This is a genomic window from Streptomyces sp. NPDC107471 (assembly GCF_055582845.1).
On sequence record NZ_JBVJPC010000005.1, the window covers coordinates 716,477 to 771,685 of the forward strand.

General features: G+C 71.4%; 55 protein-coding genes (2 of these 55 only partly in view). 35 read left to right on the top strand and 20 right to left on the bottom strand.

Going from position 1 to position 55,209, the window contains the following annotated elements; translation table 11 throughout:
- The 4 genes from ACZ66S_RS20720 to ACZ66S_RS20735 all read left to right on the top strand — a co-directional run.
- On the top strand, positions 1–230 hold the end of the coding sequence (locus ACZ66S_RS20720; protein WP_469902944.1) for a DinB family protein. 307 nt of this gene lie to the left of the window's left edge; 230 of the gene's 537 nt are visible here — the last part of the coding sequence; the start codon falls outside the window, past its left edge; the stop codon is at positions 228–230.
- A gap of 21 nt (positions 231–251) precedes the next feature.
- A complete protein-coding gene (locus ACZ66S_RS20725) occupies positions 252–893 on the top strand; it encodes a PadR family transcriptional regulator (protein ID WP_469902945.1) in 642 nt (213 codons plus the stop codon).
- Positions 894–979: 86 nt separating this feature from the next.
- Positions 980–1,942 (top strand): ATP-binding cassette domain-containing protein, encoded by a 963-nt coding sequence (locus tag ACZ66S_RS20730; RefSeq protein WP_469902946.1) that lies wholly within the window; start codon positions 980–982, stop codon positions 1,940–1,942.
- A complete protein-coding gene (locus ACZ66S_RS20735; protein ID WP_469902947.1) occupies positions 1,939–2,700 on the top strand; it encodes an ABC transporter permease in 762 nt (253 codons plus the stop codon). Before ACZ66S_RS20730 ends, ACZ66S_RS20735 begins: the two co-directional genes overlap by 4 nt.
- A gap of 63 nt (positions 2,701–2,763) precedes the next feature.
- On the opposite strand, the gene ACZ66S_RS20740 is transcribed toward ACZ66S_RS20735, so the two are convergent.
- A complete protein-coding gene (locus tag ACZ66S_RS20740; RefSeq protein WP_469902948.1) occupies positions 2,764–4,170 on the bottom strand; it encodes a glutamate decarboxylase in 1,407 nt (468 codons plus the stop codon).
- Between the two features lie 30 nt (positions 4,171–4,200).
- Positions 4,201–5,484, bottom strand: coding sequence for an ion channel protein (locus tag ACZ66S_RS20745; protein ID WP_469902949.1), 1,284 nt, complete (start codon positions 5,482–5,484; stop codon positions 4,201–4,203).
- A 117-nt stretch (positions 5,485–5,601) separates the two neighbouring features.
- On the opposite strand from ACZ66S_RS20745, the gene ACZ66S_RS20750 reads away from it, so the two are divergent.
- Complete coding sequence (locus ACZ66S_RS20750) at positions 5,602–6,372, top strand: MerR family transcriptional regulator (protein WP_469902950.1); 771 nt, start codon at positions 5,602–5,604, stop codon at positions 6,370–6,372.
- A gap of 16 nt (positions 6,373–6,388) precedes the next feature.
- On the opposite strand, the gene ACZ66S_RS20755 is transcribed toward ACZ66S_RS20750, so the two are convergent.
- Positions 6,389–6,754 (bottom strand): YbjQ family protein, encoded by a 366-nt coding sequence (locus tag ACZ66S_RS20755; protein ID WP_356595182.1) that lies wholly within the window; start codon positions 6,752–6,754, stop codon positions 6,389–6,391.
- A gap of 133 nt (positions 6,755–6,887) precedes the next feature.
- On the opposite strand from ACZ66S_RS20755, the gene ACZ66S_RS20760 reads away from it, so the two are divergent.
- The gene (locus ACZ66S_RS20760) at positions 6,888–7,814 is read left to right on the top strand and encodes a DedA family protein (protein ID WP_469902951.1); all 927 of its coding nucleotides are present in this window, start codon (positions 6,888–6,890) and stop codon (positions 7,812–7,814) included.
- Positions 7,815–7,851: 37 nt separating this feature from the next.
- Here ACZ66S_RS20760 and ACZ66S_RS20765 read toward each other — a convergent pair whose 3' ends face one another.
- Entirely contained in the window at positions 7,852–9,519 is a 1,668-nt protein-coding gene (locus ACZ66S_RS20765; protein WP_469902952.1) for a threonine/serine exporter family protein, read from the bottom strand.
- 101 nt (positions 9,520–9,620) lie between these two features.
- Positions 9,621–10,112: an inorganic diphosphatase gene (locus ACZ66S_RS20770; protein ID WP_007383738.1), complete on the bottom strand. Its 492-nt coding sequence runs from the start codon at positions 10,110–10,112 to the stop codon at positions 9,621–9,623.
- 79 nt (positions 10,113–10,191) lie between these two features.
- Here ACZ66S_RS20770 and dacB point away from each other — a divergent pair, with 79 nt between their 5' ends.
- The 7 genes from dacB to ACZ66S_RS20805 all read left to right on the top strand — a co-directional run bounded on the left by dacB (position 10,192) and on the right by ACZ66S_RS20805 (position 18,883).
- Positions 10,192–11,829 carry a D-alanyl-D-alanine carboxypeptidase/D-alanyl-D-alanine endopeptidase gene (dacB, locus tag ACZ66S_RS20775; protein ID WP_469902953.1) on the top strand — a complete coding sequence of 546 codons (1,638 nt, stop codon included), beginning with the start codon at positions 10,192–10,194 and terminating at the stop codon, positions 11,827–11,829.
- Positions 11,830–11,895: 66 nt separating this feature from the next.
- Positions 11,896–13,023 (top strand): zinc-dependent metalloprotease, encoded by a 1,128-nt coding sequence (locus tag ACZ66S_RS20780; protein WP_469902954.1) that lies wholly within the window; start codon positions 11,896–11,898, stop codon positions 13,021–13,023.
- 194 nt (positions 13,024–13,217) lie between these two features.
- Entirely contained in the window at positions 13,218–14,243 is a 1,026-nt protein-coding gene (gene tilS, locus ACZ66S_RS20785; RefSeq protein WP_469902955.1) for a tRNA lysidine(34) synthetase TilS, read from the top strand.
- A 53-nt stretch (positions 14,244–14,296) separates the two neighbouring features.
- Positions 14,297–14,857: a hypoxanthine phosphoribosyltransferase gene (gene hpt / locus ACZ66S_RS20790; protein ID WP_020122574.1), complete on the top strand. Its 561-nt coding sequence runs from the start codon at positions 14,297–14,299 to the stop codon at positions 14,855–14,857.
- Positions 14,858–15,062: 205 nt separating this feature from the next.
- Positions 15,063–17,096, top strand: coding sequence for an ATP-dependent zinc metalloprotease FtsH (gene ftsH / locus ACZ66S_RS20795; protein ID WP_469902956.1), 2,034 nt, complete (start codon positions 15,063–15,065; stop codon positions 17,094–17,096).
- Between the two features lie 120 nt (positions 17,097–17,216).
- Positions 17,217–17,822, top strand: a complete 606-nt coding sequence (gene folE, locus ACZ66S_RS20800) for a GTP cyclohydrolase I FolE (RefSeq protein WP_037717573.1) — start codon at positions 17,217–17,219, stop codon at positions 17,820–17,822.
- Positions 17,823–17,887: 65 nt separating this feature from the next.
- A complete protein-coding gene (locus tag ACZ66S_RS20805) occupies positions 17,888–18,883 on the top strand; it encodes a hypothetical protein (protein WP_469902957.1) in 996 nt (331 codons plus the stop codon).
- A 3-nt stretch (positions 18,884–18,886) separates the two neighbouring features.
- On the opposite strand, the gene ACZ66S_RS20810 is transcribed toward ACZ66S_RS20805, so the two are convergent.
- The 6 genes from ACZ66S_RS20810 to ACZ66S_RS20835 form a co-directional block, all read right to left on the bottom strand.
- Positions 18,887–19,372 carry a DUF3180 domain-containing protein gene (locus tag ACZ66S_RS20810; RefSeq protein WP_469902958.1) on the bottom strand — a complete coding sequence of 162 codons (486 nt, stop codon included), beginning with the start codon at positions 19,370–19,372 and terminating at the stop codon, positions 18,887–18,889.
- Between the two features lie 68 nt (positions 19,373–19,440).
- Complete coding sequence (gene folK, locus ACZ66S_RS20815; RefSeq protein WP_469902959.1) at positions 19,441–20,052, bottom strand: 2-amino-4-hydroxy-6-hydroxymethyldihydropteridine diphosphokinase; 612 nt, start codon at positions 20,050–20,052, stop codon at positions 19,441–19,443.
- Positions 20,049–20,408 carry a dihydroneopterin aldolase gene (gene folB / locus ACZ66S_RS20820; RefSeq protein ID WP_469902960.1) on the bottom strand — a complete coding sequence of 120 codons (360 nt, stop codon included), beginning with the start codon at positions 20,406–20,408 and terminating at the stop codon, positions 20,049–20,051. Before folB ends, folK begins: the two co-directional genes overlap by 4 nt.
- A gap of 236 nt (positions 20,409–20,644) precedes the next feature.
- Complete coding sequence (locus tag ACZ66S_RS20825) at positions 20,645–21,148, bottom strand: nuclear transport factor 2 family protein (RefSeq protein WP_469902961.1); 504 nt, start codon at positions 21,146–21,148, stop codon at positions 20,645–20,647.
- The gene (gene folP / locus ACZ66S_RS20830; protein WP_469902962.1) at positions 21,145–22,095 is read right to left on the bottom strand and encodes a dihydropteroate synthase; all 951 of its coding nucleotides are present in this window, start codon (positions 22,093–22,095) and stop codon (positions 21,145–21,147) included. Before folP ends, ACZ66S_RS20825 begins: the two co-directional genes overlap by 4 nt.
- Before the next feature lie 110 nt (positions 22,096–22,205).
- Complete coding sequence (locus ACZ66S_RS20835; RefSeq protein ID WP_469902963.1) at positions 22,206–24,017, bottom strand: phosphatidylglycerol lysyltransferase domain-containing protein; 1,812 nt, start codon at positions 24,015–24,017, stop codon at positions 22,206–22,208.
- Positions 24,018–24,191: 174 nt separating this feature from the next.
- On the opposite strand from ACZ66S_RS20835, the gene ACZ66S_RS20840 reads away from it, so the two are divergent.
- Together ACZ66S_RS20840 and ACZ66S_RS20845 are read left to right on the top strand one after the other, a co-directional pair.
- Positions 24,192–25,340, top strand: a complete 1,149-nt coding sequence (locus tag ACZ66S_RS20840) for an alpha/beta hydrolase (protein ID WP_469902964.1) — start codon at positions 24,192–24,194, stop codon at positions 25,338–25,340.
- Between the two features lie 122 nt (positions 25,341–25,462).
- Positions 25,463–26,800, top strand: a complete 1,338-nt coding sequence (locus tag ACZ66S_RS20845; protein WP_469902965.1) for a prolipoprotein diacylglyceryl transferase — start codon at positions 25,463–25,465, stop codon at positions 26,798–26,800.
- Between the two features lie 30 nt (positions 26,801–26,830).
- Here the strand turns inward: ACZ66S_RS20845 and ACZ66S_RS20850 are convergent, their stop codons facing one another.
- On the bottom strand, positions 26,831–28,174 hold the full coding sequence (locus ACZ66S_RS20850) for a PH domain-containing protein (RefSeq protein ID WP_469902966.1): 1,344 nt from the start codon (positions 28,172–28,174) through the stop codon (positions 26,831–26,833).
- Complete coding sequence (locus ACZ66S_RS20855; RefSeq protein WP_469902967.1) at positions 28,171–28,674, bottom strand: PH domain-containing protein; 504 nt, start codon at positions 28,672–28,674, stop codon at positions 28,171–28,173. Before ACZ66S_RS20855 ends, ACZ66S_RS20850 begins: the two co-directional genes overlap by 4 nt.
- A 31-nt stretch (positions 28,675–28,705) precedes the next feature.
- On the opposite strand from ACZ66S_RS20855, the gene ACZ66S_RS20860 reads away from it, so the two are divergent.
- Positions 28,706–29,857: an NADH-quinone oxidoreductase subunit D gene (locus ACZ66S_RS20860; protein WP_469902968.1), complete on the top strand. Its 1,152-nt coding sequence runs from the start codon at positions 28,706–28,708 to the stop codon at positions 29,855–29,857.
- Here the strand turns inward: ACZ66S_RS20860 and ACZ66S_RS20865 are convergent.
- Entirely contained in the window at positions 29,822–30,877 is a 1,056-nt protein-coding gene (locus ACZ66S_RS20865; protein ID WP_469902969.1) for an SAM-dependent methyltransferase, read from the bottom strand. The two genes, ACZ66S_RS20860 and ACZ66S_RS20865, sit on opposite strands and share 36 nt — an antisense overlap.
- Before the next feature lie 118 nt (positions 30,878–30,995).
- Here ACZ66S_RS20865 and ACZ66S_RS20870 point away from each other — a divergent pair, with 118 nt between their 5' ends.
- Positions 30,996–32,198, top strand: a complete 1,203-nt coding sequence (locus ACZ66S_RS20870; protein WP_469902970.1) for a sensor histidine kinase — start codon at positions 30,996–30,998, stop codon at positions 32,196–32,198.
- 81 nt (positions 32,199–32,279) lie between these two features.
- On the top strand, positions 32,280–32,951 hold the full coding sequence (locus ACZ66S_RS20875; protein ID WP_469902971.1) for a response regulator transcription factor: 672 nt from the start codon (positions 32,280–32,282) through the stop codon (positions 32,949–32,951).
- 114 nt (positions 32,952–33,065) lie between these two features.
- Here ACZ66S_RS20875 and ACZ66S_RS20880 read toward each other — a convergent pair whose 3' ends face one another.
- Complete coding sequence (locus ACZ66S_RS20880) at positions 33,066–34,172, bottom strand: DUF5937 family protein (RefSeq protein WP_469902972.1); 1,107 nt, start codon at positions 34,170–34,172, stop codon at positions 33,066–33,068.
- Positions 34,173–34,271: 99 nt separating this feature from the next.
- Between ACZ66S_RS20880 and ACZ66S_RS20885 the strand changes: the two genes are divergently transcribed.
- Positions 34,272–34,508 (top strand): hypothetical protein, encoded by a 237-nt coding sequence (locus ACZ66S_RS20885; RefSeq protein ID WP_469902973.1) that lies wholly within the window; start codon positions 34,272–34,274, stop codon positions 34,506–34,508.
- Here the strand turns inward: ACZ66S_RS20885 and ACZ66S_RS20890 are convergent.
- Positions 34,505–35,749 carry a threonine aldolase family protein gene (locus tag ACZ66S_RS20890; protein ID WP_469902974.1) on the bottom strand — a complete coding sequence of 415 codons (1,245 nt, stop codon included), beginning with the start codon at positions 35,747–35,749 and terminating at the stop codon, positions 34,505–34,507. The genes ACZ66S_RS20885 and ACZ66S_RS20890 overlap by 4 nt on opposite strands.
- Positions 35,750–35,920: 171 nt before the next feature.
- Here ACZ66S_RS20890 and ACZ66S_RS20895 point away from each other — a divergent pair, with 171 nt between their 5' ends.
- From ACZ66S_RS20895 to ACZ66S_RS20940, 10 genes are all read left to right on the top strand, one after another.
- Complete coding sequence (locus ACZ66S_RS20895) at positions 35,921–36,850, top strand: Rossmann-like and DUF2520 domain-containing protein (protein ID WP_469902975.1); 930 nt, start codon at positions 35,921–35,923, stop codon at positions 36,848–36,850.
- Positions 36,847–37,851 (top strand): pantoate--beta-alanine ligase, encoded by a 1,005-nt coding sequence (gene panC / locus ACZ66S_RS20900; protein ID WP_469902976.1) that lies wholly within the window; start codon positions 36,847–36,849, stop codon positions 37,849–37,851. The genes ACZ66S_RS20895 and panC overlap by 4 nt, the downstream gene beginning before the upstream one ends.
- Positions 37,848–39,557 (top strand): L-aspartate oxidase, encoded by a 1,710-nt coding sequence (locus ACZ66S_RS20905; protein ID WP_469902977.1) that lies wholly within the window; start codon positions 37,848–37,850, stop codon positions 39,555–39,557. Before panC ends, ACZ66S_RS20905 begins: the two co-directional genes overlap by 4 nt.
- Before the next feature lie 5 nt (positions 39,558–39,562).
- Positions 39,563–40,546: a carboxylating nicotinate-nucleotide diphosphorylase gene (gene nadC, locus ACZ66S_RS20910; RefSeq protein ID WP_469902978.1), complete on the top strand. Its 984-nt coding sequence runs from the start codon at positions 39,563–39,565 to the stop codon at positions 40,544–40,546.
- Between the two features lie 5 nt (positions 40,547–40,551).
- The gene (locus tag ACZ66S_RS20915) at positions 40,552–41,349 is read left to right on the top strand and encodes a type III pantothenate kinase (protein ID WP_469902979.1); all 798 of its coding nucleotides are present in this window, start codon (positions 40,552–40,554) and stop codon (positions 41,347–41,349) included.
- A gap of 129 nt (positions 41,350–41,478) precedes the next feature.
- Complete coding sequence (locus ACZ66S_RS20920; RefSeq protein ID WP_469903041.1) at positions 41,479–42,171, top strand: hypothetical protein; 693 nt, start codon at positions 41,479–41,481, stop codon at positions 42,169–42,171.
- A 58-nt stretch (positions 42,172–42,229) separates the two neighbouring features.
- Positions 42,230–42,394 carry a hypothetical protein gene (locus tag ACZ66S_RS20925; protein ID WP_469902980.1) on the top strand — a complete coding sequence of 55 codons (165 nt, stop codon included), beginning with the start codon at positions 42,230–42,232 and terminating at the stop codon, positions 42,392–42,394.
- A 149-nt stretch (positions 42,395–42,543) separates the two neighbouring features.
- A complete protein-coding gene (locus tag ACZ66S_RS20930; RefSeq protein ID WP_123762293.1) occupies positions 42,544–42,936 on the top strand; it encodes a BlaI/MecI/CopY family transcriptional regulator in 393 nt (130 codons plus the stop codon).
- A 9-nt stretch (positions 42,937–42,945) separates the two neighbouring features.
- Entirely contained in the window at positions 42,946–43,494 is a 549-nt protein-coding gene (locus tag ACZ66S_RS20935; RefSeq protein ID WP_053851121.1) for an amino-acid N-acetyltransferase, read from the top strand.
- A 222-nt stretch (positions 43,495–43,716) separates the two neighbouring features.
- On the top strand, positions 43,717–44,052 hold the full coding sequence (locus ACZ66S_RS20940; protein WP_469902981.1) for a histone-like nucleoid-structuring protein Lsr2: 336 nt from the start codon (positions 43,717–43,719) through the stop codon (positions 44,050–44,052).
- A gap of 35 nt (positions 44,053–44,087) precedes the next feature.
- On the opposite strand, the gene ACZ66S_RS20945 is transcribed toward ACZ66S_RS20940, so the two are convergent.
- On the bottom strand, positions 44,088–44,900 hold the full coding sequence (locus ACZ66S_RS20945) for an SCO3374 family protein (RefSeq protein ID WP_469902982.1): 813 nt from the start codon (positions 44,898–44,900) through the stop codon (positions 44,088–44,090).
- Positions 44,901–45,330: 430 nt separating this feature from the next.
- Between ACZ66S_RS20945 and ACZ66S_RS20950 the strand changes: the two genes are divergently transcribed.
- Positions 45,331–47,856 (top strand): ATP-dependent Clp protease ATP-binding subunit, encoded by a 2,526-nt coding sequence (locus ACZ66S_RS20950; RefSeq protein ID WP_469902983.1) that lies wholly within the window; start codon positions 45,331–45,333, stop codon positions 47,854–47,856.
- Positions 47,857–47,976: 120 nt separating this feature from the next.
- Here the strand turns inward: ACZ66S_RS20950 and ACZ66S_RS20955 are convergent, their stop codons facing one another.
- A complete protein-coding gene (locus ACZ66S_RS20955; protein ID WP_469902984.1) occupies positions 47,977–48,627 on the bottom strand; it encodes an HAD family acid phosphatase in 651 nt (216 codons plus the stop codon).
- A gap of 376 nt (positions 48,628–49,003) precedes the next feature.
- Between ACZ66S_RS20955 and ACZ66S_RS20960 the strand changes: the two genes are divergently transcribed.
- Entirely contained in the window at positions 49,004–49,552 is a 549-nt protein-coding gene (locus ACZ66S_RS20960) for a M23 family metallopeptidase (protein ID WP_469902985.1), read from the top strand.
- Between the two features lie 706 nt (positions 49,553–50,258).
- Here the strand turns inward: ACZ66S_RS20960 and ACZ66S_RS20965 are convergent.
- Complete coding sequence (locus ACZ66S_RS20965; RefSeq protein ID WP_469902986.1) at positions 50,259–50,855, bottom strand: TetR/AcrR family transcriptional regulator; 597 nt, start codon at positions 50,853–50,855, stop codon at positions 50,259–50,261.
- Positions 50,856–50,998: 143 nt separating this feature from the next.
- Between ACZ66S_RS20965 and ACZ66S_RS20970 the strand changes: the two genes are divergently transcribed.
- The 4 genes from ACZ66S_RS20970 (at position 50,999) to ACZ66S_RS20985 (ending at position 54,446) form a co-directional block, all read left to right on the top strand.
- Positions 50,999–52,564 carry an MDR family MFS transporter gene (locus ACZ66S_RS20970; RefSeq protein WP_469902987.1) on the top strand — a complete coding sequence of 522 codons (1,566 nt, stop codon included), beginning with the start codon at positions 50,999–51,001 and terminating at the stop codon, positions 52,562–52,564.
- Between the two features lie 114 nt (positions 52,565–52,678).
- Positions 52,679–53,173, top strand: a complete 495-nt coding sequence (locus ACZ66S_RS20975) for a helix-turn-helix transcriptional regulator (protein ID WP_469902988.1) — start codon at positions 52,679–52,681, stop codon at positions 53,171–53,173.
- Entirely contained in the window at positions 53,170–53,604 is a 435-nt protein-coding gene (locus tag ACZ66S_RS20980) for a VOC family protein (RefSeq protein WP_469902989.1), read from the top strand. Before ACZ66S_RS20975 ends, ACZ66S_RS20980 begins: the two co-directional genes overlap by 4 nt.
- Positions 53,595–54,446: a class I SAM-dependent methyltransferase gene (locus ACZ66S_RS20985; protein ID WP_469903042.1), complete on the top strand. Its 852-nt coding sequence runs from the start codon at positions 53,595–53,597 to the stop codon at positions 54,444–54,446. Before ACZ66S_RS20980 ends, ACZ66S_RS20985 begins: the two co-directional genes overlap by 10 nt.
- A gap of 28 nt (positions 54,447–54,474) precedes the next feature.
- Here the strand turns inward: ACZ66S_RS20985 and cseC are convergent, their stop codons facing one another.
- Positions 54,475–55,209, bottom strand: partial view of a two-component system sensor histidine kinase CseC gene (gene cseC / locus ACZ66S_RS20990; protein WP_469902990.1) — the 3' portion only. 600 nt of this gene lie beyond the right edge of the window; the window shows 735 of its 1,335 coding nt (coding positions 601–1,335); the start codon falls outside the window, past its right edge; it ends in the stop codon at positions 54,475–54,477.

Sequence of the window (55,209 nt, forward strand, 5' to 3'; positions counted from 1 at the left end):
ACAAGGTGGCCGCCGAGACGGAGGCGTTCGCCCGCTCGGTGCCGAGCCTGGACGACACCTTCCCGCTGCCGGACCAGCCCTGGTTCCCGCCCGGGGGCCGGGTCTCCGTGCGCTGGGTGCTGCTGCACCTGATCCGCGAGACGGCCCGGCACGCCGGGCACGCCGACATCATCCGCGAGTCCCTGGACGGGAAGACCGCGTTCGAACTGGTGGCGCTCGCCGCGCGGTGAGGAAGCCATAACCTGGACCGCATGTCAACGATCCGTCTCCTCGTGCTCGGCGCGGTGCGCCAGCACGGGCGGGCCCACGGCTACCAGGTGCGCAACGACCTGGAGTACTGGGGCGCGCACGAGTGGTCCAACGCCAAGCCCGGCTCGATCTACCACGCTCTGAAGCAGATGGCGAAGCAGGGGCTGCTGCACGCGCACGAGATCGCGCCCTCCACGGCCGGCGGCCCGCCCCGCACCGAGTACGAGATCACCGACCTGGGCACGGAGGAGTACCTGCGGCTGGTGCGGGAGGCGCTGACCTCCTACGACCAGAAGATGGACATGAAGTCGGCGGCGATCGGCTTCATGGTCGACCTGCCGCGCGCGGAGGCGGTGGCGCTGCTCAAGGAGCGCATCCGGCGCATCGAGGAGTGGCGCTCCGCGGTCACCGAGCACTACGTCCCCGAGGACGGCCCGCAGCAGCTCGGGCACATCGGCGAGATCATGAACCTCTGGATCCACACGGCGGACGCCGAGGCCGAGTGGACCCAGGGGCTCATCGCCCGTATCGAGGACGGGGCGTACACCTTCGCGGGGGAGGGCGACCCGTTCGTGGGCGTCCTCGCCGAGGGCGAGGAGAACCCGTACGCGACGGGGGAGCGGCATCCCGAGGACGTCAGCTAATCAAGTTTGACGAGTGCGATCCGTGGCAGTACTTTGGACAGGTAGTCAAGTTTGACTACGTCCTGAGCCCCTGGGGAGGGTGCCCGATGACCGACGTGACCGACGTGATCGTCGCGAAAGGCCTGCGGAAGCGGTACGGCGACAAGGCCGCCCTGGACGGGCTCGACCTGAGGGTCGCGAGCGGCAGCGTCCACGGCGTCCTCGGCCCCAACGGCGCGGGCAAGACGACCCTGGTCCGCGTCCTGTCCACCCTGCTGCGCCCGGACGGGGGCCGCGCCGAGGTGGCGGGCCACGATGTCGAGCGCGCCGCCTACGACGTACGGCTGCGCATCGGTCTGCTCGGCCAGCACGCGGCCCTCGACGAGGAGCTCGGCGGCCGCCAGAACCTGGAGATGTTCGGCCGCCTCCACCACCTGGGCGCCCGCCGCGCGCGCGTGCGCGCGGACGAGCTCCTGGAGCGCTTCGGCCTCGCCGACACCGGCCGCAAGGCGGTCCGCGCCTACAGCGGCGGCATGCGGCGCCGGCTGGACCTCGCCGCCTCCCTGATTCGCGACCCGCAGGTGCTGTTCCTGGACGAACCCACGACCGGCCTCGACCCGCGCGGCCGTGCCGAGGTGTGGGCCGCGGTCCGCTCCCTGGTCGGTGGCGGCACGACGGTCCTGCTGACCACGCAGTACCTGGAGGAGGCCGACCAGCTCGCCGACCGGATCTCCCTCGTCGACGGCGGCCGGGTCGTCGCCGACGGCACCCCGGACGAGCTGAAGGCGCGCATCGGGGGCGACCGCATCGACGTGGTCCTGCGGGACGCGGGCCAACTGGGCGCGGCGCTGGCCCTGTTGCCCGTGCCCGCCGAGGGCGTCTCCGTCGACTCCGACCGCAGGCTGCTCAGCGCCCCGGTCACCGACCGGATGGCGGCGCTCTCCGAGGTCGTACGGGCCCTGGGGGAGGCCGGGATCGAGGCCGAGGACGTGGCGCTGCGCCGGCCCACCCTGGACGAGGTGTTCCTGCACCTCACCGGCGACGAGAACCGAGTGAAGGAGACCGTGTGAGCACGTACGCGCTGACCGATTCCTGGACCATGACCCGGCGCGAACTCGCCCACTGGGCACGGCAGCCGGTGCAGGTCGTCGTCGGCCTGGCCTTCCCCGTGATGCTGCTGCTGATGTTCGGCCACCTCATCGGCGGCGGCCGCGGTGTCGACGGGGACTACATCGACTACCTGGTCCCCGGGATGCTCGCGCTGACCATGGCGTTCGGGCTGGAGGCGACGATGATCGCCGTCACCCAGGATCTCAACAAGGGGGTGATCGACCGCTTCCGCGCCATGCCGATGGCCAACGGGGCGGTACTGGTGGGCCGTTCGGCCGCCGACATGCTCCAGTCCGTGCTGAGCCTGGCCGCGATGCTCGGTGTCGGGTACGCCATCGGCTGGCGGCCGCAGGGGGGCTTCGCCGGACTCCTCTCAGCGGTGGGCCTGTTGCTCCTGTTCCGCTTCGCCATGCTCTGGATCGGCATCCACCTGGCGATGGTCGCCGGGAAGCCGGAGATGGTGCAGGCCGTGCAGATCCTGATCTGGCCGGTCGGCTTCCTCTCCAACGCGTTCGCGACCCCCGACTCCATGCCGGGCTGGCTGGGCACGGTCGTCGAATGGAACCCCCTGTCCCGGACGGCGACGGCCGTCCGCGACCAACTGGGCGGCCCCGGCGGCGAACCGGGGCACGTGTGGGCGGCGGTGCTGTGGCCCCTGGTGCTGCTGACGGTGTTCTTCCCGCTGGCGGTCCGCAGGTTCAGCCGACTGAGCCGCTAGACCACCGGGCGCGGGCGTCAGGGGCCCGGTACCGGGGGCCGGGAGTCGGCGGTCCGGCGGAGCCTAGTGGTGGAAGCCCGTCGCCGCGCTCTTGTCCCTCGTCGACGGGTGCGACTGGCGGCGCAGTTCGGGCAGCAGGCTCTCCAGGTCCTCGACGAACAGTGCGGCGAGGTCGGACGAGAAGCCGTTGCGGCACACCACCCTCAGCACCGACAGGTCCTCGCGGTTGGGCGGGAAGGTGTACGCCGGCACCAGCCAGCCCCGCTCGCGCAGCCGCCGGGACACGTCGAAGACGTCGTACGCCTGGATGTCGGGGGCCGTGGTGAACGCGAACACCGGGAGTTCGTCGCCGCGGGTCAGCAGCCGGAAGTCGCCGAGCGCCTCCACGCGGTCGGCGACCCCCCGGGCCACGTCCCGGGTGGACTGCTGCACGGCCCGGTAGCCCTCCCGGCCCAGCCGCAGGAAGGTGTAGTACTGCGCGACGACCTGCGCCCCGGGCCGGGAGAAGTTCAGCGCGAAGGTGGGCATGTCGCCGCCCAGGTAGTTCACGCGGAACACGAGCTCCTCGGGCAGGGCCTCCTTGTCCCGCCACAGCGCCCAGCCGACACCGGGGTAGACGAGGCCGTACTTGTGTCCCGAGGTGTTGATCGACGCCACGCGCGGGAGCCGGAAGTCCCACACCAGGTCCTCGTCGAGGAAGGGCGCGACCATGGCCCCGGAGGCCCCGTCGACGTGCACGGGGATGTCCAGGCCGGTGCGCTCCTGGAGGGCGTCCAGGGCGGCGCACAGGTCCGCGATCGGCTCGTAGGAGCCGTCGAAGGTGGAGCCGAGGATGCCCACCACCCCGATGGTGTTCTCGTCGCACAGCTCGGCGGCGGCCTGCGGGTCGAGGTGGTAGCGGTCGCCCTCCATGGGCACCAGGCGGGCCTCCACCTCCCAGAAGTTGCAGAACTTCTCCCAGCAGACCTGGACGTTGACCCCCATGACCAGGTTGGGCCGCGCCCCCGGGTACCGGTCGGCGTTGCGCTGCGCCCAGCGCCGCTTCAGCGCCATGCCCGCGAGCATGCACGCCTCGCTGGAGCCGGTCGTCGAACAGCCCACCGCCGCCGAGGGATCCGGCGCGTTCCACAGGTCGGCGAGCATCGCCACGCAGCGCCGCTCCAGCTCGGCGGTGCGCGGGTACTCGTCCTTGTCGATCATGTTCTTGTCCCGGCACTCGCCCATCAGGACCCCGGCCTGCGGCTCCATCCAGGTGGTGACGAAGGTGGCGAGGTTCAGCCGGGAGTTGCCGTCGAGCATCAGCTCGTCGTGGACCACCTGGTAGGCGGTCGACGGCGGCAGGGGAGCGGCGGGCAACCGGTGCTTGGGCGGGGCCTCGGTCATCCCGCCGACCGGGTCGGCCTCGCCGTAGAAGGGATTGACGGACAACGGACGCTCGTCCGGCTTCTCGGGACCTTTGTGCAGTGGCATGGGTGTGCCTCCTGAAGGGATCAACGTCGGTCAGCGGACCGGGGTTCCGTCCGCGCGCAACTGCATCTGCGGCCGCCCCGTCACCAGCAGCCAGGCCGGCAGCGAGGCGATGCACAGCAGCGCGAGGATCGCGGGCGAGGCCACCAGGACGGCGGCGGTGAACAGACTCACCCAGGCCTGCCGGGTGACGGCGAGCAACACGCCCAGCACCCCGGCCGCCACGCCGAGGGCCAGGTGGACGGAGTCCACGAGCGCGTGGGCGCACATTCCGAAGGCGACGCCGACGAACACGGCCGGGAAGATCCGCCCGCCCCGGAAGCCGCAGGAGGCCGCGACGAGCAGCGCCGCCAGCTTCACCACCGCCATCGTGGCGAACTGTCCGGCCGACCAGCCCGTCGGATCGGCCGCCAGCTCGCCGATCTCGTCGAGCCCCTTGAAGAGCGTCAGATGGCCGCCCACGGCCGCGAGCAGCCCCAGGACGAGCCCGCCGACGGGCAGGGTCAGCATCGGGTGCCGCAGCCGCGCGAACGCGCCGTGGACGTACGGGAAGGCGAGCACGGCCGCCATGCCGAGCAGCGCGGCGGCCGACGCGATCACCAGGACTGCCAGCAGATCGCCCCAGCCGGGCTCCCCGAACGGGGGCAGATGCAGGTCGAAGCTCGGGTGGGCCAGCAGGGTGGTCGTCAGCGCGCCGGTCGCGGCCGCCAGCAGCGGCCCGAAGACGCTGTCCCACAGCGCGCCCCTGAGCTGCCGTCCGGCCAGCGCCTCGGAGATCACCAGCGCCGCGGCCACCGGCGTCCCGAACAGCGCGCCGATCGTCGCCGCCTCCGCCAGCGCCGGCCACAGCCCGCCCGGCATCCGCGGGATGAACCGGCGCCCCAGCCAGAAGGCGAGCCCCACGTTCACCGCGATGATCGGGTTCTCGGGCCCCAGGCTCGGCCCGCCCGCGAGCATCAGCGCGGTCGCCAGGAGCAGCCCCGGCAGCACGGCGGGCGGCAGCACGGGTGCGTCCAGACCGGTGGTCGCCGGGTCGGGACCGGCGTGCCCGGGCACCTTCCACACCACCAGCCCCACGGCGATCCCGGTCGCGGTGAGCATGACCAGCATCCACAGCACGGAGTACCGGCCCACCCCAAGCGCGTCCGGAAGGTTGCGCCACAGCACGTGCTGGAGCTGCTCGGCCGCCGCGCTCACCCCGAGGAACAGCAGGCTCGCGCCCACCCCGACCGCGAGAGCGGGGAGGATCAGGGGCAGCAGGGCGCGCGCCGGGGTCGCCGGGGCGGCGGTCGCCTGCTGCGCGGTGTCCTGGGCCACGGGCTCACGATATGCGGACATAACGGACGTGACATCCGGAGGCGTCCGTGCCGGGCTTGCACCTCACGCGACGTGAGGAGCCACCGTGGAGCGCGTACCGAGAAGGGAGCGGACGAAGTGAGCTACTCCGTGGGACAGGTCGCGGGCTTCGCCGGCGTCACGGTGCGCACGCTGCACCACTACGACGACATCGGCCTGCTCGTGCCCAGCGAGCGCAGCCACGCGGGCCACCGGCGCTACAGCGACGGCGACCTCGACCGGTTGCAGCAGATCCTGTTCTACCGCGAGCTCGGCTTCCCGCTCGACGAGGTCGCCGCCCTGCTCGACGATCAGGCCACCGGAAAAGCGGACCCGCGCGCGCACCTGCGCCGCCAGCACGAACTGCTGACCGCCCGGATCGAGAAGCTCCAGAAGATGGCGACGGCCGTGGAGCACGCCATGGAGGCACGCACGATGGGCATCAACCTGACTCCGGAGGAACGCTTCGAGGTCTTCGGCGACAAGGACCCGGAGCAGTACGCCGAGGAGGCGGAACAGCGCTGGGGCGGCACCGCGGCGTACGCCGAGTCGCAGCGCCGGGCCGCGAACTACACCAAGGACGACTGGCGGCGCATGCAGGCCGAGGTCGCCGACTGGGGCGAGCGCTACGACGCCCTGATGGCAGCCGGTGACACCCCGACCTCGCCCGCGGCCATGGACATGGCGGAGGAGCACCGGCAGCACATCTGCGGCTGGTTCTACGACTGCCCGTACGACATGCACCAGTGCCTGGCCGAGATGTACGTGTCGGACGAGCGCTTCAAGGCGTTCTACGACTCCATGCGCCCCGGTCTCGCCGAGCACCTCAGGGACGCGATCAGGGCGAACGCGGCCCGGCACACCGCCTAGAGCGCCTGACCCGGGGCTACTCCCGGGTCAGGACCACCGCCGTGCCGTAGGCGCACACCTCCGTGCCGACGTCCGCCGCCTCGGTCACGTCGAAGCGGAACATCAGCACGGCGTTCGCCCCGCGCGCGCGTGCCTGCTCCACGAGCCGTTCCATGGCCTGGTTGCGGGTCTGCACCAGCGTCTTCGTGAGCCCTCTGAGCTCACCGCCGATCATCGACTTCAGACCCGCACCGATCTGGCTGCCCAGGTGCCGGGAGCGCACGGTCAGCCCGAAGACCTCGCCCAGCACCTCCTGCACCCGGTGACCGGGTACGTCGTTCGTGGTCACCACGAGCACGTCCGGCCGGGGCTCCTGGCCGCCGCCGTATTCGTCAATACCCATGGCTCACAGCTTTGTCCCAGACGGCGCACAGTGCATCCTGGGGACCCCCATGGAACCTGGGCCACCATGGCTGCGTTGATACTTGAGGGCAGCCAGTCCCAGCCCGATCCCCACACGCAGGAGCCACAATCCCGTGACCACGCTCGCGCTCGGCCCCGAGTGGCTCAGCCCCGACTATCTGATCGAGACGTTCAGCCTCCCCGGAATCCTGCTGATCGTCTTCGCCGAGTCGGGTCTCTTCGCGTTCCTGCCGGGCGACTCCCTGCTGTTCACGGCGGGTCTCTTCGTGGCCGAGGGGAACTTCATCAGCCAGCCCCTGTGGCTGGTGTGCGCGCTCATCGTGCTGGCCGCCGTCCTCGGCGACCAGGTCGGCTACATGATCGGGAAGTTCTTCGGGCCGCGGCTCTTCAGCCGCCCCAACTCCAAGCTCTTCAAGCAGGAGAACCTGGAGAAGGCCCACGAGTTCATGGAGAAGTTCGGCCCCAAGGCCATCGTGCTGGCCCGCTTCGTGCCGATCGTGCGGACCTTCGCCCCCATCGTGGCGGGCGCCGGCCGGATGAAGTACCGCACCTTCCTGACGTACAACGTCATCGGCGGCGTGGCCTGGGGCACCGGCGTCACCCTCGCCGGCTACTGGCTCGGCCAGATCGACGCCATCAAGAAGAACGTCGAGGCGATCCTCGTCCTGATCGTCCTGGTCTCGGTGGTCCCGATCATCATCGAGTACCTGCGCGAGCGCTCCAAGAAGAAGAAGGCGGCGGCGCAGACCCCGCCCCAGCAGCAGTACCAGCCGATGGACGACGCGACGACCCAGCTCCGCCGCATCCCCTCCGAGGACGAGCACCGCCAGCCCCCGCAGCAGCAGCACAACGGCTACGACGAGTACTACGGCCAGCAGCCCCAGCCCCAACAGCAGCCCCAGCAACAGCAGCCCTACGCCCAGCAGTACCCGCAGGGCTACGGCAACCAGCAGTACGGCGGCCAGAACCAGCAGTACGGCCAGCCGAACCAGCAGTACGGGCAGCAGAACCAGCAGAACCCCTACAACCAGGGGTACTGACAACCAGGCGTACCGAGAGCCGCCGGCCGGGCGCGCGTCAGAAGCCGCGCGTCCTCTTGGCGGCCCGCCGCTTCCCGGCCCCGCCGACCCTCAGGAACAGCCGGGAGATCTCGGACCCCAGGTTGACCCCGATGGCGATGGCCATCGCCAGGGCCGCCGCCTTCGACAGGGACACCAGCCCCCCGTCGACCTTGCTCCCGGCGATCGACAGCAGCCCGAAGTACGTGGCCGAGCCCGGCAGCAGGGGCCCGATCGCCGCGGTCGTGTACGGCAGCGCGGAGGCGAACCGGTACCGCGACAGCAACTGCCCGAACAGCCCGACCAGCCCCGCCGCCACGGCCGTGGAGGCGACCGGGGAGAACTCGCCGGTGTAGTGCATCGCGCCGTACACGCACCACGCGACACCGCCGTTCAGGGTCACGGCCAGCACGGTGGACCGCTCCTGCTGCAACAGCACCGCGAAGGTCAGCGACAGCAGCATCGACGCCGCGATCTGCCACAGCGGCCGCGACTCCGTCGACAGCGCCTCGTCGGGGTTGAGGTGCGCCCCGAGCTGCACCCCGACGTAGAGCATCACCAGCACGCCCACCACGATCCCCACGAAGAAGTACATGACCTCCAGGAGCCGGGCCGAGGCGGTGATGTAGAAGCCCGTCAGGCCGTCCTGCACACCCGCCACCAGCGCCCGCCCGGGCAGCAGCGCGAACAGCCCACCGGTGATGACCGCGGACGCCTTCACGTCCGCATGGGCCAGCGTGAGCGCGACCCCCATCGCGGCGGGCGGCATCGCGGCGACCGCGAACTGGTAGAACTCCGGCAGCCCGCGCCCCGCGCACAGCCACGCCAGCCGGTCGCCGAGCATCGCGCCCACCATGGCCGCGACGAACACCAGCAGGCCACCGCCGACCAGCACGGAGGCCGCGCCCGCGAGCAGCCCGCTCGCCGAGGTGAGCACCCAGGTCGGGTACGGGTGCCGGTTGCGGCGGATCTCCGCGAGCCGCCGGTAGGCCTCCTCCAGGGAGATCGCCGTCTCGGGGTCGCTGAGGTCGTCCACGAGCCGGAAGACGGCCGCGAGCCGGGTGTAGTCGGTACCGCGCCGCCGCACGGTCCTGGAGGCCGTCACGGGGTCCTCCACGAGCGACGGCTGGTACGAGATCGACAGCAGCGTGAACGTGACGTTCGGCTCGCAGCGGTCCAGGCCGTAGGACCGGCAGACCGCGAACATCGCCGCCTCCACGTCCTCGGCGCCCTCACCGCCCGCGAGCAGCAGCTCGCCGATGCGCAGGGTCAGGTCGAGCACGCGCGGGACGGCCGGGCCGGTGTCGTCCTCGGACTTCTGCACCGGTTCCGGCGCGGGCCGCTCGGCCACCGGCATCCGCAGCATCGTGCGCATCCGGTCCTGCCAGGGCAGGTCCTTGGTGAGACTGACCACCGGCATGCCGCTCGCCGGGGTGAACGCGGGCGGGGCGTCCTTCGCGCTGTACGTACGGGGCGTGTTGAACGCCGACCCCTCCGGCTCGGCGGCCCCCGGCTGCGGGACCTCCAGCCCCTCCGGGACCGCGAACTCCGACGTGGTCTCCGACTCGCCGCCGACGGATCTCGGCACCGCGAGCCCGTCAGGAACGGCGAACTCGGACGTGATCTCGGAGTCGTAGAAACTCCTGGCCTCGTCCGACTGCGGCTTGCGGTGCTCCGCCTCCGTCACTCCGTAACGCTCCCTGAACGACACATTCCGTAAGCCTCAGTATGCGCGGGCACACGAACGGGCCGCACGCGTGCGCGTGCGGCCCGTCCGTGACACGGGGCTCAGTGGCCGCCCTGGTCCTTGAAGCGCTTGTAGGACCGCTCGATCTCGGCCTCGGCGTCGACACGGCCGACCCAGTCGGCGCCCTCGACGGACTTGCCGGGCTCCAGGTCCTTGTAGACCTCGAAGAAGTGCTGGATCTCCAGGCGGTCGAACTCGGAGACGTGGTGGATGTCGCGCAGGTGCTCCACGCGCGGGTCCGTCGCCGGGACGCACAGCAGCTTGTCGTCGCCGCCGGCCTCGTCCGTCATGCGGAACATGCCGATCGCACGGCACTTGATGAGGCAGCCCGGGAACGTCGGCTCGTCGAGGATGACCAGCGCGTCCAGCGGGTCGCCGTCCTCGCCGAGGGTGTTCTCGACGAAGCCGTAGTCGGTCGGGTAGGCGGTCGAGGTGAAGAGTCGACGGTCCAGGCGGATCCGACCGGTCTCGTGGTCCACCTCGTACTTGTTCCGCGAACCCTTCGGGATCTCGATCGTGACGTCGAACTCCACCGGTGACTCCTCCATGATCAACACATAGTTCTGGTGGTTAAGTGTCCCTCACGCAGGTGTGTGATCGCGAAAGGGGCTGGTGGTCGTGCCTGAACTGAGGCCTTGGCGGGCCGCGAGACCGCATGCGGTGCGGGTCGCGAACGCCGTACGACCGCGTCTGGCGCGCGCCGCGGACGCCGTCCGTCCAGGACTGACCCGGGCCACGGACAGCGTGCGGCCGTATCTCGCACGGACCGCCGCCGCTGTGAAACCGCAGGTCACACGGGTTGCCGGGATGGCCCGGCCGAAGACCGTCAAGACCTGGCAGTACACCGCCGGCGCCGCCGGCGCGGGTCTCGCGCTGGCCGCCACCGTGGCGACCGCCGCCGGTCCGTGGGACTCCTCGGGTCAGCGTACGGCCGAGCGGGACCGGGCGGTCGCCCTCGAACGGACGGGTGGCACAGATCACGAAGGCCACGCCGGTACGTCGGCCGCCGGACCCCGCCCCGCCCCGAGCGCCCCCTCCGTGCTCGCCGCACTGGGCGGCTCCGCCCCCACCGTGAAGTCCGCCCCCACCGGAGCGGCCCTGGCCGCCGTCCTGCGCCCGCTCCTCGGCAGCACCGCCCTCGGCACCCGCCACACGGCGGCCGTCGTGGACGTCGCCAGCGGCAAACGCCTCTACGGCACCGACGCCGGCACCGCCCTGACCCCCGCCTCCACCACCAAGATCGCCACCGCGGTCGCCGCCCTGTCCGCCCTCGGCGCCGACCACCGCCTCACCACGCGCACGGCCCTGGAACCCGACACCAATGAGCTCGTCCTCGTCGGCGGCGGCGACCCCACGCTCACCGCCCGCAAGGACGCCGACAACTGGGCGAGCCTGCGCGAGCTGGCGGCGAAGACCGCCGCCGCCCTCAAGAAGCGCGACCTCACCACCGTCACGCTCTCCTACGACAAGACCCTCTACGCGGGCCCCGAGATCCACCCGATCGGGGTCAACGACAACCTCGCCCCCGTCACCGCCCTGATGGTGGACGAGGCCCGCACCGACGACTCCGCCAGCGGTCCCGTCGCGCGCGTGAGCGACCCGGCGGCGGACGCCACCCGCACCTTCGCGCGGTTCCTCGCCGACCACGGCATCAGGACGACCTCCCCCGGCCCCTCCAAGGCCACCGGCCGCGCCCAGGACCTCGCCGAGGTCTCCTCACCGCCCCTGTCCACCCTCGTCGAACGCATGCTGACCAACAGCGACAACGACATCGCCGAGGCCCTCGCCCGCCAGACCGCGATCGCGGACGGGCAGCGCGCCGACTTCGACGGCGGCGGCGACGCCATCCACGACCGGCTGGCGAAACTCGGACTCCCGCTCGCCGGCGCCGACTTCCACGACGGCAGCGGCCTCGACCGCACCGACCGGCTCAGCGCGAACCTTCTCACCTCCCTGCTGGTGAAGGCGGGCGACCCCGGCCACCCGGAGCTGCGCCCCGTCCTGACCGGCCTCCCGGTGGCCGGCTTCACCGGAACCCTGACCAGTCGTTACACCGACGGCGCCGCAGGCGTCGTACGGGCCAAGACCGGCACCCTGACCGGGGTCAACACCCTGGCCGGGACGGTCGTCGACCAGGACGGGCGGCTGCTGGCCTTCGCGTTCCTGACCTCGGACACCACGGACCCGGCGGCCGCCCAGAGCGCGCTCGACCGGACCGTCTCGGCGCTGGCCGCCTGCGGCTGCGGCTGACCCGGCGTCCGCGTTGCCCGCCCGCGCGGCCTGCCCCAAGCGGGAGGGCTCACGTACGGTTGACGCATGACGAGCATCGGTGGTGCCGAGATGGTCGACTGGAATCTCGCGGTGGCGACCGCGACCCGGCTCGTACGGCCGGGCCCCGACGTGAGCCGCGACGAGGCCCGGGCCGTCGTCGCGGAACTGCGCCGGCACGCCAAGGCCTCGGAGGAACACGTCCGCGGCTTCACCCGATTGGGGACGGAAGGCGTCCACGACACTCCCGTGCTCGTCGTCGACCGCCCCGGCTGGGTCCGGGCGAACGTCGCCGGGTTCCGGGAGTTGCTCAAACCGCTCCTGGAGAAGATGCAGGAGCGGCGCGGCAACACCCCCGGCGGCGCGGTCCTCGGCGCCGTCGGCGGCAAGGTGACCGGCGTCGAACTCGGAATGCTGCTGTCGTTCCTGTCGTCCCGCGTCCTCGGCCAGTACGAGACCTTCGCCCCGGCCACCCGCGAACTCCCCGCCGGGGAGAACGGCGGCGGCCGACTCCTCCTCGTCGCCCCCAACATCGTGCACGTCGAACGCGAACTCGACGTCCAGCCCCACGACTTCCGCCTCTGGGTGTGTCTGCACGAGGAGACCCACCGCACCCAGTTCACGGCCGTGCCCTGGCTGCGCGACCACCTCGAGGGCGAAATCCAGTCGTTCCTCGGGGAGACCGAGGTCGACCCCATGACCGTCCTGGAGCGCATCCGCGAGGCCGCCCAGTCGCTGGCCGGCGGCCGGCCCGAGGGCGAGGAGGACGACGACGGCGGGCGCTCGCTCGTGGAGATCGTGCAGACGCCCGCCCAGCGGGAGATCCTCGGCCGCCTCACCGCCGTGATGTCCCTCTTGGAGGGCCACGCCGACTTCGTCATGGACGGAGTGGGCCCGGCCGTCGTGCCGAGCGTCGCCGAGATCCGCGAGAAGTTCCAGCAGCGGCGGGCCAAGGGCGCCTCCCGCCTGGACATGGCCCTGCGCAAGCTGCTCGGCCTGGACGCCAAGCTCCGCCAGTACCGCGACGGCGAACGCTTCGTACGGGCCGTCGTCGACGAGGTCGGCATGGACGGCTTCAACCGCGTGTGGACCTCCCCGAACACGCTTCCGACCAAGTCGGAGATCGCCAAACCGGCGGACTGGGTCGCGCGGGTGCACCGCAAGGCCGAGTCGTGAACCACGTGCGGACGTCGTGAGAGGAATCCGGCCGACGGCAGGCGAACGCCCCTTCAATCACCCGTCCGAGGGACCGTGAGCCATGGGTAGGCGTGCAATGCTCGGGGAACGCCCCGGTTCTGTCACCATCTACACACTCTGAGTGACCGAACCTCGGGGCTCACCCCCCGAAAACTTCATGAAGGGAACCGGACATGGGTCCCCATCCTGCGGTCGCGGCGATACGCCTGGCGGTCCGCCGCGTCCTCCACGACCTCCTCACCGACCACCACGCCTCCGCCGACCTGCCTCCGCACGAGCGACCCCCCTCACCGCTCGTCCTCGTGGCCTGCTCCGGCGGCGCCGACTCCATGGCCCTCGCCTCCGCCCTCGCCTTCGAGGCCCCCAAGCTCGGCCTCCGCGCCGGCGGCGTCACCGTCGACCACGGCCTCCAGCCCGGCTCCGACCTGCGCGCCGAGGAAGTCGTCCTCCGGCTCCGCGAACTCGGCCTGGACCCCGTCGAGTCCACCGCCGTGACCGTCGGCCGCGAAGGCGGACCCGAGGCCGCCGCGCGCGACGCCCGCTACGCCGCCCTCGACGCCGCCGCCGAACGCCACGGCGCGCTCGCCGTCCTGCTCGGCCACACCCGCGACGACCAGGCCGAAACCGTCCTGCTCGGCCTCGCCCGCGGCTCCGGCATCCGCTCCCTGTCCGGCATGGCCGCGGTCTCGGGGGCCGACGGCCGTTACCGGCGCCCCTTCCTCACCCTCGACCGGCAGACCGCCCGCAAGGCCTGCATGGTCCAGTCCCTGCCCGTCTGGGACGACCCGCACAACGCCGACCCCGCCTACACGCGCTCCCGGCTGCGCCACGAGGGCCTGCCCGCCCTGGAGAAGGCCCTCGGCAAAGGAGTCGTCGAGGCCCTCGCGCGCACGGCCCAGCTCTCCCGCGACGACGCCGACGCCCTCGACGCCTGGGCCCGCCAGGCCGAGGCCTCCGTACGCGACGCGGCCGGCCTCCTGGAGTGCGCCAAGCTCTACGCGCTGCCGCCCGCCGTCCGCCGCCGCGTCCTGCGCCAGGCCGCCATCGAGGCCGGCGCCCCGGCCGGCTCGCTGTTCGCCCGCCACATCGAGGAAGTCGACCGGCTGATCACCGGCTGGCGCGGCCAGGGAGCCATCAATCTCCCCGGCAAGGTCGTCGCCCAGCGGCAGGGTGGCAGACTGGTGATTCGGCAAGGCTGAATCCCCGCCCCCTTCCGGAGGGCGACGGACGGCTGGTGTGACGACCGAAAGTGATGCGGGTGGACGCGAAAGACATGGGTGCCGACCTCAAAGAGGTACTCATCACCAAGGAAGAGATCGACGCGAAGCTCGTGGAGCTCGCCGCGAAGATCGACGCGGAGTACGCGGGCAAGGACCTGCTGATCGTCGGCGTCCTCAAGGGCGCGGTGATGGTCATGGCCGACCTCGCCCGGGCGCTGTCCACCCCCGTCACGATGGACTGGATGGCCGTGTCGTCCTACGGCGCGGGCACCCAGTCCTCCGGCGTGGTGCGGATCCTCAAGGACCTCGACACCGACATCAAGGGCCGGCACGTCCTGATCGTCGAGGACATCATCGACTCCGGCCTGACCCTGTCCTGGCTGCTGTCCAACCTCGGCTCGCGCGAGCCGGAGTCGCTCAAGGTGTGCACCCTGCTGCGCAAGCCGGACGCCGCCAAGGTCGCCATCGACGTCGAGTGGGTCGGCTTCGACATCCCCAACGAGTTCGTCGTGGGCTACGGTCTCGACTACGCCGAGAAGTACCGAAACCTCCCGTTCGTCGGTACGCTCGCGCCCCACGTCTACGGCGGCTGAGCGTGGCTGCGGCGTCCGCTGAGCCAACAGAGCCGTCTTTGTAGGACGATCGGGAACCCTTGCGGGTTTCGCGCCGTTGGAGCATGCAGACGGGTCCGCCAGCCCTCCCGTGCGGCTTCGGGCGACGATGCTGGGGTACCGTCAGAAGAACTGTCTTATCAAACTCACTATGGCAGGAGGGACGGGGCGGCACCGCTCCGTATGGATGGACGTGAAGCGATACTTCCGTGGGCCGGTCATGTGGATCGTGCTGGCCGTCCTTGCCGTGGTCGTGTTGATGCAGGTCGTCGGCTCGTCCGGCGGCTACAAGACGGTGGACACCGGCCAGGTCGTCCAGGCGATCAATGACAACAAGGTCGAACAAGCCAAGCTGACCACCGGCGACGAGAACACCATCAAGGTGCAGCTCAAGGACGGCGAAAAGGTCGAGGGCAGCTCGAAGATCCAGGCGAGCTACATCGGCGACCAGGGCGTGACCATCGCCAACACGCTGCAGACCAAGTACCAGGACAAGCAGATCCCCGACGGGTACACCGTCTCTCCGACGAAGCAGAACGCCTTCGTCGGGATCCTGCTCTCCCTGCTCCCCTTCGTCCTCATCGTGGTCGTCTTCCTGTTCCTGATGAATCAGATGCAGGGCGGCGGCTCCCGGGTCATGAACTTCGGGAAGTCCAAGGCGAAGCTCATCACCAAGGACACCCCGAAGACGACGTTCTCGGACGTCGCAGGCTCGGACGAGGCCGTCGAGGAGCTCCACGAGATCAAGGAGTTCCTCCAGGAACCGGCGAAGTTCCAGGCGGTCGGGGCCAAGATCCCCAAGGGCGTACTGCTGTACGGCCCCCCCGGCACCGGCAAGACCCTGCTCGCGCGCGCCGTCGCGGGCGAGGCCGGCGTGCCGTTCTACTCGATCTCCGGTTCCGACTTCGTCGAGATGTTCGTCGGTGTCGGTGCCTCCCGAGTCCGTGACCTGTTCGAGCAGGCCAAGGCGAACGCCCCGGCGATCGTCTTCGTCGACGAGATCGACGCGGTCGGCCGCCACCGCGGCGCCGGCCTCGGCGGCGGTCACGACGAGCGCGAGCAGACGCTGAACCAGTTGCTCGTCGAGATGGACGGCTTCGACGTCAAGGGCGGCGTGATCCTCATCGCCGCGACGAACCGGCCCGACATCCTCGACCCGGCCCTCCTGCGCCCCGGCCGCTTCGACCGCCAGATCGCGGTCGACCGCCCGGACATGCAGGGCCGTCTGGAGATCCTCAAGGTCCACCAGAAGGGCAAGCCGGTCGCGCCCGATGTCGACCTGTCGGCCGTCGCGCGTCGCACGCCGGGCTTCACCGGCGCGGACCTGAGCAACGTCCTCAACGAGGCCGCCCTGCTCACCGCCCGCAGCGACAAGAAGCTGATCGACAACTCCATGCTGGACGAGGCGATCGACCGTGTGGTGGCGGGCCCGCAGAAGCGGACCCGGATCATGTCGGACAAGGAGAAGAAGATCACCGCGTACCACGAGGGCGGACACGCCCTGGTCGCGGCGGCCTCCCCGAACTCCGACCCGGTCCACAAGATCACGATCCTCTCCCGAGGCCGTGCCCTTGGCTACACCATGGTCCTGCCGGACGAGGACAAGTACTCGACCACCCGCAACGAGATGCTCGACCAGCTCGCCTACATGCTGGGCGGTCGCGCCGCCGAGGAACTGGTCTTCCACGACCCGACCACCGGCGCCGCGAACGACATCGAGAAGGCCACGGCGACGGCCCGCGCGATGGTCACGCAGTACGGCATGACCGAGCGTCTCGGCGCCATCAAGTTCGGTGGCGACAACACCGAGCCGTTCCTCGGACGTGAGATGGCTCACCAGCGCGACTACTCGGAAGAGGTCGCCGCGCTGGTCGACGAAGAGGTCAAGAAGCTCATCGAGAACGCGCACAACGAGGCCTGGGAGATCCTGGTCGAGAACCGCGACGTCCTCGACAACCTGGTGCTCCAGCTTCTGGAGAAGGAGACGCTGGGCAAGGAGCAGATCGCCGAGATCTTCGCCCCCATCGTCAAGCGTCCGCCGCGGCCGGCCTGGACCGGTTCCTCCCGGCGTACGCCCTCCACCCGGCCGCCGGTGCTCTCCCCCAAGGAGCTCGCACTGACGAACGGCGCCAACGGCGCGACCCCGGCGATCACCACCGCCAAGGCCACCGCGTCGGAGCAGGCCCCGGACGCGGTTCCCGAGGAGCGCCCCGAGAGCTGACGCTCACCGTCCCGCCCCGGTGACCTCACCGGGCCCGGAATGGATGCCGCGCCCCCCAGGTTTTAGCCTGGGGGGTCGCGGCGTTTTTCGGCCGCGAGGACTCTAGGAACGAGGCACCAGATGACCGACCCCGTGACGCTGGACGGCGAGGGCTCCATCGGCGAGTTCGACGAGAAGCGCGCCGAGAACGCCGTACGCGAACTCCTGATCGCGGTCGGCGAGGACCCGGACCGCGAGGGCCTCCGGGAGACGCCTGGGCGGGTGGCGCGGGCGTACCGCGAAATCCTGGCGGGGCTTTGGCAGGTGCCGGAGGACGTGCTGACGACCACGTTCGACCTGGGGCACGACGAGATGGTCCTGGTGAAGGACATCGAGATCGTGAGTCTCTGTGAGCATCATCTGCTGCCCTTCCACGGCGTTGCTCACATCGGGTACATCCCGGCGGAGACAGGCAAGATCACAGGCTTGTCGAAGCTCGCGCGTCTCGTCGAGGTGTTCGCCCGTCGCCCGCAGGTGCAGGAACGACTCACCACGCAGATCGCGGACTCCCTGATGCGGATCCTCGAGGCGCGTGGTGCGATCGTCGTCATCGAGGCGGAGCACATGTGCATGTCCGTGCGCGGGATTCGCAAGCCGGGCGCCAAGACCACGACATCGGCGGTGCGCGGCCAGCTTCGGGACGCTACGACCCGGGCTGAGGCGATGAGCCTGATATTGGCTCGCTGACCCGATTGTCAGTGGCGCCCGGTACGTTCCCCGATCAGAAGCGGTCGGTCTGATCAGGGGGAGTCATGGTGGGCTACGGGCTGCCGAGCAACCAGACGGTGAACGCCGTCGGCTGCCGTCTTCGGGCGCGGAGCGTGCAGGTGGGCTGCCGCCTGTGGACGCTGGACGGGGACCGCACGGTTCAGACGGCGGTGACGCGGGTGGTGACCACCAAGGTGCGCGAGGTCGTGGACGTCGTGACTGATCACCTGACGTTCACGGTCGCGCCGGACCAGATCCTCAGCACGCCGGACGGATGGATCCACGCGAGGGACGCAGAGGGAACGGTCCTCGCCTGGACGCCCGCGCGCAAGCTGTGCCGGCAGCGGTTGGCCGTCCATCCCGGTTACGAGCTGGGATACCTGATCGGGGCGAGTTGTGCCGACGGGACGGTCGGCCGGAACTATGTGTCCCTGGTCGTCAACGACGAGGCATTCGCCGCGCGCTTCGCAGCCTGTCTGTCAGCGGCGACTGGGCTGGCGGCCCGTGTGGAAGCCGTGACGCGCCCCTCTGGCTATCTGCAGCGTGCTGCGCCGGGGTTCCGCGTGCGCGTGGTCTCGTCGTATCTCGCTGATCTCATGAGGCAGTACACGGGCGGTGACGCTCACCATATGCGGCAGCGATTTCCGCGGGTGGTCCTGCGGGACCGCGAGACCTTCGAGGGGTTTCTGGACGGTTACACGGACGGCGACGGATACAGGTCCAAGACGTGGCGTGGCCGCTTGTTGGTCAGCGCCAATGTGCCGTTCCTCGCCGAGCTCGCACAGGTCATCGGGGCACGCTTCACCCCGCGCCGCGACGGGCGGGCGTCCCATCTCGTCGTGGCCGAGAGCTGGCCCTCACGCGGTACCTTCGAGCCCGAGAAGCACCCTCTGGAACTCCGAGAATCGGGGTGGACCGAGGTGCGTGCGGTGCGTCTGCGCCGAGCAGAGAGCCCGAAGCCGTTCACCCTCTACAGCTACCGACTGGACCCCTACCCGAGCTTCCTGATCAACGGTCATCTGGCCCGGGAACCGTGGTGACGGTCACGCGGTCGACGGTGCTCCCGTGTCGCGGTCGTCGTCCTCCGGGAGTTTGCAGACTCGTTCCAGGAACAGCGCCGCCGCTATGACCGCGATGCCCGCGAGGACCGAGAAGCCGGCGTAGATGGCCTGGTCGCGGCGGGCGGGGATGTCGAGGGACTCCAGGAGGAAGACGCCGGTGCCGCCGTACATGCCGGAGACGAGGGCGGCGACCAGGGCGCTGGCCTGGCCGAAGACGACCGCGCGGGCCGCCATCAGGGGGTCGACGCCCTTCGCCTCGGGGCGGCGCTCGCGCTGGGCCTTGAGGCGGGCGCGCAGGGAGAGCGCCGTGGCCACGAGGACCACGGCGATCAGGGCCAGGACGATGGGGGCGGCCAGCGGGACGCTGGGCAGGGTCCCGATCGAGTTCCACAGGCGGGCGCCCGCCCAGGACAGGATCCCGGCGACGGCGAACACGCCGGCCAGCAGCCTGATGCGCAGCTCTCTCACGGTGCCCCTTCAGCTCCCCCGAGGTCCTTGGGCGGTCCCACGGACAGTGGTCGTGTTGACCTTAACGGCTATTCGGGCAGCCGGAGTTCCAGGTCCCTGCGGGGTTCCACGCCGTTTCGCGCCACGGCGGCCAGGAGGGCGGCGACCGGGCCGCGGCCCGGGAGCTGGGCCTCGGGTTCCACGTCGTGCCAGGGGACGAGGACGAACGCGCGCTCGTGGGCGCGCGGGTGGGGCAGGGTGAGGACCGGGTCGTCGGAGACCACCTCGGCGTACGTGACGATGTCGACGTCGAGGGTCCGCGGGCCCCAGCGCTCGTCCCGCACCCGGTTGAAGGCCTCCTCGACCGCGTGGGCCCGCTCCAGCAGGGAGGACGGGGGGAGCGTGGTCTTCACCACGACGACCGCGTTGAAGTACGAGGGCTGGCTGTCGGCGGCCACTCCCCACGGCTCCGTCTCGTAGACCGGGGAGACGGCCTTGACGCGGACACCGGGCGTGTCCTCCAGGGCGTCGACGGCCCCCTGGAGGGTCTCCAGGCGGTTGCCGAGGTTGGAGCCGAGGGAGAGCACGGCGCGCTTGGGGTTGTGGAGGGTGGTGTCGGCGGCGTCCACCTGCTGCACGACGGAGGCGGGAACCGGCTGTACGGTCGGGTCGCTGTGACCCGCGGCGAAGGACGCGGTCATGCTCGGCTCCGGGTGATGGTGACGGTCACGTCGTCGAAGGGCACGGTGATCGGTGCTTCGGGTTTGTGGACCCTGACCTCGACCTCCTCTACCCGTTCGTGCTTCAGACAGGCCTGGGCGATGCGCTCGGCGAGGGTCTCGACGAGGTCGACGGGCTCGCCCTGGACGACGGCCACGACCTCCTCCGCCACGACGCCGTAGTGCACGGTCTTCGTCAGGTCGTCGTCGGCGGCGGCCGGCCGGGTGTCCAGGCCGAGGACGAGGTCCACGACGAAGGTCTGGCCCTCCCGCCGTTCCTCGGGGAACACACCGTGGTGCCCGCGGGCCTTCAGGCCGCGCAGCGCGACACGATCCACGCGAATCACTCCTGCAGTCGTCGGTGACGGCCGGTCCGTACCGTGTGCGGGCGGTACCCCGGCCTCGAACGAATCTACCTGCGAGCACTGACACGGCCGGGCCACGGGGGCGCGGGCCGGTGCCGGGTCCGGGAGGTTTCACCGGGTGTTTCCCCCGGGGAACCCGGCGGCTCACGGGTTGGTAGCCGCCCATACCCGGGGGTTCGTGATTCCAACCACTTCTTGGTCCCGTCGGGTCAGGACGGGGTCTCCTCGTCCTCGTCCTCGCCGTTCTCGGCCAGCACCGGGGAGGCGTGGTGGGACCACAGCTTCCAGCCCTCGGAGGTGCGGCGGAACACGTTCGTGGCGACCACGAGCTGGCCGACGAGCGGGCCGAGCTCCTCGTCGCCCTCGGGTGCCGGGCCGCCGCTGAGGATGTTCTCGGTGCAGGTGACCAGGGCGGTGTCACCGGTGACGGAGACATGCACGTCGGTGAGGAAGAACTGGATGTAGTCCGTGTTCGCCATGATCAGCGCGTACGACCGCAGGACCTCACCGCGGCCGGTCAGCACGGGCCAGCCGGGGTGCACGCAGGAGACCACGCCGACGTCCGCCGGGTCGTGGTAGCTCTCGTCGACGCCGAGGTCGGCGGGGGTGAGCCAGAGCGAGGAGAGCTCCTCGAAGGCGCCGCGCTCCAGTGCCTCGTAGAAGGCGGTGTTGGCGGCTTCCACCTGTTCCACGTCGGTGTGGGGGGCGCTCACCGGGCTCCTTCCGCGCTGTTGTCCGCGGTGCGCGCCTCGCCGGTTCGCGGCTCGCCGGTGTGTGCCCCGCCGGTGCGCGCCTCCGTGGTGCGCGCTCCTTCCACGGCGCGCGCGACCCGTACCGCGTCGGCGGTGGCGCGCACCTCGTGCACGCGCACGGCCCACGCGCCGGCGTGCGCGGCGAGGGCGGAGACGGCGGCCGTGGCGGCGTCGCGTTCGCGGGCGGGCGGCGGGGCGCCCTGCGGGCCGGCGAGGACCCGGCCGAGGAAGCGTTTGCGGGAGGCGGCGACGAGGAGGGGGTGGCCGAGGCCGAGGAGGCGGTCGAGGTGGGAGAGGAGGACCAGGTCGTGCTCGGCGTCCTTGGAGAAGCCGAGGCCAGGGTCGACGACCACGCGGTCGGGGGAGATGCCGCCGGCCAGGACGGCGTCCACGCGCGCGTGGAGTTCGTCGACGACCTCGGCGACGACGTCGGCGTAGACGCCCCTGACGTTGCCGCCCTCCAGGAAGCCCCGCCAGTGCATGACGACGAAGGGGGCGCCTGCGTCGGCGACGACCGGGATCATCGCGGGGTCGGCGAGGCCGCCGCTGACGTCGTTGACGAGGGCCGCGCCGGCGGCGAGGGCCTGTCCGGCGACGGAGGCGCGCATGGTGTCGACGGAGACGGTGACACCTTCGGCGGCGAGGCCGCGGACGACGGGGATGACACGGCGGAGTTCCTCGGCCTCGTCGACGCGGGTGGCGCCGGGGCGGGTGGACTCGCCGCCGACGTCGACGAGGTCGGCGCCCTCCTCGACGAGGGCGAGGCCGTGCTTGACGGCGGCCGTCGTGTCGAACCAGCGGCCGCCGTCGGAGAAGGAGTCGGGGGTGACGTTCACGACTCCCATGACCGCGCAGCGGTCCCATTCCGGAAGACCGGCGACGCGCCCGCGTCCGCTGTGCTTGCTCATGCGTTCAGCCTAGGCCCCGCGTGGCGACGGAGAAGCGTGTGGCCCGGACGGAAGCCCCCGGGCTGGAGGAGGGGAGGGGCTTCCGTCCGGGCCGGTCCCGGAGCGAGCGGTCAGGCGGCTCTCACGTCCCGCTCCCCGACCACGTGGGCACACGCGCGTGCGGTGTGCGAGCGGCGGCGCAGGAAGCGGGGCAGCGGCAGGGCGAGGTTGACGAAGCCCTCGGCCTGCATGGCGGCGAAGCCGATGCGCGGGAGGTCGCCGGAGGCCCGGTAGACGACGAAGCGGGGCTCCCAGCGGGGCTGGAACTTCGCGTTGAACTTGTACAGGGACTCGATCTGGAACCAGCGGGACAGGAAGACCAGCAGGCCCCGCCAGGCGCGCAGCACCGGTCCGGCGCCGATCTTCTCGCCGCGGGCGAGCGCGGAGCGGAACATCGCGAAGTTCAGCGACATGCGCGTGATGCCGAGCCTCGGGGCGGCCTGGAGGGCGGCGACGATCAGCAGTTCGTTCATGCCGGGGTCTGCGGAGCGGTCCCGGCGCATGAGGTCGAGGGAGGCGCCGTCGGTGCCCCAGGGCACGAAGTGCAGGATCGCCTTCAGATCGCCGTACGGGCCGGGCTGGTCGTCCGCCTTGTGGGCGGTGGCGATGAGGCAGTCGCCGTCGGCGAGGTCGCCGATGCGGCCCAGGGCCATCGAGAAGCCGCGCTCGGTGTCGGTGCCGCGCCAGTCGTCGGCGGCCTGCCGGATGCGCTCCAGCTCGGTCTCCCCGAGGTCACGGACGCGCCGTACCCGGGTCTCGTAACCGGCCCGCTCGATGCGCTTGACCATCTGGCGGACGTTGCGCATCGCGCGGCCGGCGAGCGAGAAATCCGCGACGTCCACCACCGCCTCGTCGCCCAGTTCGAGGGCGTCCAGGCCGGTCTCGCGGGTCCAGACCTCGCCGCCGGTCTCCGAGCAGCCCATGACGGCGGGCGTCCAGGAGTGCGCCTTGGCCTCGTCCATGAAGCGTTCGATGGCGCCGGGCCAGGCCTCCACGTCGCCGATCGGGTCGCCGCTGGCGAGCATCACGCCGGAGACGACGCGGTAGGTCACGGCGGCCTTGCCGCTGGGGGAGAAGACGACGGCCTTGTCGCGGCGCAGCGCGAAGTGGCCGAGGGAGTCGCGGCCGCCGTGCTTGGCCAGGAGCGCCCGGAGTCGCGACTCGTCCTCCTCGGTGAGGTGGGCGGCGGGGTGCTCGGGGCGGAAGGCGAGGTAGATCGTGGTGATCGCGGTGAGCAGGCCCAGGGCGCCCAGGGAGACGCCGACGGTCCACGAGGTGTCGCCCTGGTAGTCGACCGGGCCCTCGAAGCCGAAGAGGCCGTACAGGACGTGCGTGAGGCGATCGGCCAGGCTCGGGTCGCCGACCAAGCGGTGCGGGTGCACGCTGACGATGACCAGGCCGAGCACGAGGGAACCGGCGCCCATGAGGACGAAGTTGGCGAGCGCGCGCCAGCGGCTGCGCGGGTCGGGCAGTGCCCTGAACTGGTCGCGGTGGCGCAGCAGCGGTGCGAGCAGGGCGAGCGAGATGACCGCGCCGAGCAGGGAGTGGCGGTACGTGAACTGCGCCAGCGCGCCCGCGGGCAGCAGTGCCACGGCCGCCCGCCAGGCCCGGCGCTTGTGCCGCCTGAGGCCGTGCGCGAGCAGCAGCAGCAGCACTCCGGCGCTGAGCGAGAGCGCGGCCGCGAACGGGCCGAGCGCGCCGGGCAGCACCTCGGCCAGGGTGTGCATACGGCTGTGCCGGAAGCGCGGGAAGACGCCTGCGGCGATGTCCAGCAGGCCTACGAGCGCGCAGGCTCTGGCGACGAGGACGGGGACGGCCTCGGGGCGCGGTCCGTGCAGTGCACGCCGCAGCCGTGTTGATCGGATCGGAACCCCGCCCGACATTTCCTCATCTGTCCTGACAGACATCGCATCCCGTGGTTCTGCGAGTGACTTTGGATCCGGAGCCCCGATTCGGGCATCCGGCGACATTGCGCCCTCTAGGACGGTGTCTCGTGAGGAGAGGTTCACTCAGCTCCTCAAAGCCGTTTCAAAGGCCGAGGAAAGCGAAAGCAAGCAATGGGTCTCACGAGCAACAACACGCTGGTGCTGGCGGTCCTGGCCGCCGTGGCCGTGTTCGGCGCCACGGTGTGGCTCTGGCCACGGCTGGCGCGCCGGGGCTGGCGGTCCGTCAGCGGCCGTGTCGGGCTGTTGCTCTCGACCCAGCTCCTGATCTTCGTGTCGGTGGGGCTGGCCGCCAACCAGGCTTTCGGGTTCTACGCCTCCTGGGCCGATCTGTTCGGCCGGGAGACCGACATGGGCGTGGTGGTCGACCACACCCCGGGCCAGCGGTCGAGCGGGCCCCTGCGGGTGACCGAGGTCGGTGACGTGCCCGGAAGGGGCGGCTTTCGGCCGTCGTCGGTCGGACAGGTCCAGAAGGTCGAGATCGTCGGCCCCACGAGTCGCATCGCGAGTCCCGCGTACGTCTATCTGCCTCCGGAGTATTTCCAGGCCCGCTATCAGGCGCGCACCTTCCCGGCCGCCGTCGTGCTCACCGGTTATCCGGGCACCGCGAGAGCGCTGGTGGACAAACTCCACTATCCGCGCACGGCTCTGGAACTCACCAAGGACGGCCGTATGCAGCCGATGATCCTGGTGATGCTGCGGCCGACGGTGGCGCCGCCGCGCGACACCGAGTGCGCGGACGTTCCGGACGGCCCGCAGACCGAGTCGTTCTTCGCGAAGGATCTTCCGGAAGCGGTGGCCGAGCACTACCGGGTGGGCAGGAAACCGGGGAGCTGGGGGATCATCGGGGACTCCACGGGTGGCTACTGCGCGCTGAAACTCGCCATGCACCACCCCGCGGTGTACGCCGCGGGGGCGGGCCTGTCGCCGTACTACAACGCGCCCGTGGACGCGACCACGGGCGATCTCTTCCAGGGCGACAAGGCGTTGCGCAACCGCGCCGACCTGTGGTGGTGCCTCAAGCACCGGCCCGCGCCCGACACCTCACTGCTCGTCAGCAGCAGCAGGGCGGGCGAAGCGAACTACAAGGACACGTTGAAGTTCATAGAGCGGGTGAAGGCGACGGAAACGACACGGATCTCGTCGATCATCCTCGAAAGCGGCGGCCACAACTTCAACACCTGGCGGCGGGAGATCCCGGCGACCCTGGAGTGGGTGAGCGGGCGGCTCGGCGGCGACGAGCGGGCGCCGAGCGACCGTTGAGTGATCAATACGGCGAATTCGGCGGGTGTTCCGATTCCTGATGTCGTGTGAACAGTGCGGGGTGGCTGTGTTTTTACGGGGCGGGGCACCATGGTTCGCCTACGCGCGGTAAGTTTCTGGCCATGCCACGTGGACGTCACCGCCATTCCCCGCCTTTGCACAGGCTGCTTCCTCCGTCGGCGATCGCAGGCGTCTCCCTCGTCTGCGCCTTCGGTCCCTGGGTGTTCTCGCAGCAGGCCGTGCTGCGCGTGATAGCCGCGGTCGCCGCGGCGGTCGCGGTGGTCGGGGCGGCCGTCATGCGCCGTTGGGACGCGCAGGCGGGCAAACAGGTCGCCGACCTCACGCGTGCGCGTGCGAGCGACGAGTGGCGGCACGAGGAGCGGGTCGCCGAACTCGAGACCGACCTCGAGGAGTCGCGGGAGCTGCGCGTCAAGCTGGAGCAGCGGCTGCGGGCGAAGCGCGCGGAGCTGGCGGGCCTGCGCAACGAACACGCGGCGCTGCTGCGGCGGTACGCCACGGCGGAGACCGAGCGGGCGAGCGCCCTGGAGGGCCGCCGGCTGCTGGAGATAGAGGCCGCCCCCGCGCGTGCGCTGCCGCCGGGGGAGTCGGTCGACGCGCAGGCCGAGGCGGTGGCTGCCGAGGACGGGCCCGCGAGCGGGACCGGGACCGCGGTGGGGGCCGAGGACCTGGAGACCGCGAAGGTCGGGGAGGCCGCGAAGGCCGAGGAGTCCGCGGAGAGTTCGGACACCTCGTCGGACGCCTCCTCGGATGCCTCCGAGGAGGACCCGGAGCGGCCCGCGATCTTCTCCCCGGAAGGTTCCCGGCTGTTCCTGCGGGCGAGCGCGGCACTGAAGCGGCTCGACGAGGGCGGCGACGGAGCCGTCAGGACGAAGCCCGAGACGAAGACCGAGGCGAAGCCCGAGAAGAAGGCCGAGGCCGACCTCGGGCCGGAGACGGGCGGCAAGGACCAGGCCGACTCCACGGAGCAGCCGGCGAAGGCCGGTTCCGCCGCGGCGAAGACGGCCGGTACCCGGGCGGAGGCCGCGCAGGAGGACGAGGCGCGGGGGAAGCCCGAGGCGGTCGACGGGCATGAGCACGCGGCCGCCTCCACCACGGCGAGAGCCACCTCCCCGCGGCAGCAGCCCGCCGGGCACTTCATCGCTCCGACCGCGGTGGCGGTCGTGCCCTCGGCGCCCGTGCGGCGCCCGCGGGTCGAGGGCGGGTTCGACTTCTTCGGCACGAAGCCGGGGGCCTCGCGCGACGCGCTGGAGGCCGTGCAGAACGAGGACCTCGCCGACGTCGTCGGCCAGGAGGCCCTCGCCCTGCACAAGGCCGAGTCGGAGGCGGAGTTCAAGCCGGCCGACGAGGAGTCGCGGGGCATCGGCCAGGTCATCGACCTGACGGCGCACGACGAGACGGAGCAGATCGACCTGCAGGGGCTGCGCAGCGCGGTCTCCTGACGGACGTACGGCTGCTCGCGAGGGGCACGGTCAGACCATCCAGCGGTCGGGCCGTGCCCCTTTCCGTCCCGTCCGCGACCTCTCCGCCTGCGCCCCGAGCAGTTCCGCGGCCTCCTGGGCGTCCCTGAGGCGGGCCGTGACGGTCTTGTTCGCCCCCGTGTCCACCTGCACGTCCGCGACCCGCCACAGCCGCTCCCAGGGCCCCTGGGTGAGCCGTACGCTCTGGACCTTCGCGTGCGGGACGAGCGCCAGGCTCCGGCGCAGCAGCCCCTGCCGCGAGGCGAACACCGCGTCGGTGACGGCGAGTCCGTGGCCGCGCCACCACACGGGCACGCACCGTCCGGCCCGCCGCGGGGGCCGTGACAGGGCCGACGCGGGCGGTACGACGACTCCGGGCAGCACGCGCGCGACGACCGCCTCGGCGACCTCGCGCGGGGCGACGGGCACCAGCACGGAGTTGGACGAGCCGGCGACGTCCAGCTCGACCCGCACCCAGTTGCGCCGCCGCCACAGCAGGGGCTCCACGATCCGTACGGTCTGCACGCGTCCCGGCGGCACCGTCTCGTGGGTGCGGTCCAGGAGCCCGTGGTCGATGCGCAGCCCGTCCGGGGACTCGCCCACGGTCCAGTCGTACTCGGTGACGAACCGCCCCACGCTGCTCGCGCCCGCCGCGCCGAGCAGCGGTACGGCGGTCGCGAGGACCGTCCACAGGCTGTGGGTGGCCCACCACAGCAGCGACGGCACGACGAGGGCGGCGACCAGGCTGAGCCAGGTGGCGCCCGTCAGCACGAGGGAGAGCGCGAGATCGCGCGGAGGCGTGCGCAGCAGCTCGCGCGCCGGTGCCTCACCGACCTCGTGCGCGGTCTCGGGGGCGAACCCCGCGGCGCGGGCGAGGAGTTCCGCGCGCAGCGCCCGCGCCTCGCGCTCCCCGAGGAAGGCCAGTTCGTCCTTCTTGTCGGTGCCGACGACGTCCAGGCGGAGCTTGGCGACGCCCGCCACGCGCGCGAGGAGCGGCTGGGTGACGTCGATCGCCTGGATCCGCTCCAGCCGGATGTGCGCGGTGCGCCGGAACAACAGGCCGGTCCGGATGCGCAGTTCGGTGTCGGTGACCGCGAAGTGGGTGAACCACCAGGTGAGGAAGCCGTACAGAGCGGCGGCCGGGACGATGACGGCGAGGGCGAGCAGCAGCGTGGTGGTCGTCAGCCGGGTCAACTGGCGCTGTGCCTGGTCGGGGTCGTGCACCGCCCACCCGATGACGACGGCGACCGGCGCCCACGCCCGCCTGAGCGGCGTTATGGGATGCAGCCGCCGCTCGGCAAGACGTGCCTCGTCCGGCTTCTCCTGTACGGCGTCGTCGACGCCCGGCGCCGTCACAGGCCCGCCGATCGGGCCTCGCCGAGTTCGGTGAGCCGGTCGCGCAGCCGCTCGGCCTCGGCCGGGTCGAGGCCCGGGATGGTCGCGTCGGTCGCCGCGGCGGCGGTGTGGAGCTGGACGCTGGCCAGCCCGAAGTGCCGCTCCACCGGCCCGGAGGTGACCTCCACGAGCTGCATCCGGCCGTACGGCACGACGGTCTCCTCGCGCCACAGCACGCCCCGGCTGATCAGCAGGTCGTCGGCGCGCTCGGCGTAGCGCCAGGACCGCCAGTTGCGGCCGAGCAGCACCCAGCCCCAGCCGGCCAGGGCGAGCGGCAGCAGCGCGAACGCCGCCCAGGGCGCCCCGCACAGCAGGCCGAGCAGCACCCCCAGGCCCACCGCGAGCAGTCCCAGCCACACCACCAGCAACAGCCGCCGCATCCGCAGCAGCCCCCGCGGCAGCCCGGTCCACACCGGTTCGGCCCCGGCGACTTCCGTGTCCTGCCCGCTCCCCGTCTCCATAAGGCCAGCGTACGTAGGTCAGACTGTGTCCATGACTCCTACGACGGAGACCACGGTCGGCATCGGCGGCGCCGCGGAGAGCACCGACATGGTGCTCAATATCGGACCGCAGCACCCGTCCACGCACGGCGTGCTGCGTCTGCGGCTGGTCCTGGACGGCGAGCGCATCATGAGCGCCGAGCCGGTGATCGGCTACATGCACCGGGGCGCCGAGAAGCTCTTCGAGGCGCGCGACTACCGGCAGATCATCATGCTCGCCAACCGCCACGACTGGCTGTCGGCCTTCTCCAACGAGCTGGGCGTGGTCCTCGCCGTGGAGCGCATGCTCGGCATGGAGGTCCCGCAGCGGGCCGTGTGGACGCGCACGCTGCTCGCCGAGCTCAACCGGGTGCTGAACCACCTGATGTTCCTCGGCTCGTACCCCCTGGAGCTGGGCGGCATCACCCCGGTCTTCTACGCGTTCCGGGAGCGGGAGGTCCTCCAGAACGTCATGGAGGAGGTCTCCGGCGGCCGGATGCACTACATGTTCAACCGCGTCGGCGGCCTCAAGGAGGACCTGCCGGCCGGCTGGGCCACGCGTGCGCGTGCCGCCGTCTCCGCGGTGCGCTCGCGCATGGACCGCTTCGACGACCTGGTCCTCGGCAACGAGATCTTCCGCGGGCGCACCCGGGACGTGGGCGTCCTCGCCCCGGGGACCGTCCACGCGTACGGCGTCAGCGGGCCCGTCGCGCGCGCCTCGGGCGTCGACTTCGACCTGCGCCGCGACGAGCCGTACCTCGCCTACGGGGAGCTCCAGGACACCCTGAAGGTGGTGACCCGCGAGGAGGGCGACTGCCTGGCCCGCTTCGAGGTCCTCCTTGAGCAGACCCACAACGCCCTCGACCTCGCCGACGCCTGCCTGGACCGGCTCGCCGAGCTGCCGCCCGGGCCGATCAACCAGCGCCTGCCCAAGGTCCTCAAGGCGCCCGAGGGGCACACGTACGCGTGGACCGAGAACCCGCTCGGCATCAACGGCTACTACCTCGTCAGCAAGGGCGAGAAGACCCCGTACCGGCTGAAGCTGCGCTCGGCCTCGTACAACAACATCCAGGCGCTCGTCGAGCTGCTGCCCGGCACGCTGGTCGCCGACATGGTGGCGATCCTGGGGTCACTGTTCTTCGTGGTCGGGGACATCGACAAGTAGGGCGTCGACCAGGGAGCCGACCAGGGAGCCGTCCCCCAGCGGGCCGTCGACGCCGACCGGCTGGAGCAGCCAGCCGAAGTCGCCGAGTCCGCCCGCCGCGGTGAGCTCGGCGGCCTCCCCGGCGCGCGCGAGGGCGCGTACGTACTCCGCCGGATGCGTGGAGGCCAGTGCGAGCGGGGGGCGTGCGCCCGTGATGCCCAGAGCGCGCAGAACCTCGCGCTGGGTCAGCACCCGCCCTCCGGGGAGCGCGCACGCGTCCAGCGCCACATGGGCCGTGAGGTCGCACGTCCCGTCCGGTACGGGGGCGCACTCGCGGCCCGCACGGAAGCCGGTGAGCGTCCCGAAGAGGGGGCGCGTGGAGGCCGTGTGGGCGTAGTCGACGGCCACCGCGAGGCCCCGCCCGACCGACGCGAGCGCCGCCGCCCACGCCTCGTCGCGGGGCAGGCCGATCTCGGCGCGCAGCCCTTGCTCGGCCGACAGCGGCCACCATCGCTCCAGCCACCCGGCCTCCGCCCCGGCGACCGGCTCCCCAAGACGTTCGCGGCCGTCACGGCGTACGAGAACCCGCCGCGGCACACCCGAGGAGTCCGTCTCGGCGATCTCCACGGGTACGTTGTCCAGCCATTCGTTGGCGAACAGCAGGCCGGTGACGTCCTCCGGCGGCGCGGCCCGCCACTCGATCCGCTGATCGAGCCCGGCGGGGCGGTCGGCGACCTCGACGGCGTGCACGCGCGTGCGGGCGTTCACCTCCGCCGGCAGGGCGGCGAGGACGCCGGTGGCCAGCTCGCCGCGTCCCGCGGCCATGTCGACGAAGTCGAGCCGGGCCGGCCGGCCCAGCGCCTCGTCGAGGCGGCACAGCAGCCGGGCCACGGCCACCGCGAACAAGGGGGAGGCGTGCACGGACGTACGGAAGTGCCCGGCGGGCCCCTCCGGCCTGCGGTAGAAGCCCTCCGGGCCGTAGAGGGCGGCCTCGGTGGCGGCCCGCCAGCCGGTCCAGCCGTCCGTCGTGTCATTGGTCACGCGGTCAGGCTAGGCGCACCGGTGAACAGGGCCTCCACCTTGGGGAGTACGCGCGGGCGGTACGGATCGGTCCTCCGGTTGACCCCTGCACACATCACGCTTCCCTACGCTGGGTTACGTGCAGCGCCTCTATGACTTCCTCCGCAGGCACCCGACCGGGGTCGACGTCTTCTGGGCCGTCTTCCTGCTCGGGATCTCGCTCGTGAGCGAAACCGCCCGCGGGGAGGCCCGGGGGACCGAGTCCCCGCTGGCGATCGTCCCGGTCGTCGTGCTGCTGTGCGTGGTGATCGCACTGCGCCGGCGCATGCCGGAGCGCATGCTGCTGCTGGCCATCGCGCTCGGCGTGGCGCAGGTCGCGCTGGACGTGGAGACCACGACCGCCGACTTCGCCTTCCTGGTGATCGTCTACACCGTGGCCGCCACGGGCACCCGCTGGGCGTCCCGGCTGGCGCTGACGGTCGGCCTGTGCGCCGCCCCCGTCGCGCAGTTGCGCTGGCCGAACGAGAACTCCGGCGTGCTCGGCAGCGTCGCGATCATGGTCTTCCAGACCGTGCCGTTCGCCCTGGCCTGGGTGCTCGGCGACTCCATCCGCACCCGCCGCGCCTACTTCGCGCAGTTGGAGGAGCGCAACGCCCGCCTGGAGAAGGAGCGCGAGGCGCAGGCCAAGGTCGCCGTCGCCGCCGAGCGCGCCCGGATCGCCCGCGAACTGCACGACGTGGTCGCGCACAACGTCTCCGTCATGGTCGTCCAGGCCGACGGTGCCGCCTACGTCCTGGACGCCGCGCCCGACCAGGCCAAGAAGGCCCTGGAGACCATCTCCTCCACCGGCCGTCAGGCCCTCGCCGAGATGCGCCGCCTGCTGGGCGTGCTGCGCACCGGCGAGCACCAGGAGGGCGGCGAGTACGTCCCGCAGCCCGACGTCGAGCAGATCGAGGACCTCGTCGAGCAGTGCCGGGGCTCCGGGCTCCCCGTCGACTTCAAGATCGAGGGCACCCCGCGCCCGCTGCCCAGCGGCGTCGAGCTCACCGCGTACCGCATCGTGCAGGAGGCGCTCACCAACACGCGCAAGCACGGCGGGCCGAACGCGGGTGCGAGCGTGCGCCTGGTCTACTTCGACGACGGCCTCGGCCTGCTCGTCGAGGACGACGGCAAGGGCGCCCCGCACGAGCTGTACGAGGAGGGCGGTGCCGACGGAGCGGGCCACGGCCTGATCGGCATGCGCGAGCGGGTCGGCATGGTCGGCGGCACCCTGGACGCGGGCCCCCGTCCCGGCGGAGGATTCCGCATCAGCGCGCTGCTCCCGCTCAAACCAGCGCATTGACGCCGACACGCGCCCCCTGTTGACACCTGTCACGCCCCCTGGTGAGACCCCGTACGAACCCTAGGAAACGGAAGAGGCCCCATGACGATCCGCGTGATGCTCGTCGACGACCAGGTGCTGCTGCGCACCGGGTTCCGGATGGTGCTCGCAGCCCAGCCGGACATGGAGGTCGTCGCGGAGGCGGGGGACGGTGTGGAGGCCCTCCAGGTGCTGCGCGCGACCGCCGTGGACGTGGTCCTGATGGACGTGCGCATGCCGAAGCTCGACGGCGTGGAGACCACCCGACGCATCTGCTCGGAGCCCGACCCGCCGAAGGTGCTGATCCTGACCACCTTCGACCTCGACGAGTACGCCTTCTCCGGGCTGAAGGCGGGCGCCTCCGGGTTCATGCTCAAGGACGTGCCCCCCGGCGAACTGCTCACCGCGATCCGCTCGGTGCACAGCGGTGACGCCGTGGTCGCCCCCTCGACGACCCGGCGCCTGCTCGACCGGTTCGCCCCCATGCTGCCCACCACCGGCAAGGAGCCCCAGCACGCGGAGCTGGAGCGCCTCACCGGCCGTGAGCGCGAGGTCATGGTGCTGGTCGCGCAGGGGCTGTCCAACGGCGAGATCGCGGCCCGGCTGGTGCTGTCCGAGGCGACCGTGAAGACCCACGTCGGCCGCATTCTGACCAAGCTGGGTCTCAGGGACCGGGTGCAGGTGGTGGTCCTCGCCTATGAGACGGGGCTGGTGCGGGCGGGCGGCCAGGGCTGAGACACGGCCCGGACCGGGCGGCTCGGGGCGACCGTGAAGACCCGCGTCGGCGGGCGTCCTGACCAGGCTGGGTCTCAGGGACCGGGTGCGCACGACCCGGCCGGGCGGCCCGGGCTACCGCAGGATCCCTTCCAGGAAGTCGCTGCCCAGCCGCGCCACCACCGTGACGTCGAGCTGGTGCAGGACGTACCGGCCGCGGCGGCGGGTGGTGAGCAGGCCCGCCTTCTTGAGGACGCTCAGGTGGCGGGATATCTCCGGGGCGGTCATGCCGTGCACCTGGGCGAGCTCGCTGGTGGTGTAGGCGCTTCGGGCCAGATGACGGCACAGGCGCATCCGCACCGGATGGGAGAGCGCGCCCAGCCGCAGCGCCAACTGCTCGACCGAGGGCGGGGAGGCGAGCTCGGGGGAGCCGACCGGGTAGTGCAGGGCGGGCTGCCAGCCGTACCGGTGCAGGACGCTCAGGTGCGGCCAGCCCAGGCTCGTCGGGACCAGCAGCAGACCGCCCTCGGCGGTGGCGCTGTGACCGGTGCCGAGCTTGTCGACCGTGATGCGGCCGGCCGCCTCGTCGAGCGTGACCGCCGGTGACACCGCGGTCAGCGCCTCCGCGAGGCCCTTGCGGCGCAGCAGCTCCGTCTTGTGGCGGGCGTCCGCCGCGAGCTGGTGGCGCAGCCGCGACCAGGTGTCCGCGAAGAACGCCTCGTCGCAGTCCTCCACGAACTGCCGGAACCAGGCCCGGATCCGCGGCGGGTCGGCCAGCAGCCGCTCGGCGAACCGCACCTGCCGCGGCCCGCGCGAGGCGGCCAGCTCCAGGGCACGCCGGTGCAACGCGCTGTCGGAGAGCACGCTCGGGCCGTGCGAGCAGTACGGCAGCGCGCAGGTGAACTCCAGGGCCGCGTCCACGAACTGTTCGTCCGTCAGCTTGTCGAGCAGGTCCAGGTCCTCGGCGATGCAGGACCCGGGGAGCGTGCTCCGGCCCGCCACGCCGGCGAACGGCATGAACAGGTCCGAGAACGTCGTCCGCCACAGGAAGTCCGCCTCGCACATCCGGTCGGCGAGGTGCGGGTCGAGTCGCGCGGTCACGCCCGTCACCCAGGCCTGGAGTCCCGGATGGTGCCCCGGCTCGGCCAGCGCGTGCAGCGCCATGCCGAGCTCGGCCAGGGGCGAGGGCACGACGGCGACCCTCTCCGGCCGCAGCCCCGCGATGTCGATGCGCACGCTCATGACCTCATGGTGCACCCCGCCACTGACAACGCCGTCGCCGATTGACGGGGGGCGTCAATCGACGCGACGCGGCCGCCGCGGCGGCGCAGCCTGGGAGCCATGAGCATCACCCAGCAGCACCTCCTCGACACCTACCGCGCCCGGCACCTCGGCGACCCCGTCCCGCCCGCTCCCGGCACCCACGACGTGCGGACCGTGCGCGAACTGCGTGCGTACCGGCGGTTCCGGGCGGTCCTGGCGGGACGGCCCGCCCGGGGCCGGGTACGGCACGCGCTGCGCCGGTGGCTGCAACGGCGGACCGGCCCCGGTTGCCGACCCACCGGCGACGTCCTTTAGCTGCCGGAGCTGCCGGTCTCCCGCAGCCTGGCGGCGAAGTCGGCGGCCGCCGCCCGCACGTCGGCCGCCGTCCACTCCAGGGCGGCGGCACGGACGTAGACCTCGGTCATGGACAGGCCCGGGCCCTTCTCGTCCCAGGCGTTCACGAACAGGGCCGTGCCCGTCTCCTCCGACTGCCGGATCGCCGCCTCGGAGCACTCGTCGACGCCGTACGGCAGCCAGACCTGGAAGTCGCAGGTGTGCGGCACCTCGGGACGGACCCGCGCCCACCCGATCCCGGCCTCGTCGAAGCCCTCGCTCAGCGCGGCCGCCACCACGCGCGCGTGGGTCACGTACTCGGGCAGCCTGGGCAGCTCCTGCTCCAGACCGGCGAGGGCCGACAGGACGGTCGGGAACTGCTGGAAGACCGCGCCGCCGTACCGGTGCCGCCAGGTCCTCGCCTCCTCGACCAGGCTCCTCGGACCGGCGAGCGCGGCCCCGCCGAAGCCCTGGAGGGACTTGTAGAACGACACGTAGACGCTGTCCGCGAGGTCCGCGATCTCGGCCAGCGGGCGACCGAAGTGGACGGTGGTCTCCCACAGGCGTGCCCCGTCGAAGTGCACCACCGCGTCCCGCTCGCGCGCCGCCTCCACGAGCTCGGTGAGCTCCTCCCAGGTGGGCAGCAGGTAACCGGCGTCCCGCAGGGGCAGTTCCAGCATCAGCGCCCCGAAGGGCTCCTCGAAGCCCCGTATCTCGTCGGCCGTGGGCTGCCGCGGTTCGCTCGTCACATGCACCGGGCGCAGGCCGGACACCTCCCGGAACGCGTCGCGTTCGTGCACCTCGGGGTGGGCCAGCGCGTGCAGGGCGACCGTGGGGTTGCCGGTGCGGCCGGCCCAGCAGCGCAGCGCCACCTGCTGGGCCATCGTGCCGGTCGGGAAGAAGGCGGCGGCCTCCTTGCCGAGCAGTCCCGCGACCTTCTCCTCCAGGGCCGCGACGATGCCGTTGCCGTAGATGTCGGACGGCTCGTCCAGGTCGTGGAGGGCGTCCGCCCCGTCGAGCAGCGCGAGCCGCTCGCGCAGGGGTGCGAGCAGTCCGAGGCGGGCCAGCGTGCGGTCCGCGCTCCGGTAGGCGCTGATGCGCCGTACGCGGCGGCGCCGGAGCCGTTCCTCCTCCGTGACCTGCTCCGGCTCCTCGGGCGTGACCTGCTCCGGTCGTCCCCCGTCGGCCGTCTGTCCGGCCCCTTGCTCGTCTTTGTCACTCATGCGCGGATCATCTCGTGCGCCCCGGACCCCGGGCACGCCCATTTCCGCACTCCCGGCCCACGGAAACCCACAGCCTGTGGACAACCGGACGCCCCTCGAACCGATCGCGTTAACATGACGAGAAATCGTCCGGTACCCAGATGCGGACTGGAACGGGAAGGCCGCCGTCGCGTGACTACAGTCCAACAGCCAGACAGCAAGGACCGCCCCGCGCGGCTCACCGTCGGCGTCGTCGGCGCCGGCCGGGTGGGGCCGGCGCTCGCCGCGTCCCTCCAGTTGGCCGGACACCGTCCGGTCGCCGTCTCCGGAGTCTCCGACGCCTCCCGGCGGCGCGCCGAGCTCATGCTCCCGGACGTCCCGCTGGTCACCCCCGCGGACGTCCTCCAGCGTGCCGACCTGGTGCTGCTGACCGTCCCCGACGACACCCTGCCCGGTCTCGTCGAAGGGCTCGCCGAGACCGGTGCGGTGCGGCCGGGCCAGCTCCTCGTGCACACCTCCGGGCGGTACGGCGCGAAGGTCCTGGACCCCGCCCTGCGCGCGGGCGCCCTGCCGCTGGCCCTGCACCCGGCGATGACCTTCACGGGCACGCCCGTGGACGTCCAGCGCCTCGCGGGCTGCTCCTTCGGCGTCACCGCCCCCGAGGAACTGCGGCTGGCCGCCGAGGCCCTCGTCATCGAGATGGGCGGCGAGCCCGAGTGGATCGACGAGGAGAAGCGCCCGCTCTACCACGCGGCCCTCGCCCTCGGCGCCAACCACCTGGTCACCCTGGTCGCCCAGGCCATGGAGCTGCTGCGCTCGGCCGGCGTGACGGCCCCCGACCGGATGCTCGGCCCCCTGCTCGGCGCCGCCCTCGACAACGCCCTCCGCTCCGGCGACGCGGCCCTCACCGGCCCGGTCGCGCGCGGGGACGCCGGCACCGTCGCCGCGCACGTCACGGAACTGCGCAAGCACGCCCCGCAGACCGTCTCCGGCTATCTGGCGATGGCCCGCGCGACCGCCGACCGGGCGCTTGCCCACGGACTGCTCAAGCCGGAGCTCGCCGAGGACCTCCTCGGGGTACTCGCCACCGGGACCGACGGCGCCGAGGGAGACGCCCGATGACCACGACCCTGCTGCGCACCGCCGGCGAACTGCACGCACGCACGCGTGCGGGCCGCCGGGCCGTGGTGATGACCATGGGCGCCCTGCACGAGGGGCACGCCACCCTGATCCGCACCGCGCGCGAGATCGCCGGACCGGACGGCGAGGTCGTCGTCACCGTCTTCGTGAACCCCCTCCAGTTCGGCGCCGGCGAGGACCTCGACCGCTACCCGCGCACCCTGGACGCCGACCTCAAGATCGCCGAGGACTCCGGCGCGGACGCCGTCTTCGCGCCCGCCGTCGACGAGGTCTACCCCGGCGGCGAGCCCCAGGTGCGCGTCAGCGCGGGCCCGATGGGGGAGCGCCTGGAGGGCACCTCCCGCCCCGGCCACTTCGACGGCATGCTGACCGTCGTCGCCAAGCTGCTCCACCTCACCCGCCCCGACATCGCCCTCTACGGCCAGAAGGACGCGCAGCAGCTCGCCCTGATCCGCCGCATGGTGCGCGACCTGAACTTCGGGGTCGACATCGTCGGCGTGCCCACCGTGCGCGAGGACGACGGCCTGGCCCTCTCCAGCCGCAACCGCTACCTCTCGCCGAAGGAGCGGCGCACGGCACTCGCGCTCTCCCGCGCGCTGTTCGCGGGCCGCGACCGGCACGCGGCACAGGAGGCGCTGCGCGCCCGGGCCCGCGAGGTGCCCGCCACGCACGCGCGTGCCGAGGCCCTGAGCGCCCTCGGCGAGTCCCGCGCGGCCGCCGACGCGCACGCGGTCGCCAAGGCCCTGCCGGGAGCCCCCTCCGCGGTCCGCGCGGCCGCCCGTCTGGTCCTGGACGACGCCGCGCGCCTGGACCCGCCGCTCGCCCTGGACTACCTCGCGCTCGTCGACCCCTCGGACTTCACCGAGATCGAGGACGACTTCACCGGCGAGGCCGTCCTCGCCGTCGCCGCCCGGGTGGGGACGACCCGGCTGATCGACAACATCCCCCTCACCTTCGGAAAAACCCTCGGAGCCGCCTCGTGACCAGCACAGGCATACGACTGCACGCACCCGCGCCCGGATGGGCCATCGACGCGGACGTCGTGGTCGTCGGCTCCGGCGTCGCCGGTCTCACCGCGGCCCTGCGCTGCGAAGCCGAGGGCCTCAGGACCGTCGTCGTCACCAAGGCCCGCCTCGACGACGGCTCCACCCGCTGGGCGCAGGGCGGCATCGCCGCGGCCCTCGGCGAGGGCGACACCCCCGAACAGCACCTGGACGACACGCTGGTCGCGGGCGCGGGCCTGTGCGACGAGGAGGCCGTGCGCATCCTCGTCACCGAGGGACCCGACGCCGTACGCCGCCTGATCGCGACCGGCGCGCACTTCGACGAGTCCGAGGCGGGCGACCTGGAGCTCACCCGCGAGGGCGGCCACCACCGGCGCCGGATCGCCCACGCGGGCGGCGACGCGACCGGCGCGGAGATCTCCCGGGCGCTCGTCGAGGCCGTCCGCGCGCGGGGACTGCGCACGATCGAGAACGCGCTCGTGCTCGACCTGCTCACCGACGCCGAGGGCCGTACCGCGGGCGTCACCCTGCACGTCATGGGCGAGGGCCAGCACGACGGCGTGGGCGCCGTGCACGCCCCCGCGGTCGTCCTCGCGACCGGCGGCATGGGCCAGGTGTTCTCCGCGACCACCAACCCGTCCGTGTCGACCGGCGACGGCGTGGCGCTCGCCCTGCGTGCCGGAGCCGAGGTCAGCGACCTGGAGTTCGTGCAGTTCCACCCCACCGTGCTGTTCCTCGGCACGGACGCCGAGGGCCAGCAGCCGCTCGTCTCCGAGGCCGTGCGCGGCGAGGGCGCCCACCTGGTCGACGCCGACGGCGTGCGCTTCATGGTCGGCCGGCACGAACTGGCCGAGCTGGCCCCCCGCGACATCGTCGCCAAGGGCATCACGCGCCGCATGCAGGAGCACGACGCCGACCACATGTTCCTCGACGCCCGGCACTTCGGCGCCGAGATGTGGGAGCACCGCTTCCCGACCATCCTCGCCGCCTGCCGCGCCCACGGCATCGACCCCGTCCACGAACCCATCCCGGTCGCACCGGCCGCCCACTACGCCTCCGGCGGCGTGCGCACCGACCCGCAGGGCCGTACGACCGTCCCGGGCCTGTACGCGTGCGGCGAGGTCGCCTGCACCGGTGTGCACGGCGCGAACCGGCTCGCCTCCAACTCGCTGCTGGAGGGCCTGGTCTACGCCGAGCGCATCGTGGCCGACATCGCGGCGAGCCGCGCCGGCCTGCACGCGCGTGTGCCCGCCCCCGTCGAACAGCCCGAGCGGCCCGCGCACCCGCTGCTCGCCCCCGAGGCCCGGTTCGCGATCCAGCGGATCATGACCCAGGGAGCGGGCGTGCTGCGCTCCGCGGAGTCCCTGGCCAAGGCCGCCGACCTGCTCCAGCGACTGCACACCGACGCCCGCGACGCCCTCACCGAGAACGGCAAGACGGCCGAGCCCGGCGTCGACACCTGGGAGGCTACCAACCTCCTGTGCGTGGCCCGGGTCCTGGTCGCCGCGGCCCTGCTGCGCGAGGAGACGCGCGGCTGCCACTGGCGCGAGGACGAGCCCGACCGGGACGACACGGCATGGCGCCGCCACATCGTCGTACGGCTGAATCCGGACCGGACCCTCGCCGTACACACCACCGATACCGCAGACTTCCCCCCGACCCGGCAGCACCCTCAGGAGCAGTGACACCAGTGAGCACCGACGACCTTCCCCTCGTCCCGTCCGGCGGCTGCGGCGACGGCTGTGCCTGTGGCGCCGCCGACGGTCTCGACGAGGAGTACCTGGAGTGCGGGCTCGACCCCGCGCTCGCCCAGCTCCTGGCCGACGCCGGGCTCGACCCCGTGGAGGTCGAGGACATCGCCAACGTCGCCATCCAGGAGGACCTCGACCACGGCGTGGACGTGACGACCGTCGCGACCATCCCCGAGGACGCCGTCGCCACCGCCGACTTCGTCGCGCGCGAGGCGGGCGTCGTGGCCGGCCTCAGGGTCGCCGAGGCGGTCGTCTCGGTGGTCTGCGAGGACGAGTTCGAGGTGGAGCGGCACGTCGAGGACGGCGACCGGGTCGAGGCGGGACAGAAGCTCCTGTCGGTCACCACGCGCACGCGTGACCTGCTCACCGCCGAGCGCAGCGCGCTGAACCTGCTGTGCCGGCTCTCCGGCATCGCGACCGCCACCCGCGCGTGGGCGGACGCGCTGGAGGGCACCAAGGCGCGCGTACGGGACACCCGGAAGACCACTCCGGGACTCCGGTCGCTGGAGAAGTTCGCGGTGCGCTGCGGGGGCGGCGTCAACCACCGGATGTCGCTGTCCGACGCGGCGCTGGTCAAGGACAACCACGTGGTCGCCGCCGGCGGCGTCGCCCAGGCCTTCAAGGCCGTCCGGGAGGCATTCCCGGACGTGCCGATCGAGGTCGAGGTCGACACCCTGCACCAGTTGCGGGAGGTCGTGGACGCGGGCGCCGACCTGATCCTGCTGGACAACTTCACCCCCGGCGAGTGCGAGGAGGCCGTCGCGCTCGTGCACGGGCGGGCCGCGCTGGAGGCCTCCGGGCGGCTGACGCTGGACAACGCGCGCGCGTACGCCGGCACCGGCGTCGACTACCTCGCCGTGGGGGCGCTCACCCACTCCTCGCCGATCCTCGACATCGGCCTCGATCTGCGCGAGGCGGAGTAGTCGCGATGCTCCTCACCATCGACGTGGGCAACACGCACACCGTCCTCGGGCTGTTCGACGGCGAGGACATCGTCGAGCACTGGCGGATCTCCACCGACGCACGCCGGACGGCCGACGAGCTGGCGGTCCTCCTCCAGGGCCTGATGGGCATGCACCCGCTCCTCGGGGACGAACTGGGCGACGGCATCGACGGCATCGCGATCTGCGCCACCGTGCCGTCGGTGCTGCACGAGCTGCGCGAGGTGACGCGGCGCTACTACGGCGACGTGCCGGCCGTACTGGTCGAGCCCGGGGTGAAGACGGGGGTGCCGATCCTCACCGACAACCCCAAGGAGGTCGGCGCGGACCGGATCATCAACGCCGTGGCGGCCGTCGAGCTCTTCGGCGGCCCCGCGATCGTCGTGGACTTCGGTACGGCGACGACGTTCGACGCGGTGTCCGCGCGCGGGGAGTACGTCGGCGGGGTCATCGCGCCCGGCATCGAGATCTCCGTGGAGGCGCTCGGGGTGCGGGGCGCGCAACTGCGGAAGATCGAGGTGGCCCGGCCGCGGAGCGTGATCGGGAAGAACACCGTCGAGGCGATGCAGTCCGGGATCGTGTACGGCTTCGCCGGGCAGGTCGACGGCGTGGTGGGCCGGATGGCCCGGGAGCTCGCGGAGGACCCGGAGGACGTGACGGTGATCGCCACGGGCGGGCTCGCGCCGATGGTGCTCGGGGAGTCGTCCGTGATCGACGAGCACGAGCCCTGGCTGACGCTGGTGGGCCTGCGGCTGGTGTACGAGCGGAACGTCTCGCGGATGTGACCTGCGGGCCGGGACACCCGGACCGGCATTGGGGTGGCCCGGTCACGCCACACCCATCCCTTATGACGAATTTGTCTGATTAGCGCGTACTGTCGCCGCATGCCCACGCCATACGGATCCCGCGGCGGCATGGCGTTCGGCGTGGAGGAGCTGCGTGTGCTCCGCCGCGCTCTCGCCCTCGCCCTTCACCCCGCCCCTGCCTCGGCCGAGGACATCAAGGATTGCCACCGCCTCGCCGAGTCCCTCGACGAGGCGGTGCGCGAGGGAGCCCGGCTGCGCGCCTTCCTGGTGGCCGACCTCGCCCGGTACCGCGCCGCACTGCCCGGCACCGCCGCCGGCTACCTCACGCTGCTGGAGGAGGCCCTGGGCGCCGGGTACCGGCCCGAGCCGGACGATCTCGCCGCGCTCCGGGCCCTGCGCGGCAACCCCGCCGCCGCGGCACTGCTGATCCGCTGCCAGATGCTGGCCGAACGGCACGTGAGGGCCCGCCTCGCGGCCACCACGGACGCCCGGCGCGCCCCGGCGGCCCCCGCGGTCCCGGCGTCCCGCACCCGCCTCCTGGCGCTGCCCGGAGGGCTTTCCCGGGGTCCTTCCGGAGGGCTCGGCGCGGGGTGGCCCGGGGTCGCCCGCGGCGGTACGGCGGTGCAGGACGCCAAGGAACCGGCGAAGCGTCCCGAGAAGCCCCCGGTCAAGCCCGCGGAGAAACCCGCCCCCGCCGCCCCGAAGCCCTCCCGGCCCATCCCCACCCCGGGCGAGGTCTTCCCCCGCCGCAAGCCTGCCGAGCCGCCGGCGAACCCGCCCCAGCACCTGGCGGCCGGCTGAACGCGGGACAGCCGCACCCCGCCCGGGTCGTCCCGGTGCCGCTGGCTACCCTGGACTCATGGACTACGTCTCCGCGCTCGTGCCCCCGGTCGTCATGGCCGTGTTCTTCATCGGAGTCATCCGGGTCATCGTGAAGACCCAGGGCGGGGCCAACAAGGCCAAGGAGGACGCGGCCGTCGACGCCGTCCTCGCGCGCGCGGAGACGACCAAGCAGGCCGACTGACCGGCCGCTCGCTCGTCGGCGTACGACTCTCCGAGCCACCGTGCTTTCGGAGTCGTACGCCCTTTTTGTTGCTGTTTGACGTCGAAAGCGCACGTCCGTCACGCCGATAGCCGGATCTCCCACTATTGTGCTGAGCTGTGCCTCGCCCATTGGGAGAACTCGAAGACGCGGTCATGACGCGGGTGTGGAAGTGGAACCGCCCGGTCACCGTTCGAGAAGTCCTGGAAGACCTTCAGCAGGAACGGTCCATCGCGTACACCACCGTGATGACCGTTTTGGACAATCTCCATCAGAAGGGCTGGGTGCGCCGTGAGGCGGAAGGCCGGGCCTATCGATATGAGGCGGTCTCCACACGGGCCGCCTACGCCGCCGCACTGATGAACGACGCCTGGTCGCAGAGCGACAACCCGGCCGCCGCTCTCGTCGCCTTCTTCGGGATGATGAGCGAGGAACAGCGACAGGCACTCCAGGACGCCGTACGGATCGTCGGGGGACCGACCGTGGAGAACCCCGACTCGGCAACGCGGGACGGCGGGCGATAGCGTCCGCTCATGTCCGCGAAGAGCCCCTCCGCCGAGAACCCCGAAGTCACCGCAAAAGCCATCACCGTCCGGCGGGCCCGCACCAGCGATGTCGCCGGCATCCGTCGGCTCCTTGACTCCTACGTCCGCGACCGCATCCTGCTCGACAAAGCGACCGTGACGCTTTACGAGGACATCCAGGAGTTCTGGGTCGCCGAGCGCGACGACAACGCCGAGCTGGTCGGCTTCGGCGCCCTGCATGTCATGTGGGAAGACCTCGCGGAAGTACGCACTCTCGCCGTGAAGCCCGGGCTGAAGGGTGCCGGGGTCGGGCATCAGTTGCTGGAGAAGTTGTTGGAGACGGCCCGCTGGCTCGGTGTTCGCCGCGTTTTCTGTCTCACCTTCGAAGTGGACTTCTTCGGCAAGCACGGCTTCGTCGAGATCGGTGAGACACCCGTGGACACCGATGTCTACGCAGAGCTACTGCGTTCCTATGACGAAGGCGTGGCAGAGTTCCTCGGTCTCGAACGAGTGAAACCGAACACCTTGGGCAACAGTCGGATGCTTCTGCATCTGTGATCGTCAAGGATTCCGGCGCTCGGCCGTGCCCAGGTTCCCTATGTCCGAAACGCGCATGTTTCCGGACGGGGCGGTCCCTGTGGGTTCCTCCCGGGGGTTTGTGTTTTTCCAGCAAAAGCGGTTTGCTTTCCGACGTACTGCAGTACTGCATATAACAGGGGACGGCGAAACGGCGGACGCCGCAGGCCCCCGGCCCTCAAGTATTGGATGAAAGGAAATCCGGTGGCACAGAAGGTTCAGGTCCTTCTTGTCGACGACATCGACGGCGGCGAGGCGGACGAGACCGTCACGTTCGCGTTGGACGGCAAGACGTACGAGATCGATCTCACGACCGCCAATGCGGACAAGCTTCGTGGCCTTCTCGAGCCCTACGTGAAGGGTGGTCGCCGCACCGGAGGCCGTGCTTCGGGCGGGCGCGGAAAGACGCGGGCCGCTGCCGGCGGCAGCCAGGACACCGCGCAGATCCGTGCCTGGGCCAAGGAGAACGGTTACGAGGTCAATGACCGCGGCCGTGTTCCGGCGAGCATTCGCGAGGCTTACGAGAAGGCCAACGCCTGATCGAGAGGTGCACGAAGGCCGGGGCTCGCGAAGGCCTATGCCCGAGCGCCCCGCAGCCGCATCCGGTGGCAGCGCGTCGCCACCGTGTTCACGACGCGTACGAGATCGGGGGCGCCCCCACCGCCCCCCAGCGCCGACACCGTCGGCAGCGAGGCCTCGACCTCGCACCCAGGCTCGGGGGGCCGCAGCCACACGGCGGCCCCCTGCAGGGCGCCCGGGTGACCCGGGGGGAGCTCCCCGGCACCCTGGCACGCATCCGGGAGCGCCGGCGCGACGAGATCACCCCGCCCTGATGCCGACGACCGGGCCGGGTAACCGACCGGCGTCCTGATGCGACCTGCTGCGGTCGCGGTGAGACCGCCCGGGCCCGAGACCTGGCCCCACGGCGTCCCCCCGGGCCCGCCGGGCCTCCCTGCCCCTCGGACGAGCCCCGGCAGCGTCTGCGGGGGCGCCGGAGCCGTCATGGAGCCGTCCGCGCCGATCGCCCGCAGGTCCAGCGGGAGCGAGCCCCACTCCAGCCACTCCAGGATTCCCGGCAGCTCCTCCGCGCTGCCCGCCGCCACCAGCAGCCGCATCCGGTCGCCCCGCAGTGCCACCGGGGACGCCCCGGCCAGGTGGCGCAGGGCCGCGCGGCCCGCCTCTGCCGGGACGTCCAGGACGTCGAAACGCAGGCCCAGCCGCAGTCGTACGGGAGATTCGGGGGTGCTCGCGGGCACCGTGGGCCAGCCCAGTTCGTTCTCGTACCAGCGGCGGACCTGATCGTCGCCGGTGGCGGCCCGGTCGGGCGGCCGCCGGGGGAGCGGGACCGTCGTGCGGTCCGAGGTGCGAGGGAGGTGACCGGCAACCATGCCGAGTGCAACCGCCGGAAGGGCGCGAGAGTTACGCTGGGTGTACCGACGTGTGCGAAGAGTGTTTGAAAAGGGGGCGTGCGGGGGTGCGGGGTGGCACAAGGTTGTTCGCCCGTAGCGGAGGGACGGGGGGCGTACGGCATGGAGTGTCGGTGGGAGCGGGTAAGACATCCCTAGTGGGAGGGGGCGACACGCAGGAAAGGACGTCTCACGTTCGCCATCGGCGTACTGGCGACTGGGGTAACTGCCTGGCCTGCGGGAACATCGTCTCGCACCATCGGGTTGGAGCAGATGTCGGCGTTCGGGGTCAGGAGGCCATCGACGGTGTCGGCAGTTGGAATGAGCGGTCCCCGCTTGCGGGACTAAGCTGCGGAAGGACAGGGAGGGGAAGTTCCCCCCACTGCCTGACCGCTCTGAGGAGCGATTAACGATGTTCGAGAGGTTCACCGACCGCGCGCGGCGGGTTGTCGTCCTGGCTCAGGAAGAAGCCCGGATGCTCAACCACAACTACATCGGCACCGAGCACATCCTCCTGGGCCTGATCCACGAGGGTGAGGGTGTCGCCGCCAAGGCCCTTGAGAGCCTCGGGATTTCGCTCGAGGCGGTCCGCCAGCAGGTGGAGGAGATCATCGGGCAGGGGCAGCAGGCCCCGTCCGGGCACATCCCCTTCACCCCCCGTGCCAAGAAGGTCCTGGAGCTGTCGCTCCGCGAGGCCCTTCAGCTCGGCCACAACTACATCGGCACGGAGCACATCCTGCTCGGCCTGATCCGTGAGGGCGAGGGCGTCGCCGCCCAGGTCCTGGTCAAGCTGGGCGCAGATCTCAACCGGGTGCGGCAGCAGGTCATCCAGCTCCTCTCCGGTTACCAGGGCAAGGAGACCGCCACCGCCGGCGGGCCTGCCGAGGGCACCCCCTCGACGTCCCTGGTCCTCGACCAGTTCGGCCGGAACCTCACCCAGGCCGCTCGTGAGTCCAAGCTCGACCCGGTCATCGGGCGCGAGAAGGAGATCGAGCGGGTCATGCAGGTGCTGTCCCGCCGTACCAAGAACAACCCGGTGCTGATCGGTGAGCCCGGCGTCGGCAAGACCGCCGTCGTCGAGGGCCTCGCCCAGGCCATCGTCAAGGGCGAGGTGCCCGAGACCCTCAAGGACAAGCACCTCTACACCCTGGACCTCGGCGCGCTGGTCGCCGGCTCCCGCTACCGCGGTGACTTCGAGGAGCGCCTGAAGAAGGTCCTCAAGGAGATCCGCACCCGCGGCGACATCATCCTGTTCATCGACGAGCTGCACACGCTGGTCGGTGCGGGTGCCGCCGAGGGCGCCATCGACGCCGCTTCGATCCTGAAGCCGATGCTGGCCCGCGGTGAGCTCCAGACCATCGGTGCCACCACGCTGGACGAGTACCGCAAGCACCTGGAGAAGGACGCGGCCCTCGAGCGCCGCTTCCAGCCGATCCAGGTCGCCGAGCCCTCGCTCCCGCACACCATCGAGATCCTCAAGGGTCTGCGCGACCGCTACGAGGCCCACCACCGGGTGTCCATCACGGACGAGGCCCTCGTCCAGGCCGCGACCCTGGCCGACCGGTACATCTCGGACCGCTTCCTGCCGGACAAGGCGATCGACCTGATCGACGAGGCCGGTTCCCGGATGCGCATCCGCCGGATGACCGCGCCGCCGGACCTGCGCGAGTTCGACGAGAAGATCGCCGGCGTCCGCCGCGACAAGGAGTCCGCGATCGACTCGCAGGACTTCGAGAAGGCCGCCTCCCTGCGCGACAAGGAGAAGCAGCTCCTGGCCGCCAAGGCCAAGCGGGAGAAGGAGTGGAAGGCCGGCGACATGGACGTCGTCGCCGAGGTCGACGGCGAGCTGATCGCCGAGGTCCTCGCGACCGCCACCGGCATCCCGGTCTTCAAGCTGACCGAGGAGGAGTCCTCGCGTCTGCTGCGCATGGAGGACGAGCTCCACAAGCGGGTCATCGGCCAGGTCGACGCCGTCAAGGCGCTGTCGAAGGCGATCCGTCGTACGCGTGCGGGCCTCAAGGACCCGAAGCGTCCCGGTGGTTCGTTCATCTTCGCCGGCCCGTCCGGTGTCGGTAAGACCGAGCTGTCCAAGGCGCTCGCCGAGTTCCTCTTCGGTGACGAGGACGCGCTGATCTCCCTCGACATGTCGGAGTTCAGCGAGAAGCACACGGTCTCGCGGCTCTTCGGTTCGCCCCCCGGCTACGTGGGCTACGAAGAGGGCGGCCAGCTCACCGAGAAGGTCCGCCGCAAGCCGTTCTCCGTCGTCCTGTTCGACGAGGTCGAGAAGGCCCACCCGGACATCTTCAACTCGCTGCTGCAGATCCTGGAGGACGGTCGCCTGACCGACTCCCAGGGCCGGGTCGTGGACTTCAAGAACACGGTCATCATCATGACGACCAACCTCGGCACCCGGGACATCTCCAAGGGCTTCAACCTGGGCTTCGCGGCCTCGGGTGACAAGAAGACCAACTACGAGCGCATGAAGAACAAGGTCTCGGACGAGCTCAAGCAGCACTTCCGGCCCGAGTTCCTCAACCGCGTCGACGACGTGGTGGTCTTCCCGCAGCTCACGCAGGAGGACATCCTCGCGATCGTCGACCTGATGATCGCCAAGGTGGACGAGCGCCTCCGGGACCGGGACATGGGCATCGAGCTCTCCCAGTCCGCCAAGGAGCTGCTGTCGACCAAGGGTTACGACCAGGTGCTGGGCGCGCGTCCGCTGCGTCGCACGATCCAGCGCGAGATCGAGGACACGCTGTCGGAGAAGATCCTCTTCGGTGAGCTGCGTCCCGGTCACATCGTGGTCGTCGACACGGAGGGCGAGGGCGAGACCCAGACCTTCACCTTCCGCGGCGAGGAGAAGTCGGCGCTGCCCGACGTCCCGCCGATCGAGCAGGCGGCCGGCGGTGCCGGGCCGAACCTGAGCAAGGAGGCGTAAGCCTCACCGGCCGCAGAGCCGACGAGAAGGGCCGGTGCTCCCAGAGCACCGGCCCTTCTCGCGTTCTGCTGCGACCTGCCCGGCGGCACGACCTGCGGCCGGGCCCGGCCTCGTCGTCGGTCAGGACAACTGGCCGTCGTAGTCCGGGAGTTTGAAGGTCTTCTCGGCGTGACCGCCCGACAGGTCGGTGGCGCTGTTGCCGATGTTCGCGATGATCGTGTAGCCCCTGTTCTCGATGTCGACGCGCTGGGCGGTCTTGTAGGTGGCGACGTTCTTGAACAGGTCGATGAAGCCGCGGACGTAGAGGCCGTCGACCCGGTAGCCGACGTGCTTGAGGTTGTAGTCGGTCACCGAGGCGATGATGCCGGGGCGGGCGGTCACGAAGAACAGGGCTACGCCGTGCTCCTGGGCGTACTTCGCGACGTCCAGGACCGGCTTGTTGGCCGGTGAGGGGTAGCTGAAGCCGAAGTCCGTCTCCAGCGTGGTGTTGTCGATGTCGAGGACGATCGCCTGCTTCTCGCCGGGCTCGGGGGCGGCGATGCGCGTCTTCAGGTAGGGCAGGGCCTGGTTCATCACGGCCTGGCAGTCGGTCTGCCAGGTGGCGTAGTCGACGTCCGCGGCGGCGGCCGTGGCGGTCGTGGAGCTGCTCGCGGTGCTCGTCGTGCTCGCGGTGGTCGTCGCGGCCTCGGCGGGGAAGGCGAGGGCGACCAGTGCGGCGGCGGAGGCGGTGCTTACGGCTGTGCGGCGCGCCCAGGGGCGTCGGCTTCTCATATGCGTGGGGGTCCTCTCACGTCCGTATGCCGTTGTCTTGCATGTTCGGTGGCGAGGGTGGCGCGAGGGGAACCGTAGGGTTACTCGTTGGTAAGTGGCCAGAGATGTGCGTCACATGGGGATGTTTTTCCCTCGGGGCCACCGGTGACTTGCCGCACAGGTGATTTGTCCATTACTAGGCGGAATAGTGGGGTGATCAGGGGTGTGATTCCGGGAGGGAGACGGACTTCTCGGGCGTCCCTTCTCGGCTCATTACTACATTCCGTCGTAGATGCGCCATTTGGGGGATTTGGGCCCTCGGGGTTACCAAGGGATCTGCCATCCGGACGCCTTGTGCGCCGGGTGGTTCCCTGTCCCCTGCTTCATGAGGTTCCGAATGTTCCAGCGCGTCTCCCACCGCTCCTCCCGTACGTCCCTGCTCCGCACCCGTGTGGCCGTCATGGCCGCGTCCGTCGGTGCCTCGGCTGTGCTGGGGGCCGGAGTCGCCTCGGCCGCGTCCTCCTCGGCCTCCTGGGTCGACCCGGTCAAGAAGTACACGCTCAGCGCGAGCTACGCGCAGGCCGGGAGCATGTGGCACTCCACCCACAGCGGTCAGGACTTCGCCGTGCCGAGCGGTACGACCGTCGTCGCCGCGCACGGCGGGACCGTCGTCAAGGCGGGCCCCGGTGGTGCCGGTGACGGTTCCGCCTACGGCAACGCCATCGTGATCAAGCATGGCGGCAAGACGTACTCGCAGTACGCCCACCTCTCCCGGATCAAGGTCAAGGTCGGCCAGGTCGTCAAGACCGGTCAGCGCATAGCCCTGTCCGGCAACACGGGCAACTCCAGTGGCCCGCACCTGCACTTCGAGATCCGCACGACCGCGAACTACGGCTCGGCCATCGACCCGGTCGCGTTCCTGCGGGCCAAGGGCGTGAAGGTCTGACGCCGACCTGACTGCCGTCCCCGGCCCGCCTGCTGTGAACCGCGTTGTGGGTGCCGGGGGTTGGCGCCTCGGGGTGGAGTGCCGCCGGGCGCGGGCGGGGTGGATCGGCGGGGGTGACTCCTTGGTGTGGTGCGGTGCGGCCCTGGGCGGGGCGTCGGTGCCGTGTGGCGCCCCCCGCGTGTTCCGCGCACTACGGCTGTCAGCCGTCGCCATTTTCCGGGCCGCGTCCCTGGGCGCCCTTCGTGTCAGCCAGGAGGCGCCTCGGTTTGAGTGGCTCCGCAGTGTGCCGGCCGTGCGGGCTGCTCCGGCGCATTGCGCACCGGCGGCCCCTCCGTCCTTCACCGGCCGTCCCGAAGGCGTCGACCTTCACGCCGGCCGGCCGCCTGGTCGGTGAACCACGGGAGCCGGCCCTCGCCCTCTCCGGGCCAAGTCACGGGTGCCGGCCATCTCGGCCGCCGGGGATCTCCCGTATGCCGCCGATCGTGATGCCCATGCCCCCTCCAACGGGTCCAGCCGCAGCCGCAGCCGCATCCGCACTCGCCGGTCGGCGGCTCGCTTGGAGCCGCACGTGAGGTGCCAGCCTCCAACCCGCCGACACGATTCACACCGGCAAGCCCGCTGTCCCCGCCTGACCGGCAACCCCGCCCCGCTCCAGGCCGCCCCCCGGGCGCCCGCTCGCCCCACCCGCAACCGTCGCCTCCGCGCGTTACCCCTCCCCGCCCCCACGATGGGCCCGGGTGATCAGTTCGGTTGCTACCTCGAGGACCGCCTGGCGTTTGGCCTCCGGGGCCGCGGTGATGTCCTGGAGGAAGAACATCCCGGCGTGCAGGGTGAAGATCGCGCTGACGCAGCGGACCTGGTCGGTGAGGTCGGCCTCGGGGTCGACGATGATCTCGCGGAGCCCCTGCATGCGCTCCTTGAAGGTCTCGCCGACGCGCAGTTCGCGGACCGTCGCCTGGTTCTCCTGCATGAAGCGGAACAGCGGTGTCGCGCCGGCCAGCGTCTCGCTGTAGCGCCGTACGATCTCCTGCTTCGTCTCCAGCGTGTGCGGCTGCTTGCGGCCCCACTCGATGAGGTCGAGGATCGGCTGCGTCAGATCGTCGAAGATGCTGACGAGGATCTCTTCCTTGGTCTTGAAGTGGTAGTACAGCGCCGCCTTGGTGACGTCCAGGTGCTCGGCGATCTCCCGCAGGGACGTCTTCTCGTAGCCCTGCTCCGCGAAGAGTTCGAGGGCCACGTCCTGGATGCGCTGGCGCGTGTTGCCGCGGCGCTGCTGCTTCGTGACGTCCATGGTGCCGCCCATCCTCGTGCTCCTCGGCTTTCCATAAAACTTACTTGACGCCCGGCTAGTTACGCGTCTACCTTCCCCAGTGTAGACAACTAGCCGGGCGGCAAGTAAGTACCCCGGCGGGGGCAGTACCGCAGGACCTCAGGGGAGTGGGAACGATGGCGGACACACAGACGGTCGAGACGGAGCCGGAGAAGAAACAGCGCAGCGTGCGGGTTGTCCTGCTCGCGCTGATGATCACCATGATGCTCGCGATGCTCGACAACATGATCGTGGGCACCGCGATGCCGACGATCGTCGGCGAGCTCGGCGGACTCGAGCACCTCTCGTGGGTCGTGACGGCCTACACGCTGGCCACCGCCGCCGCGACCCCGCTCTGGGGCAAGCTCGGCGACATGTACGGCCGCAAGGGCGTCTTCATGAGCTCGATCGTGCTCTTCCTGGTCGGCTCCGCGCTCAGCGGCATGGCCCAGGACATGGGCCAGCTCATCGGCTTCCGGGCCGTGCAGGGCCTCGGCGCCGGCGGTCTGATGGTCGGCGTCATGGCGATCATCGGCGACCTGATCCCGCCGCGGGAGCGCGGCAAGTACCAGGGCATGATGGCCGGCGTCATGGCGCTCGCGATGATCGGCGGCCCGCTGGTCGGCGGCACCATCACCGACAACTGGGGCTGGCGCTGGTCCTTCTACATCAACCTGCCGCTCGGCGTCGTGTCGCTCGGCCTGATCAGCGCGGTGCTGCACCTGCCGAAGAAGCGCGCGGAGTCCCGCATCGACTACCTGGGCGCGGCCCTGCTGACCATCGGCATCACCTCCATCGTGCTGGTGACCACCTGGGGCGGCACGGAGTACGCCTGGAGCTCCGCGCGGATCATGGAGCTGATCGGCATCGGCGTCGCCGCGCTCGTCGGGTTCGTGTTCTGGCAGACCAAGGCCGCCGAGCCGGTCGTACCGCTGCACATCTTCCGCAGCCGCAACTTCACGCTGATGTCGATCATCGGCTTCATCACCGGCTTCGTGATGTTCGGCGCCACCCTCTTCCTGCCGCTGTACCAGCAGTCCGTGCAGGGCGCCTCCGCGACCAACTCCGGGCTGCTGCTCCTGCCGATGCTCGGCGCGATGCTGGTGACCTCGATGGTCGCGGGCCGGATCACCACCAACAGCGGCCGCTACTACGTCTTCCCGGTCGTGGGCAGCGTCCTGATGGTGATCGGTCTGTACCTGCTGTCGACCATGGACACGGGGACCTCGCGGTTCACCTCCGGCGTCTTCATGGCCGTGGTCGGACTCGGCATGGGCTGCCTGATGCAGATCACCATGCTGGTCGCGCAGAACAGCGTCGAGATGAAGGACATGGGCGTCGCGTCCTCCTCCACGACCCTCTTCCGCACGCTCGGTTCCTCCTTCGGTGTCGCCATCATGGGCGCGCTGTTCAACCACCGGGTCCAGGACGTCATGGCCGAGCGGGGCGGCGCGCTGGGCTCCAAGGTGACCGAGCAGTCCGCGCAGTTGGACGCGAAGAGCCTGGAGAAGCTGCCGGACGCGGTGCGCGAGGCGTACCAGTTCGCGGTGTCGTCGGGCACGCACTCGGCGTTCCTGCTCGGCTCGATCGTCGCCGTGGTCTCGCTGGTGGCGGCGGTGTTCGTCAAGGAGGTGCCGCTGAAGGGAGCGGGACCCCAGAAGTCGGCGGAGGACGCGGCTCCGGCCCCGCTGGTCGAGGTCTGACCCGCTCCTGAACCGAGCCCCGAACCGAAGGCCCCCCGGACCGGTGTCCGCCCCGGGGGGCCTTCTTCGTGTGCGCGCGAGAGCGATGTCAGTGCCGCGTGTCACCATCGGCCCATGGACAAAGTGCGGCACATCAGGCTCGCCAAGGACGCCATGGACCGGGACTGGGCCGATCCGGAGCTCGACCTGCCCGCCGTCGCCGCGCACGCCGGGTACTCGCGCTATCACTTCATCCGGGCGTTCAAGGAGACGTACGGCGAGACCCCCGGCCAGTACCTCACGCACCGGCGGATCGAGCGCGCCGAGGAGATGCTCAGGGGAGCCGACCTGAGCGTGACCGAGATCTGCCACCTGGTCGGGTTCAGCAGCCTCGGCACCTTCTCCGCCCGCTTCAAGGCCCGGACCGGCCTCACCCCGAGCGAGTACCGCACCGAGCACGTGGGCCGCGGGGCCGCCCTGATCCCCGGTTGCTACGCCATGCTCTGGGCCGGCGGCTTCCCCACCGCGAGAGGCACCGCAAGGACCGCAACTTCGAAGAAGCGGCCGGAGTCCGCCGCTGCCTACGGTGGCGGAGAGGAACCCCCGGACGACAGGAGAGCGGAGCCATGATCCAGGGCCTGGGCATCACCACCGTATGGACCTTCGACCAGCAGCGCACCAAGGCCTTCTTCACCGAGAAGCTGGACTTCGAGGTGCGCAGCGAGGTCGCGATGGGCGACATGACATGGGTCACCGTCGGCGCGAAGGAGCAGCAGGGCGTCGAGCTGGCCCTGATGAGCCTCGACGGCCCGGGTCTGGACCCCGAGTCCGCCGAGGCGCTCAAGAAGCTCGTCGGCAAGGGCGTGATGGGCGCGGGAGCGTTCCGCACCGACGACTGCCGCGGGGACTACGAGACGTTCCGGGCGCGAGGGGTCGAGTTCGTCCAGGAACCCCAGGAGCGGCCGTACGGCATCGAGGCGATCTTCCGCGACGACAACGGCAACTGGTACTCCCTGACCCAGCGCAACGAAGAGCTGGACTTCTCGAAGGACTGGGCGTGACGGAGGACGTGGCCGAGGCCGACCACACCGCCGTCCGGGTCGCCCTCTGGCGGGCCCTGCACCTGATGGCCGATCCGCCGCCGCACGTGCTGGAGGACGGGATCGGGCTGCGGCTCGTGGACCCGGACGAGGGGTGGCGGGACCGGCCGGACATGGACGTGGACGCCACCCGTCGCACCCGGGCGTCGATCGTGGCGCGGACCCGGTTCGTGGAGGACCTCGTCGTCGAGCGGGACGTCGAGCAGTACGTCGTCCTCGGTGCCGGCCTCGACACGTTCGCCCAGCGCAGACCGGAGTTCGCCGTAGCGCGCGGGGTGCGGGTCTTCGAGGTCGACCGGCCGGGACCGCAGTCCTGGAAGCGCCGGCGGCTGGAGCAGCTCGGCTTCGGCGTGCCCGAGTGGCTGCGGCTCGTGCCGGTCGACTTCGAGGGGGACTGGTGGGGGAGGTTGGCCGAGGCGGGCTTCGATCCCGGGCGCCCCGCGGTGGTGGCCTCCACGGGCGTCACCATGTACCTCACCAAGGAGGCGAACGAGTCCACGTTCCGCCTAGTCGCCGGTCTCGCCCCGGGGTCCGCGTTCGTGACGACCTTCCTGCGCCCGCCGCAGGACGTCGAGCCGGACCAGAGGCCGCAACTGGAGGCGGCGGTACGGGGAGCGCGGGCGGCCGGCACCCCGTTCCTCAGCTTCTTCGCGCCCGCCGAGATCCTGGCCCTGGCGCGGGAGTCCGGCTTCCGAGAGGCCCGGCACGTTCCGGCGGAGGAGCTGGACCGCCGGTACTTCGCGGGGCGGGCGGACGGCGTACGACCCTCCCGGGGGGAGGAGTTGCTGGTGGCGAGCACATGAGCGGACCTGTCCGCGAAGGTCCCGCCGATCACGGCAGCAGCGGATAGCTCCCGGTCGCCGTGGGCGCGTGCTCCGGCAGCCACAGCACCGCCACCGCGCCCTCCGCCGGGACCCCGTCGGCCGCCCCGGCCGGGCGGATGTTGCGGAAGGTCAGCCGCGCTCCCATGACCCGCGCCTGACCGGCCGCGATGGTCAGTCCCAGGCCGTGCCCGTGCCCCGCGCGGTCCGCGCTGCCCGTGCGGAAGCGGCTCGGGCCGTCGGCGAGGAGGTCCTCGGGGAAGCCGGGGCCGTGGTCGCGGACGCGGATGACCCGGCCCTCGACGGTGACCTCGATGGGCGGCCTGCCGTGCCGGGCGGCGTTGGCGAGGAGATTGAACAGGACCCGCTCCAGGCGGCGCGGGTCGGTCGTGACCTCCGACTCGTGCACCACACGGACCTCGATCTCCGGGTCCTTGGCCGCCACCCGCCGGGCGACGAACTCGCCCAGCAGGATGTCCTGGAGCTCGGCCCGCTCCGAGGCACCGTCGAGCCGGGCCACCTCCAGGACGTCCTCGACGAGGGTGCGCATGGCCTTCGCCCGGTCCAGGACCAGTTCCGTGGGCCGCCCCGGAGGCAGCAGTTCCGCAGCCGTCAGCAGGCCCGTCACCGGGGTCCGCAGCTCGTGCGCGATGTCCGCGGTGACCCGCCGCTCGGCCTCCAGCCGCTGCTGGAGCGCGTCCGCCATGGCGTCCACGGCGCTCGCGAGGTCGTCGGTCTCGTCCCG

What these genes read in the sequence shown, in the direction of transcription:
- ACZ66S_RS20950 (WP_469902983.1), top strand. Translation starts at nt 45,331, where the DNA reads ATGTTCGAGAGGTTCACCGACCGCGCGCGGCGGGTTGTCGTCCTGGCT.
- hpt (WP_020122574.1), top strand. Translation starts at nt 14,297, where the DNA reads ATGCGGGTGGACGCGAAAGACATGGGTGCCGACCTCAAAGAGGTACTC.
- ACZ66S_RS20915 (WP_469902979.1), top strand. Translation starts at nt 40,552, where the DNA reads ATGCTCCTCACCATCGACGTGGGCAACACGCACACCGTCCTCGGGCTG.
- ACZ66S_RS20780 (WP_469902954.1), top strand. Translation starts at nt 11,896, where the DNA reads ATGACGAGCATCGGTGGTGCCGAGATGGTCGACTGGAATCTCGCGGTG.
- ACZ66S_RS20925 (WP_469902980.1), top strand. Translation starts at nt 42,230, where the DNA reads ATGGACTACGTCTCCGCGCTCGTGCCCCCGGTCGTCATGGCCGTGTTC.
- ACZ66S_RS20845 (WP_469902965.1), top strand. Translation starts at nt 25,463, where the DNA reads ATGCCACGTGGACGTCACCGCCATTCCCCGCCTTTGCACAGGCTGCTT.
- folP (WP_469902962.1), bottom strand. Translation starts at nt 22,095, where the DNA reads ATGAGCAAGCACAGCGGACGCGGGCGCGTCGCCGGTCTTCCGGAATGG.
- ACZ66S_RS20860 (WP_469902968.1), top strand. Translation starts at nt 28,706, where the DNA reads ATGACTCCTACGACGGAGACCACGGTCGGCATCGGCGGCGCCGCGGAG.
- ACZ66S_RS20980 (WP_469902989.1), top strand. Translation starts at nt 53,170, where the DNA reads ATGATCCAGGGCCTGGGCATCACCACCGTATGGACCTTCGACCAGCAG.
- ACZ66S_RS20730 (WP_469902946.1), top strand. Translation starts at nt 980, where the DNA reads ATGACCGACGTGACCGACGTGATCGTCGCGAAAGGCCTGCGGAAGCGG.
- ACZ66S_RS20920 (WP_469903041.1), top strand. Translation starts at nt 41,479, where the DNA reads ATGGCGTTCGGCGTGGAGGAGCTGCGTGTGCTCCGCCGCGCTCTCGCC.
- folE (WP_037717573.1), top strand. Translation starts at nt 17,217, where the DNA reads ATGACCGACCCCGTGACGCTGGACGGCGAGGGCTCCATCGGCGAGTTC.
- ACZ66S_RS20975 (WP_469902988.1), top strand. Translation starts at nt 52,679, where the DNA reads ATGGACAAAGTGCGGCACATCAGGCTCGCCAAGGACGCCATGGACCGG.
- ACZ66S_RS20755 (WP_356595182.1), bottom strand. Translation starts at nt 6,754, where the DNA reads ATGGGTATTGACGAATACGGCGGCGGCCAGGAGCCCCGGCCGGACGTG.
- ACZ66S_RS20955 (WP_469902984.1), bottom strand. Translation starts at nt 48,627, where the DNA reads ATGAGAAGCCGACGCCCCTGGGCGCGCCGCACAGCCGTAAGCACCGCC.
- ACZ66S_RS20805 (WP_469902957.1), top strand. Translation starts at nt 17,888, where the DNA reads ATGGTGGGCTACGGGCTGCCGAGCAACCAGACGGTGAACGCCGTCGGC.
- ACZ66S_RS20840 (WP_469902964.1), top strand. Translation starts at nt 24,192, where the DNA reads ATGGGTCTCACGAGCAACAACACGCTGGTGCTGGCGGTCCTGGCCGCC.
- ACZ66S_RS20960 (WP_469902985.1), top strand. Translation starts at nt 49,004, where the DNA reads ATGTTCCAGCGCGTCTCCCACCGCTCCTCCCGTACGTCCCTGCTCCGC.
- ACZ66S_RS20725 (WP_469902945.1), top strand. Translation starts at nt 252, where the DNA reads ATGTCAACGATCCGTCTCCTCGTGCTCGGCGCGGTGCGCCAGCACGGG.
- ACZ66S_RS20835 (WP_469902963.1), bottom strand. Translation starts at nt 24,017, where the DNA reads ATGTCGGGCGGGGTTCCGATCCGATCAACACGGCTGCGGCGTGCACTG.
- ACZ66S_RS20965 (WP_469902986.1), bottom strand. Translation starts at nt 50,855, where the DNA reads ATGGGCGGCACCATGGACGTCACGAAGCAGCAGCGCCGCGGCAACACG.
- ACZ66S_RS20890 (WP_469902974.1), bottom strand. Translation starts at nt 35,749, where the DNA reads ATGAGTGACAAAGACGAGCAAGGGGCCGGACAGACGGCCGACGGGGGA.
- ACZ66S_RS20875 (WP_469902971.1), top strand. Translation starts at nt 32,280, where the DNA reads ATGACGATCCGCGTGATGCTCGTCGACGACCAGGTGCTGCTGCGCACC.
- ACZ66S_RS20945 (WP_469902982.1), bottom strand. Translation starts at nt 44,900, where the DNA reads ATGGTTGCCGGTCACCTCCCTCGCACCTCGGACCGCACGACGGTCCCG.
- ACZ66S_RS20855 (WP_469902967.1), bottom strand. Translation starts at nt 28,674, where the DNA reads ATGGAGACGGGGAGCGGGCAGGACACGGAAGTCGCCGGGGCCGAACCG.
- panC (WP_469902976.1), top strand. Translation starts at nt 36,847, where the DNA reads ATGACCACGACCCTGCTGCGCACCGCCGGCGAACTGCACGCACGCACG.
- ftsH (WP_469902956.1), top strand. Translation starts at nt 15,063, where the DNA reads ATGGACGTGAAGCGATACTTCCGTGGGCCGGTCATGTGGATCGTGCTG.
- tilS (WP_469902955.1), top strand. Translation starts at nt 13,218, where the DNA reads ATGGGTCCCCATCCTGCGGTCGCGGCGATACGCCTGGCGGTCCGCCGC.
- ACZ66S_RS20740 (WP_469902948.1), bottom strand. Translation starts at nt 4,170, where the DNA reads ATGCCACTGCACAAAGGTCCCGAGAAGCCGGACGAGCGTCCGTTGTCC.
- folK (WP_469902959.1), bottom strand. Translation starts at nt 20,052, where the DNA reads ATGACCGCGTCCTTCGCCGCGGGTCACAGCGACCCGACCGTACAGCCG.
- ACZ66S_RS20880 (WP_469902972.1), bottom strand. Translation starts at nt 34,172, where the DNA reads ATGAGCGTGCGCATCGACATCGCGGGGCTGCGGCCGGAGAGGGTCGCC.
- ACZ66S_RS20885 (WP_469902973.1), top strand. Translation starts at nt 34,272, where the DNA reads ATGAGCATCACCCAGCAGCACCTCCTCGACACCTACCGCGCCCGGCAC.
- ACZ66S_RS20935 (WP_053851121.1), top strand. Translation starts at nt 42,946, where the DNA reads ATGTCCGCGAAGAGCCCCTCCGCCGAGAACCCCGAAGTCACCGCAAAA.
- ACZ66S_RS20970 (WP_469902987.1), top strand. Translation starts at nt 50,999, where the DNA reads ATGGCGGACACACAGACGGTCGAGACGGAGCCGGAGAAGAAACAGCGC.